The organism is Enterobacter sp. MGH85, from assembly GCF_001037655.1.
Taxonomy (GTDB): Bacteria; Pseudomonadota; Gammaproteobacteria; order Enterobacterales; family Enterobacteriaceae; genus Enterobacter; species Enterobacter intestinihominis.
Window position 1 is genome coordinate 3759080 of record NZ_KQ089925.1, and the last position, 53733, is coordinate 3812812.

The following is a 53733-nucleotide window of genomic DNA, read 5'->3' on the forward strand; positions in this document are numbered from 1 at the left end:
TAAAAAGCCCCGCTATTGCGAGGCGCTGGTTTGTTTCTGGCAGTTAGCCTGCCACGCTTTGTTATGCGCCAGGATGTCTTTCTTTGTCTGGCGGTCCATAACGTCGATGTCGTGATCAGTCAGGTAGATTGGCTTTACCCAGTCACATGCGGTATCAACCACCACCGGGACGCTTCCACGTGTCACGCAGCTCGCGATCAACATCGTCATTAGGCATGCGGTTAACAGTCTGCTGTACATTGCTGGCCTCTTTCGTTGCTTCTACCCGTCGTTCGGCTACTGCGACCGTTGCCGCTGCGTTATCTTCGGTGCGCTGCTGGTCCGCTTTCGCTTCCGCTTTGCTGGTGCCGCGAATATGGCCCAGGCCAAAGGCACCGGCGATAGCGGAAATCACCAGTGCGGCCAGCCCGATTATCGTTTCGATACCCACACTCACCTCACACCAGAACAGATTTCGCCAGGTTAAACAGCGCGCGGCGTTTATCCAGCCCGTTTCTGCCACCATTGATAAGAAGCGTCACGCGCTCAACGTCGCCGGAATGAAGCAGGCAACCGCGAGACGAATAGAACCATGCAGCTGAGCGCGCGGCGTATTCATCCTGTTCAAGCAGCTCCGGATGGGTAACAAGGTCAAGTTTTAGAGCATGACCGCAGCTGCGATAGTTGCTGAGCCCAGTGATTTGCTTCAGGCCGCGACCGCGATATTTCCAGCCATCACCGGCAACCTGATTGCCCAGGTGTACTTTTCCCCACTCACCACCGTATACCAGATTGGCGATCGCTTTCTGGTTTGCCGGTTGCGTTGCAGTTCTGCCAAGTGCGGCGGCCTGCTGTTGCGTGATGCGGTGGCTACCGAACGTCGGTACCAGGTTATCAACCGCGTAATTCAGGTTCTCCACCAGCCGGGTAAATCTGGTGCTTTCATGCCCCATCTGGGCAATAAACATTGCCTGATCTAGCGGTGCGGTGATGCCGTATTCCTTCATAGCGGCGTCGATATGCGGAAACCAGCGCGCAGCTAACCCGGCGCTGATACCAGCCGCCTTCTGAAATTGTGATTGGTTCATTAGTGCCTCAGACGATCAACCAGCCGCGCCATATTTCCACGAACCTTCAGGATGGCGGCGAAGATAAGAATGTTTGCGACCACCACCAGCCAACTGGAATCACGATAAAGGCCGAAGATGAACTGCAAGGGGATCGCGGCGTAAACCAGCACGGTTATATACGCCAGGACAGAAATAAAGGGGCGATGCCGGGCGCCATGTCGCTGGTAAAACATCAGCACGATGACGATGGCCGCACAAATAAACGCATTAAAGACTGCTGACGGGTCAATTACCATTTCCCCCTCCCCCACGTAGCCGCGAGAAAAACTTGAACACGTTGTTCAGGTCCTGGTTGTTAAGATAAGTGAGGATTTTTATACACAGGGCAGGCAGAATCACTGCACCCAGTGCATCCAGCGGTTTTTCATAGTGCGAAGCTGCATTTAGCAGTGAGCCAATAAGTCCCGCCCCAAGCACCCCAACGATAAACGACGTCAGGAAATATGCTGCCAGTCGGGCGCGGGACAGGTTTGTGGCTGTCGCGACGTAGAACACCGCACCACCAAACGCCCCGAACACCACACCAAAATCTGTATGAGTAAAGACGCCGTACAGGACTGAACCCAGCAGGCCGCCGCCGAGAACAGCGCCGGTGCCGGTTAATGGATCGGACATTAAGCCCCCTCTTATTGCTGTGATCCCTCTCAGGAAATTTGAGGGGAATAAAAAAAGCCCGCTCGCGAGAGCAGGCTAAAGTGATGATTATCACAAGAAGGTAGAAAGGAGATCATCCGAAAGACAGGTAGTGACGTCCGGGTATCGAGGCCGATTCACTGATGGTTCAGGAGAACCACCTGCCAGCGGATATATCCCCTTCTTCTTTAGCGTAGCCGTAACTTCGGGAAACGAGCAAAAAAAACCTGCTGTTTAAAGCAGGCTCTCAAGGAATTATCAATTCGATATTATTGTTATCGTGGTGCCGGGTGCCTCCCGGTGAGAATTACTCCAGCAAACATTCCCGCGTCTGAGAGGTTTCCTTTTCAGGTAACTGCTGGAACGCCCCTCCGCATAGGGGGATTCACCACAATAAAAAAATAGCGCATAAATTAGAGTTGAGAAACTTCCTCGCTTAACGAATTGGACACTGGTCCGCCATCGAGGATTCGAACCCCGAACCACAGAGGTAGAAGCTCCGTGCTCTTTCCAGTTGAGCTAATGGCGGAAAAAAAAGACCAGCATTGGGTTGCTGGTCATGGGTCATGCAGTTGTCTCTGCGAAGTTGGTGTATCCCCACCAAGTGTTATCAGTATCGAGAGCATTATCGAACGCCAGTTTACTATAGCACCGAAGAAAAAATTCACTCTGTCAAAGGCCATCAGAAATGACCTTTTGCACAGTGTTATTTACTGGATTTAAACACGGGCCAGAGTAAAGCAATTACCCCGGCTACCAGCACGCCATCAGCAAGGATGGACATCATTTTGCTGGTGAAGTCGATGGCAACCACCAGGAACATCAATACCCCGGCGGCTACCCAGCGTAATTTCCCGATCACAGGTATTGGTCCAGTGGAAGTTGCAGCGCCTGAGCAATTTTCTTGAGCTGCTTCTCTTCTTCTTCCCCGATGCCGTCGTTGTCAGCGACATCAAGGCACAGGCAAAGAACATCAACAGCATCGTTTGTACCGGCAACGTCAGCCAGTTCGCGCAGCGCCTGAGCATTAGCAGAGCGCGGCGAAGCTTCATAGCGAGCACGGATATTGCTACTCATCTGTGCGATCTCACCAGCGAACGGTGCGAAAGCAGGCAATGCTGAAATGGTTTTTTCCAGAGTGGCGATTTCTTTCGCGTCGCATGTACCGTCGGCATACGCAATGGAGTAAGCCCCCCACACCGTAGCTTCAACCGCGTCGCGGTTTTCCATTTTCTTAACTTCAACAACAGCTTTACGTGCTTTCTTTTTGAAGATACCGAACATAGTGACTTTCCTTTTAGCGGGTGAGCCAGCGCTCAGGAATGATCGGCCCACAGAGACAGTCACACCGACCGTTCCCTATGGCTCACCCCTGAAAGGCTCTGTGGTTGAATTGCGCCGAGCGTGGCGCGGATATGAAAAAGGCTGCCAAATGGCAGCCTCTGTCTTGTATGAAATGTAGGTAGGTAATAGCGCTGAAGAAAATCTGATTCTCAAAGAGAAAACGATCTTTATCAATGCCTTACAAGATGATTAAATATTGTTCTCCTCTATCACTATCTCGATAAGGGTTACAATGTCTGACAAGGATAATCCGGGTAAATTAATCTGGCACGTTTCCTGTGATGAGTCAGGAACCGGCGGACAACGATTCTATGGGTTTGGAAGCCTATGGATGAAATACCAACGCCGTGGTGACTTCGTTCAGATTATCCGGGAACTTCGTGAAAAACATAACTGTTCAGATGAGCTTAAATGGCAAAAGGCTCACTCTAAACAAAACGCTGCATTCTATGATGATGTCATTGAAGCTTTTTTTAAATATCAGTGGCTTGCCTTTCACTGCATTATTATTCAGAAAGCGCATGTAAACAAAGAGTTCCACGATGGTGATTATGATTTAGCAATGCGTAAACACTTCACTGAGCTACTGACAAAGAAAATCATCCGTGTGATTCGCAAATTCCCAGATAGAGAATGTGAGTTCCGTATTGATGTTGACCCAATTGCATCTAGGTATGATAAAGCTGACGAGGCTTTTCATAAGATTGCAAACAACATTATCAAAAATGCAACAGGGAAAGAAGAAGCCATAAAGGCTGTAATCACCAAGGATTCAAAAGAATCGGCTCAAATCCAGATCTGCGACTTTCTACTTGGTGCTGTAATGAGTGCCTACCAAGACAAAGCCTCTAACCCACGAAAAATTGCAGTCGCAAATAAAATCGCAAGTTACTTAGGTTGGGATGGTTTCCACTATGACACCTGGGGCTCCGAGCGTAAGTTTAATATCTGGTACTTTTATGATCCTACAAAGGGGCCGCGTGAACTTAAAACAAGAAAGGTAATACTCAAGTACCCATTACCAGAATAAAACAGGCGACCTCCCAGCCGCCACGGTTCGGGTCGACGCGCAAACACGCGGTTTACGAACTGGCGGACTTGTTCAGGGCCGCCCCTGATTTCAAGACAAAAAAACCCGCAGCAGTGGCGGGTTTATGTCTTATTGCTCAGTTCGCTTTAACGTCCCGAGCTTAACACAATTTAAGCACTTTTTTGCTCACTCTGCAACTTAAATCTGTCGCCATTTGTGCCGAAAGCGTCACAAAGTGGTGCGTAAAGGATAGATTCTGCAAGACTTACCCATGTATCAATGCGACGACGGCATGTAATAAGGGTCCAGTCGGGGTGTTTTGAATTAAGCTCTTTAGCCATCTGGAGTTTACTTTTACGCAGACGATGACGATCAACAATCACGCCATACAGCCCACGGTATTCTTCGTTCATCAATACCGCAGCAATAACGCCGTCAATCTTTAGCCCCTCCTCGTCTGAGCAGAACGCTAGGCCAGTTTTGTTTTTACTGTCGAGGATTTCACGCAGGTATGCTTCCAGCTCGGGTTTAGTGATGCCAGATTTCTTCATGCGGCGCAGCGCATCGTTGATAGCGGATTTGGTTATTTTCCCGGAAGCCAGCAACTGGTTGAACATGTTTCCGCCCGAGCCACCACCGATATAAGACCAGCGACCCCACATGCGGAGCTTTCCCTGTACCCAGATACTTTCTAGAGTGCGAAGGCGAACCAACTCGCCGGATTTACCTACTTCTGAAGGATTGATCATTTGCGTCTCCACTTACGCCAGTACGCCAATTGCCAGCGCACGATCTAAAAACCGAAACAGCAGCGTTAACTGGTCGCCGTATTTCGCTTCAAATGCCACAGGATCAGCGTGTAACTCGTCGTGATGCGCTCTGCACAGCGGTATCACAAACAGGTCATGCGCCTTAGTACCCATTCCACCCTGCCCGTGGCCTATCAGGTGGTGGGGATCGTCTGCCGGGTTATTACAGCAACAGCACTGCTGCGACTTCACCCAGCGGGTGTATTTCTCGTTTTCCCAGCGTCGGCGCTTTGGCCTCAGCATGAAAGATTCCGGCGTTTCAGGATCGACCTTCACCACCACTATCTTTTTTGCCTTCTCCTGAAAGATTTGCGTAGCCGGTAATGACGGGACAATGTCGCTTTCCCTCATCACTGAACTGTGCGGTTCTGGCTTGATTCTGAGTGCTTTACTCGCCACTGATTCAGGAACAAGGTCAGCCAGATCATTACGTACCATCCACCAGCAGAACTCAGGAAGCGAAAGAGTGTGGTCAGCGCTGAAACCTAAATCAATATTCACCCTTTCCAGAAGCCATTTTACCAGGTTCTGCATGGCAATTCCTGCCAGTCTTTCAGTGGTTTGCTCACGTAAATGGTTATCACACGACCAGCAAAGACGAATGCTCCCCGGAGCGTGGCGCATCACCGTAAAGTCACTGGCATGCCAGTCAGTGTGAGGCCACTGACATTCAAATTTTCTCTCCAGCCAGGCATCAAGGCTACTCAATCCACCAGCTTTTTGAATGACCCTCTCGTTAACGAAAATAGCCTGCATATTGGCATCGTCAGTCAGGGGCTGGTGGGCTTCAGGGATTATTCCGGATGGCAGATGCTGGATGGCTTCGGATGGTGGCTCAATAACTACCCTTCCCTGACGGAATAGCCAGAGCAGTTCGGTACCAGGGCGGAACAGAACCACCCCGGACATCGGCGCAATTTCAGGCGTCAGTATGGCTCTCACGCAATTTGCCCCTTAGCGACATGCTCTGCCCAAAGTCCACCTATCCAGCGCACCCCTTTCGCCGTGAAACGAGACTGATTGAACGCGTAGTTGGTCTGGTTGGTGGTCCCGGTCTTAACTTCAAATCGGCCTGCTTCGATGTGTTTACTCTTCGGAGTAAGCACGCGGTTCAGGCGATACATGATGCCATTCTCAATGAGGAACATCGCGAACTCGGGTTCTTTGGCGTTAAGGAGCTTGGCAACCTGCCGAAATGTCATTGACCCGGTGGCTTTGACGTAGCGATCAACAAATTCAGCCTTCGGTGCGGCAATTGCCAGCTCTTCACTCAGACGTTGCTTCTGTTCAGCAAGATCAGCGGCGAGCCGGAGTGCTTCAGGGAGTGATTGGGGAACAACCATCCCGGCCCCGCTCTCCAGTTCCTGCCAGCGATCAACCAGACGGGCAGTAAACTCCGGGCACAGCTGCGCGACGATCACATAGCTGTCTCGCTTGTTAACTTCGTAGTAATGGTAAGTCTGCTGGTTCTGAGGATGGGTGTACTGCATTGCAGCATACCCCCCAATAACGCCGGATTTCATCAGTCGCTCGATGGTTACGCAGACATTGCTGTGACGGGAATCGACCAGCTTCGCAATTTCACGACTGGACATCGTTATCTGCTGACCTATCGCGGCGGCATGGTGCGTAGGACACGTTACGGTGATGTTCATCTGATTCATGCTCTTCTCCACTTATCAGGCGGCTGCACCCGCCAGAGGTTCATGTTTCTTGATGGATATTTCTACACGTCCACCCGGTACCTTCGGCCCCCACTCCACCAGCATTCTCTGCACCTGGCTGTCATCCTCCCAAATGCCTGCGTGCGTGAGCGCGTCAAACAACGCCTTGTTGTAGTTGTCGATGTCGCGGCGGCGTTCGTCTGGTGGGTACAATATAATTTCGACGGCAGCAGGTGCTGTTGATGGCTTTGGAAGGAAGCGAAGCTGCTCGACAATGGCGACACAGGCCGCGCTTTGATATGCCCTGCCTTTGGCGCTGATCAAATGGCGGCCCTTTAACGGCCCCTTATTCGGGGCTCGCCAGTATGTGTTTACGCTCGGTGGGAACGGGAGCACCAGTTTCATAACGTCACTCCCTGTTTTTTCAGCCATTCAACAGCGTTATCTCTGGCATTGTCTCCGCCGGATAGCAGGTCTTTGATGATCGTTACTGGATCTGCTTCCCATTCCGTTTTGACGACGGTAATGCCCCTGGCTGCGCCAGGAGCAACAGTGATGTAACCCTTTTTCTTAAGTGACTTCACGTGCGCTACAGCAGCGTTCGGTGATGCGCAGCCAATTAATCCGGCAAGCTCCAGCATCGTAGGTGGGAAGCCAGCCTTTTCGATATGAAGCTTGATAGCTTCGAACACTTCATTCTGACGCGGCGTTAATTCGATCATGACTCGACTCCATAACGCCCGTTCAGGCGTCCGATTACGCTATTGAACATCACCAGGCTAACTCCCATAGGTTTAACCTTCTCGTGGTACTCCTTCAGGATCGGAGGCACTACGACATTCCAGCTTGGCTTTGGCTTCTGCTTTAGGGCTTTTTTGATGGCATCGTTGCATTGACGGGCTACATCACGCACAGCGTTCTCATGCTCGGTAGATAGCTTTTTCATGCGGCGCGCTCCTGTTGTTTTTTCATGGGAACGGCAACTGCCGGTATAAGCTCTACAGCTGGTGATTCAGATTGATTTCCCCAGTGGTCCCAGCCAGGCGCAGCGCAACGGCTGAATAGTTCGATGCGTGGGACGTCACCGTAAAGCTTCTCCAGACGGAAACGCGCCTCTGCTGGCTTCTGGCTGTGCTCACCGAGTGGACTGTAGATAACCTGCTTGATGCTGGCGCACTTGCGTTCCAGTCCATTTCCCCTGGTGGCGATTAGCAGGTCTTCGGTATTGGCTCGGGTGTAATTCCAGCCGTTCATGCGTGTCTGTGCGTTCAGCAGGTTGAGGAAGTCGTAAAAATCCTCCACACGGCCTGCCTGAAGTGCTTTGTTGATATGCTGCTCTGCCAGTGGGTTGAACTTCACCCAGGTAAAGCCCTTCATCGTGCGAACTTTAAAGCCCCACGCTTCAGCCAGCTCGATAGCTTCTCGGGTATGCGTACCGGTAAACCACATAGCCAGAACTGCATCATCGGCAGCCAAGTCCCAAACCGGCAAGCGCTTCATGTCGATAAGCTTCATCGTGCCGTAATGGTTGGTTGCAGCGCCGTTGCTGATGGTGTTCCCGTATTCCCAGGCTGGGTCGGCATAAATGAGTGAGTATTTCCCGGTCATCGCGTTACACCTCAAAAGCAAGTTGTGGCGTGAACCGATCGCGTTCTGCGTCGTAATTCAACGAACTTGCGGAGTTAAATGATTCAATGCGTTCTACCAGCACTGCCGCGCGTGTTTCTTTGCTTGCCGGCGCGTAAGCTGATTTATCCCACGACTTGTTAATACCTATGTTCCTGGCAACGTTGGTGCTGTCAGCTGACGATAATGGAACCTGCATAAAGAGGTCCTTATCTAGCATGCGAAGGCCATGGAGCTTGGTAATCGGATAGCCATTCTCGTCAACAACATGTCGAATCATGTCCCGCAATTTTGCGGCGCATTTTTTTGGGCTTTTAGCGTCATACTCGCCCATTGAGCCTATGCATACGCGAGGGAATTCGTGACACAGGCGGATGAAACGCTCGTCAGGCTCGTTGAAGTGATACACCGGCGCGCCGACTACTTTTCCGTGCGGCCACTCAGCGATTAACGCGTCGTTCTCTTCACTGGTGCCACCGATCACGTCAGGGATAACAGCAAAAGCAAAGCGCGGGTGATTCATCCAGCGACCTACAAATGCGTAGTAGTCATTCCAGTTAACAACCCGCTTTTTCGTCCAGAAGCTGAATGCGCCGTTATCCAGCGCGAAAGACTGGGTGACTTCACTGGCCAGGGCTAATTGGCCGGGGTTAGCGAAGGAGATGAAAGCGTGCCTGCCTTTCCATGCCTTCAGCGCGCATGTGTCCGGTGTGATTGGTCCTCCGTGGTAGTGGATCATCAGACATTCCTCGCTCGGCCAGCCAGACACCATGCATCAGAGGGTGCTTTCACTTTCGGCGCCATGCTCAGGCAACGCTGACGCTCAATCAGTATCTTCATCCTCTGCTCTTCGTTCTTAGAGCGATTGAAGGCATCCATCAGAACCGTGGCTGCACGCTGGTAAAGCCCTTTTTCAAACAGGCCTTGAGCCTTATCCATCATTGTGGTCACAGCCGGATTCAGAGCTTCTTCCTGTTCTGGTACAGCTGATTTATCAGCCCGATTGATTTTCAGTGCGGAACGCCCCTCGCCAATCTCCCCACCCGGTGCTTTGGCAAAATACTGGTAGCACTTGCCGTTATGCTGGCGGGTTGCGCGATTCAGCTTGACCAGATGGCATACCCCGCGCTGAACAGCATGAACGTCGTATTGAGGCATTGAAGCTGCGATCTGTTTGTTCGTTAAACCAGGATTATCAGCGATGAATATTTGAATATCTTTCAGAAGGCTCATGAGTTCGCTCCTCTGAAGCCCGCCGGGACTTTGCTATAGTCGGTGTTCTTGAAGCTGGATTTGAAGATTCCATCCTCACGCTCCCACTTGCCGTTAACTCGCGCTGGCCTTCCGGCATTCGCCCAGCTGTTCGCTGATTTCAGGTAGCCTGGAAACTTGGTTGGCTGGAAAAGCGTTTGTGGGCGCAGGTAGGCCGCCATTGTTAAATCGTCGCTCCACTTGGCGTTGCAGTAGTCCACCACCAGCGACAGCTCTTCAACGGTGAAGCCCTCCCCGATTCGGGCGCGAATGTTTTGCAGCGAGGTTGTTGAAACCTGATAACGCGAACTGGTCACATGGTTCAGATGGGTTAAAACCTGTTTAGCCTGTTCAGTGATCAACACATCACCGTCTGGTTGCGCCGCAACCGGACAAATAGGGTTTTTAATATCTGTAGTATTCTCTGTTGTATTCTCTGTAAGAACATCAGTGCAATTTGACCTGATGAGAGCGGTTCGTTTTGACCCGATGGAACGTTCCACTTTGACCTCTTCCATCGGTTCATTTTGACCTGATGGAAGAGTGCATTTTGAACTCTTCGATTTGGTCACTTTGACCTCATCTAAAAGCTCACTTTCGTAGTTGATCGTGTAATAGTTCGTCATGTCGCGCTGAGACTTATTCAACTGCTCAACTTTGAGTACGCCAAGGTTTTTCAGGCGGGTGAATGTGCGCTTCAGGGTGGATTCAGACCAGAACGGGAACTGCTCCAGCCACTGCTCATTGGTGTTGTAAATCCAGCGCACGCCGTCACGCTCCAGTCCGGAGGTGGTTTCTTTCAGCCAGTAATTAACCTGCTGCAACGCAATGGCCTCGTTCAGCCCAATGCTGTACGCAAGGTCAGGGTTAATCACTATCGGGCGGGATGGCATTAACAGGCTCATGGTCGTCCTTTAACTCTGTAAATTTACGCTGGAATTGCTCAAGAGGGCTGAAGCACTCATGATCGTACCCTTCGCGAAGGTATATAACGCGTCGGGTCTCGGGCTCCCACCTGATGACGTGGACTGTGATGCCTCTGTGGTCTCTGAATCGCCGGTCAACTTCAGCCATTCTTCACGCCCCTTCTCGTTCATCAGTGCAAATGCCTCTACCATCGCTTTCTCAGGCTGGTAGTTGTTCTGATCCGCCTCGTTGTTTAATCTCTCCACATAGCCGAACGGGGAATCTTTTCCCACCAGTGGAAGGCATCTGAATTGCTTCGCTGGTCTCAATCGGTTTAAACTGTTCATGCGTTAGTTTCTCCACTGAATACGACACGCCAAGACGCCCGGAGCTGCACACTCGCGGGCGTCACTTCTTTTGGCTTTTCTTACGGCTAAACAGCGCGACAATCGCGCGGATCTCTTCTTCACGCGCTGCCAGATGACGGCGGTGATATTCGTTGATTTCTTCAGCTTCATGACGTTCGATTACTCCATCTTCGAGAGCTCTCTGGATCACGGTATCAACACGTCCACGCGCTGCTGACGTTCTCATGGCACGATCAAACAGGTCGACACGATCAAGGTCTTCAAGTTGAGGAACGTCCACCAGCAGCGCGCCACGGCGACGGGCAAAGTAATCCGCCAGGAGGGACGTATTCGAGATGTCTTCCATGGCCTCCAGCTCGTTCACTTCGAAGAACCGGCAACCATTCTTCTCATACAGGTTGTTGTTGAACTGCGTTACTGACATGCCAAGAGCACCGGCCATAGCTTCACGGCCTCCTGGGTACGCTTTGCACATCGCTTTAACTACTTCTTTCAGACTTGGCTCTACCATGTTGTTTTTCCTTTGGTAGTTACGAAATGCTGATTGCTGGGTTACGGTGTTACTGCAACGTCAGGATCAGCAGGTTTGTTTTTGTTAGGGAATGGTCGTACTTCCTCGGCTTCAATTTTCCCGTCTTCATTAACCAGGATGTTTACCCTGCGATTACGCTTGAGGGCTTTACTGATGGCACTTTGGTATACCCCAAGAGCTTCAGCTGTTTTGGCCTGACCGTTTTCCAAAACATATTCAGATAGCGGAATAATCTTCATTGGTTTTCCTCGTGGTTTGCACATAAGGAGTATCACTGTTAGTGATAAATATGTCAACACTAGCGGTGATTGGTGATTATGCCGTGCGGTGATAAATTATGAGAATGAAAAAGAAACCATTGACCGCCGAACAAATTGCCGATGCCAACAGGCTGAAAGCTATCTTTGAGTCCAAGAAAAAAGCGCTGGGGCTCTCACAGGAGCTTTTGGCTGAACAAATGGGTATGGGACAAAGTGGTGTCGCTCAGTTACTGAATGGCACAAATGCTATCAACGCTACCCATGCTGCACAGTTCGCTAAAATTCTCGGAGTAAAAGTCGATGATTTCAGCCCATCCCTTGCAGCTGAGATATCAGCTATGTTTGAGGCGATTGCGAACGGAAGGAATCATTCCTCTGTGTATGAGTACCCGCTATTAACCGAAGTACAGGCTGGCTCATTTTGCCCGGTTAATACATACACAGAACGAGACGCGAAGGAATGGGTTTCAACGACTGTTAAAGCCAGTGATTCTGCCTTTTGGCTTGAGGTATCAGGTCATTCGATGACTGCCCCGCCAGGAGTAAAACCGAGTTTTCCTGAGGGAATGCTTATACTCATAGATCCAGAACAGGATGTTGAGCCTGGTGATTTCTGTGTTGCAGGTATCTTCAACGATTCAGAGGTCACTTTTAAAAAATATGTTCGAGAAGATGGGAAGCCATGGCTTGAACCTCTAAACCCCAGCCCTCGCTATCAGGCCATTGAATGTAATGAGAATTGCAGGATAATAGGCAAAGTTGTTAAGGCCCAATGGCCTGAAAATATCTTCGAATAAGGAGCCATCCGGCTCCTTTTTTTTGCATCTTTTTTCACCTTAACAATCATAAAGTTAACACTACTGATGATATTTTTATCACTACAGGTGTTGACCATTTAATTACTATTGGTGATACTCAATATGCGCCGGGGTGATGATGTTTAAGACCATCGGTAGGTTAGCAGTACGGTATATAGCACATGTGCCGCAGCGGTCCGGGGATTCCTTCAAGTATCCAGATCCAGCGGGTAGCCGGAATGTGCAAGCCAGGCAAGTACGACGGCCAGAGACGTTTCACCAGCGTGGCGATCAGGTGTGACACCTCGGAAGAGACGAGGATATCAGCCATTCACGTTAAGCATCGCGCCTGGTGCTTAGCGGGACTGGATGACTTACCACTTCAAGACGGTCCATAAATGTCCTACGAAGTGGCGCTGACGACGGAGCGATAACCGAAGGTCGAATGCCCGACTGAAGGCAGTGACAGATCGGAAGTAGACGTCCCATCGTGGCGAGCAGAGGAAGCACGATGACAGCCGGGAAAGACCGGCACACAACCTGAAAGCGCATTCCTCTTTCACTGATGGGTATCGGTTTGTTAACTGGCGGAGTGCGCTTCCAGTTGTGGTGAATGGCGGGGCTGACCGTCAAACGGTTGAGAAAAGATAAGCAGGCGAAACGTTCTAAGCGAGCATATGGATTGATCGAACGCGGATGGAACGGGCGGTTACGATATTGAAACACCGCGCCACTGAGCTGGAGTTCAGCACCAGCCACCACAAACGAATCACGTTAGGACCGTGGTAAACCGTAGTAACTGTACCAGATGCTGTGTGTAGTCTTGGCGGTCGGCAGTTGTTAATGTCCTTAATGTCGACCGCCCCTTTTACACAACTGAAAGCGCGTTCAGCGTTCAACTTGAGAGGCCGTAGTCGTTAAATCAACTCAGGAGAACGCGCTCCCAATTGTGGAGAAGCTAACTGGCGGTGGCAGCCGCCCGTTTCACTAAGTGCCCTGGTTGGGTGCTTATTAAAACGAAACCCCTTTATTTTTTGTCGCCAGTCGGCGAGGGATTCGTGCAACCAAATTTTAGCACTGTGCAGAGCGCGTATAACACGGAGAAACTATCCATGACGAACACACAGAACGTCACCGAGTTACAACCACGCATGACCCGGGAGCAGTTGATCGACGCAGCGCGTAAGGCAGCCCCTCTCCTTCCGCCAGCTTATTGCGGCATTATGAAAGAACTGGCTAACCGCCTAGACTATACCAGCGTCGCGCTTTGTGAAGCGATGGCTCAGCGTAAGGAACTGGCTGTTCAGAACGCCACGTTGCGTGAAGATGTCGCAAGCTGGGCCAAAGAGTGTGACCGCATTGTTGAACGCCACACGAAGACCAGAACCAATATTCATTTACTGGAAGCCCAGCGAGAATTGCGTGAGCTGTCACCCATCGTCATTTCCCAAAATAACGAGGTGGCTCTCTGATGGCTAACTCATTCAAGCAAATGACCCGTGACGGGAGCATCAAGCGCACCGATACCGGGATGTTCATCAGCCTCGACCAAATCCATGTGCGGGAAGGTTTCAACAAACGCGAAGATGATGAACGTACCCGCCAGGCAGATGATGACCTTTTCAACTTTCTGATGAATGGTGGCTCCGTTCCCCCGCTGGAGGTTATCGCCCGTGATGAAGGTGGAGTGTGGGTTGTTGAAGGCCACCGTCGGCGTCGCTGCTATGCGCGCTGTGCAGAAGCTGGTAAGCCAGTAGATCGCATCCATATCATGCCGTTCAACGGTAACGATGTTCAGCGCCTGGCGCGCATCATGACCAGTAATAACCAGCTTCCGCTATCCGATATGGAACAGGCAGCTGTTATTCAGGAGCTACATAACGCCTTTAACCAGACCACCAGCGAGATAGCAAAGCTGGTGAATAAGTCTGTGTCCACCGTCGAGAAGCTGCTGCTCCTCAGCACGGCGAACCATGACGTTCAGCAGGAGGTTAAATCCGGTGCTGTGTCAGTCGATGTCGCGGTTGATCGCGTTATGGAGTATGGCGAACAGGCCGGGAAAGTACTCCAACATGATAAAGCTGTAGCGGCTGCTCAGGGTAAATCGAAAGTAACCCGTAGCTCTATCGCGCCGGAGCTGAGTGTAAAGAACGCACGCCGTTTCGTTGAGCTGATGGCTCAGGCCACGATCAGTGATGAAGGCGTCTTCACTCTTGAAGGGAGTGCACTGGCCGAGGCGCTGTCGATTATGGACGAACATAAAGCGATTGCAGAAGCGCGTGAAACTTACCGCCTGTCACAACCAGTCCCTGAAACTGAGATCAAAGGGAAAACTCTTTACGTCAGACTTGAAGGTACAGAGATCGGGACAGCGCAAATCTATCGCGGTAAGAACGTCATCCTTAATGGGATTGTCACCAGCCAGTCGAAGGCAGTGGCCCACTTCGTTAAGCAACACAAATTGCAGCAGGAGCAAAATCATGACAGCCAATAAACCAATGACCGGCGAACAGCTGGATGAACTGATGACTATTGCTGTCAACATGCAACGAGATAGTGAAAAGGTGAGTGACCGTCCTGCTGCTATGTTCGCTTATGCAGTGCAGGTAGCTGTTCTGGAACTGCGTAAGGTTCGTAATGAAGCTGCGGCGCTGGCTGCGGAGAATGCGTATCTGCTTAACGGCGCATCTCGTGAACTAAATACTTCATGGATGTTCCACAAAACGATGCTAGGTGCTCAGGCGGCTCTGGTATGTCTTTCCCATGGATATCAGGCTTCAGCTCGAGAATGGCTGGAAGGTACCACCGACGAAGCAGGGGCTGAAATGCCTGATGATATTTCCCTTGGTGAACTGCATGAATGGTTCGAAAGCAATATGGTCAGCAATAGCGGCAATAGTGGATTTCTTACCAGAAAAGAGGCCGAAGCGGCTATCAGGAAGGAATGTCCAGCTACCGACGCTTTCCTTGCTGAAGTGCGGGCGCAGGCCCACAAGGAAGGCGCTCACTTTGTTGCTAACAGGATGCTGGCCGCATGGGAGGCTGGGTTTATCGATGACACGGCGAAGAACGCGGCAGACATAGCACGGATGATTCTCACATCTACAGAGTTTATGGCTGATGCGCCAGAGGGGGATTTCGATCGCTCGTTCGCTGATGGAGTACTCGAAGACATCGCCGCCCAGCTTCGCAAAGGAGTGCAGTCATGAGCAAAGCAAAAGCATTACAGCCAAAATTCAACGTCGGCGATATTGTTAATTACACCGACCGTCAGGGCAGAAGGCAAAGCGGGAAAGTGCGTCATATCGAGGGAAAATGGACCTTATTTGGCAGTGCTTACTTGATCTACACTGTTCAGCATCCAAGCTACCGTAATGGGCAGATGCACTGTGGGGAAGATGTTATCGAAGGAGCAGCATCATGAGCACTACCCTAAAAGAATGGCTAAAGCATACCATCGCGGAGCTTGAAGAGGAGCGCGATGCGACGCCAGGTGCAGACAACGAAGATGCTGCCAAGGCGCTCGCTGCGATGAAAATAGCCTTGGGAGCGCTCGAAGCGGAGCCAATTTATCAACTCGTCAACGATGACTGGTACGACACAGACAAAGACACTTACGACGTTGTGGTAAGTTCCGGAGCGCGCGGACGCATCGTATACACCGCACCACCAGCGCCGTTAGTACCAACGTTCGATGAATGGCTGGAACTTCGCGGTAATAAGCCACTTGGCTGGGTCAAAGACGCGATGCGCGAATCGTATGACGCCTGCCGCGCCGCCATGCTTCAGGGTGCCGAACAAACAAACTACCGCGCTATCGTTGAGCGGATAGCTGAAATAATTCATGGCAAAGTGACTGATATCGATCTGCTTACGGTAACAGTTAAGAGCATGAAAAATAAATTGCAGAAATAAATACCGGGTGCAGCCGGTTAAGTGGAGAGAAACGCATGGGGCAGTTAGTAACACTTCATGAGTGGGCATCTGGTCCTAATGGATTCAAATATCCATTAAGCAACTCAGCATTAAACAAAATAGCAAAGACCAAACAGACTTATCCACCAGCCTTAAAGCAAGGTCGACGCTGGGTTATAGATGAAGATGCTCGTTTTGTTGGCATGGTTGGCAGTGTTGATATTTCGTCATCATTATCAGACAAGGCCCGCCAGTTAGTGGAGAAAGCGATAAATGGCAGCTCGCCCCAGAAAACATAATGTCAAAATACCCAACCTTTACTGTAAGTTAGATAAGCGTACTTCAAAAATTTATTGGCAATATCGCCACCCTGTAACAGGTTCATTTATTGGATTCGGAACAGATGAGGAAGCGGCAAAAGCTGCTGCAATCGAGATGAACCGTATAACCGCAGAACAAGAAACTCAGCAATCTTATGCTCTGATTGATATGGCAATGAAGAGCTCAGGGAAAAAGGATCAAGGTATACGTGTTTGTGAGTGGATTAAAAAATACATCGAAATTCAGATGGAAAGGTTGCGTGACGGTGAGATAAAAAACCCTACTGTAAAATCCAGACGATTATGTTCTCAGATCCTCGCAGATAGAGTGCCAAACCTTCGCCTGAAGGATGTTGATACAAGACTCATTGCAAAAATTATTGATGAATATAAGGCAGAGGGAAAGCACAGAATGGGCCAACTGATAAGAAGCGTACTAAACGACGTGTTCAAAGAGGCGCAGCATGCTGGCGAGGTTGATCCTGGCTACAACCCAGCCTTAGCTGTAAAAAATCCAATAGCCAAAGTGAAACGAAGCAGACTTAGCATTGAACAATGGAAGTTGATTTTTGAAAGCGCAGGCTCTTTACCTCCTTGTGCTCAAAATTCTATGCTTTTGGCTTTAGTAACCGGGCAAAGGATAGGTGACATAGTCGAGATGAAGTTTAGTGACATTTGGGATAATCACCTTCATGTTACCCAAAATAAAACCGGAATGAAGTTAGCTATCCCCTTAAATTTAAAGTGCGATGCAATCGGGTTGACTCTGGCTGATGTTATTAGTAAGTGTCGCGATAGAGTAGTGAGCCCTTATCTGATCCACCATGTTAAGCATCACGCTTACGGTAAAGCGGGATCTCACGTTCCCGAAAAAACAATATCAAGATATTTTAAGGAGGCAAGAGATAAAGCAAATATTACCTGGCCTAAGGATTGCACTGCCCTTCCGCCGTTTCATGAACAGCGCTCGCTTTCATCAAGAACATACAAAGCTCAGGGTATAGATGTCAAAACTCTTTTAGGGCATAAAACCGAAGCAATGAGCGTAATGTATGGAGATGATCGTGGTCTAGAATGGAAAAAAGTTGTGATTTAAACAGGGAGTTTTGGGGAATTATTTTGGGGATGTTTTGGGGAAAGAGTTTTACGAATTAAATTCAATCACTTAGATTTTAGCGAATTGCTCCAGAAACAGTCTTCCACCAGCAACGCATGAATCAACAGCCAGCGCTCCCGCTGGCTGTTTTCTTTCAGCCCTCTCCCTCCCGTGCTAATGTAGCAAGCTACGTATTGGCTAATCACAGGTGAAATCGTTATGTCTGATGACGTGACCGGGACGACAACCCATCAGCAGCTAATCAGCTTATTAACCGAGCAGGAGGCGCGCTTTCGTGTGGTGGCGCATGAGGCCGTAGGGAAATGCGAAGCGGTCAGTGAAATTCGCGGGACCGATCTCCGCCAGGGAGCAAAAGCGCTGGTCTGTAAGGTAAAAGGCAACGGCGTTAAGAAACATATTCTGGCAATCCTCGCCGCCGATCGGCAGGCCGATCTGAGCCTGCTGGCCAGCCATTTCGGAGGGCTTAAGGCATCTCTCGCCAGTCCGGCCGAAGTGGATGCGCTTACCGGCTGCGTTTTCGGCGCCATTCCCCCCTTCAGCTTTCACCCGGATCTGACGCTTGTCGCCGATCCGTTGCTGTTTGAGCGCTTTGACGAGATCGCCTTTAACGCCGGTCTGCTGGAAAAATCGGTGATTATGTATACCCAGGACTATCTGCGTATCGCCCGTCCTGAACTGGTGTCGTTCCGTAAACAATAAATACAGAGGCTGGCTAACGGTCAGCCGTTTTCCAGCAGCAGCACGGAAGCAATCAAAATAATCGCGATGATAAAAAACGATGAGGAGATAATCAGCGTTTCGACAAACATAGGATCGTTCATGTTGCCCTCTGCCTTGCCCATTTCCCTTTTTTTACTCCCGCATAATGACAGTTAAATGACAATGACGCGTCCACGAAATGACGATTTTTCGCTGAAACGATTCGCTGTTAACTCCCCTCCCCCATATAAAGTCACTGTTTAAATACTTTATTTGTTACCGGTATCACGAAAAGAAATTTACGTAACCCCGATGCCAGATCTCGCAATTGTTAACCTTTTCATGATGGTTAACCTTGTTTACGGAGCACCTCATAAATAAACCTTACACTGGCAAGGTGAATACCATGACCGAGATAATTACCCGTAAAGAAAAAATCAGTTATGGGTTAGGCGATATGGCGAGCCATATTGGGCTGGATAACGTCATTATTTTTCTGACGTTTTACTATACGGACGTGGTGGGGTTACCTGCCGCATTCGTGGGCACTATGTTTCTTCTGGCGAGAACCGCCGATGCCATAATTGATCCGGCGATGGGCTATATCGCAGACAGGACGCGTACCCGCTGGGGAAAATTCCGCCCCTGGATGCTGTGGCTGGCGCTGCCCTTTGGCGCAAGCTGTCTGCTGACCTACGCCGTGCCGGCGTCGCTCGACCTGCACGGTAAAATGATTTTCGCCACCGTCAGCTATACCCTGATGATGCTGATGTATACCGCAATCAATATTCCCTATTGCTCCATGGGCGCGGTAATTACGCCCGACAACGATGCGCGAATTTCCCTTCAGTCTTATCGCTTTTTCCTTGCCACGTTGGGTGGCGCGTTGTCGACATTCTTTATGATGCCGCTGGCAGAGTTTTTAGGCGGCGACGATAAATTACTGGGCTACCGCTGGGCGATGGCCATTATGGCGACCGTCGCGGTGATCATGTTCTGGATCTGCTTCGCGAATACGCGTGAACGTATTAAGGCTCCCGCCACCCACAATAATTATCTTGCGGAACTACGGGATTTATTACGAAACGACCAATGGCGCGTTGTCGCCGTCCTGGTATTAACCAATATTGGTTTTGGCGTTATTCGCCTTGGCGCAATGATGTATTTCGTCACTTATTATCTCGGTAGCGCAAGCTATTTTATGTGGATGCTCGGGGCGCATATTCTCGGGAAAGCCGCAGGCAGCGCGCTGGCCAAACGTCTGACGCAGAACGTCAGCAAAGTGCAGATGTTTGGATATTGTTCCGTACTGGCGGGGGTACTCAGCATCGCCCTGTTCTTTGCGCCTAAGTCGGTGCTTATTCTGGTGCCCATGACGTTTATCGTCTCCACCCTTTACCAGGCCACCACCACGCTAATGTGGGTGATGATGGCGGATGTCGCCGATTACGGCGAATGGAAACAGGGCAAACGCATGGACGGCGTGATCTTCTCCACCTTCCTCGCCGTACTCAAGCTGGGGATGGCGATCAGCGGCGCGATTGTTGGCTGGACGCTGGGCTTAAGCGGCTATGTTGCCAATGCCCCGGAACAAACTACCACGGCCATGTACTGCATCATCGCCCTCTTCACCGTCGTACCTGGCATCTTGTCGCTCTGCGCGTTTGCCACGCTGCGCTGGTACAAGCTCGACGACAGCACAATGCAATCCATCCATCTCGCCAAACACCCTGTTTAGAAGGACGCATTATCCATGAGTGAGCTGATTCAACATTCCAACTGTATCGAATGGCGTTTTGAACACCAGATCCTGCGCATCGAACCCTGGGGAGAAAACAGTCTTCGCGTCAGGGCCACCTGCTCCCCGGCATTTGATGACGCCTTACAGGCACTGTTACCCGCCACCCCTTGCCAGGCCGAGATTGTCGCCGAAGCGGAAAGCCTGACGCTGCGCAACGGCAATATTACCGCGACCCTGAACCTTAAAGGTCAGTTGGCCTTCTACAATCAGCGCGGCGAACTGCTGCTGGAGGAGATGTGGCGCCAGCGTTCAACGGTGGGTATCGGTGCCAGCGAGAAGAGTCAGGATAAATATGTCAGCGCTCTGAAGCTGGATGGCCGCGAATTTAAACCGCTGATGGGCGGCAAATATCAGCTCACCGTCCGGTTTGAATCGCGTCCGGATGAACGCATCTATGGCATGGGTCAGTATCAACAGCCGTGGCTGGATCTGAAAGGCTGTACGCTGGAGCTGGCTCAGCGAAACTCCCAGGCCAGCGTGCCCTTTATGCAGTCCAGCCTTGGCTATGGCCTGCTGTGGAACAACCCGGCGATTGGTGAAGCCAGCTTTGCAAAAAATCAGACGGAATGGCGCGCCCGCGTCACAGGAGAGATGGACTACTGGATCACCGCCGCTGACACGGTGGCGGATATCACCCGCCAGTATGTGAAAGCCACCGGTACTCCGCCCCCCGCCCCGGCGTTTATCAGCGGGCTGTGGCAGTGCAAATTGCGATACCGCACCCAGCAGGAGGTGCTGGAGGTTGCGCGGGAGTATCGCCGCCGTAATCTGCCGCTGTCGGTGATGGTCATCGACTTTTTCCACTGGCCGAATCAGGGCACCTGGTGCTTCGACCCCGTAGACTGGCCCGATCCTGAAGGCATGGTCGACGAGCTGCGCGAAATGGGTATTGCGCTGATGGTGTCGGTGTGGCCAACGGTAGAGGCGCGCAGCCCCCTCTACCCGCTGATGAAAGCCAAAGGCTGGCTTGTCAGCAGTGAGCGCGGCGTGCAGGTCAACCTCGATTTTATGGGCAATACCACCTTCTTTGATGCGACCCATCCTGAGGCGCGGAAATTCGTCTGGGATACGGTGAAGAAAAATTACTACGACATGGGCATTAAGCTGTTCTGGCTGGACGAAGCGGAGCCGGAATACCGCGCCTATGATTTTGACAACTATCGCTACCACGCCGGTCCGGTACTGGAAGTGGGCAATCGCTACCCGCGTGACTTTGCGCAGGGCTTTTACGATGGGCTCCAGGCAAACGGCGAAACCGACATTGTTAACCTGGTACGCTGCGCCTGGGCAGGCAGCCAACGCTTCGGCGTGCTGGCGTGGTCGGGTGATGTCCACTCCTCGTTCCATGCTTTTCGCAATCAACTCGCCGCAGGACTGAATATGGGGCTGGCGGGGATCCCATGGTGGACGACCGATATCGGCGGCTTCCAGGGAGGGAACGTTAACGACCCGGCGTTCCATGAATTGCTGATCCGTTGGTTCCAGTGGGCGGTGTTTACACCGGTACTGCGCATGCACGGCTATCGCGAACCGCAGATCCAACCTCCGGAGCGCTACCGTGACGGTATTCCTCAGTGTAACAGCGGTTCGCCTAATGAGCTGTGGAGTTACGGAGAAGAGAATTACGCCATCATGCAGCACTGGCTTACCGTGCGCGAAACCCTGCGCCCGTATATTGACGCGTTGTACCGGCAGGCTCATCTGCACGGAGACCCGCTCATGCGTCCGCTGTTCTGGCACTATCCGAAGGATAAGCAGAGCTGGGCGTGTGAAGATCAGTATTTGTTTGGTGAAGATCTTCTGGTGGCGCCGGTTATGCAGGCCGGTCAGCGTGAGCGCGATGTCTGGCTGCCGACGGGCAATAGCTGGATCGCCCTCAACGGTGAGCGCTACGCCGGTGGGGAGCATATCCGGGTGCCTGCGGCGCTGGAAACCATCCCGGTGTTTATCCGCGAAGGGAGTCCGCTTATCCAGCAACTGGTGGACTGACGTCAGGCAAGTGCCCAAAAATAGACAATTTTTTCAGTAAAGCCTGCCTGCCGTCGCGTTTGCGCGTAAAGTAAGCAGGCTTACTATTTTTGGCAAGGATCCCCTCATGTTCGACCCTACACTACTCATACTTCTGGCCCTGGCTGCTCTGGGTTTTGTCAGCCACAATACCACCGTCGCGATTTCCATTCTGGTCCTGATCATCGTTCGCGTCACACCGTTGAACACCTTCTTCCCGTGGATAGAAAAACAGGGGCTTACCATCGGGATCATTATTTTGACCATCGGTGTGATGGCCCCGATTGCCAGCGGAACGCTACCGGCCTCAACGCTGCTGCACTCCTTTGTGAACTGGAAATCGCTGGTGGCGATTGCAGTGGGCGTTTTTGTCTCATGGCTTGGCGGGCGCGGCGTGACGCTGATGAGCAGCCAGCCTTCTCTGGTGGCCGGGCTGCTGGTGGGCACCGTGTTAGGCGTGGCGCTGTTTCGTGGCGTGCCGGTTGGCCCGCTGATTGCTGCCGGACTGGTTTCGCTGTTTATCGGGAAGTCGTAGTCAGGCTGGCGATATAGCGGGCGGGCGTCTGTCCCAGTCCTTTTTTGAACATGGTGATAAAGGCGGTGGTGGAGTCATACCCCAGCGCCTGCGCCGCCTGCTGGACCGACTTTCCGCCGATCAAAAACTGCAATGCGACAATCAGCTGGAGCTGGTGTCGCCAGCGGCGAAAGCTTAAGCCGGTCTCTTTCACCACCAGCCGCGCCAGATTGCGCTCGCTCATGGCAAAGTGGCTGGCCCACTGCGCCAGCGTCTGCCAGGCGGCAGGTTCGTTTGCCATGGTCTCACTCATCAGACGAATTTTCGGATGCGGAGATACCGGCAGCTGGAGATGCTCCTGCGGTTGCAGGGGCAGTTCATCAAACAGGACGTCAACCAGCCTTCCGGTAGCGGGAAGAGGCAGTTCCTCCTGTGACCTGTCCGCGAGCGCCAGCACCAGCTCCCGCACCAGGGGCGATATTTTCAACGTACAGGTACGCGTCGGTAATTCGAGCGCACCGGGTTCAATAAACAGCAGGCAGAGCTGCGCGCCGGGCGTCGCCTTGTTGCTGTGCGGCGTTTGACCCGGTATCCACACCGCATACTGGGGCGGCACCATCAGCATCGCGTTCTCTACTTCACAGGTGATCGCTCCTCCCAGCGCCATAATCAGCTGCCCTTTGCGGTGCTGATGCAGCGGAATGTACTGTTCTTGTGCCACCACGCGGATGCGAAAGGCCACCGCCGCGTCGTGCTGGCTATCGGGATCGTAGCCGTCGAGTCCCAGTCCATACATAAAGTTGTCCGATATTAGCGATAAACTGTCATTTTAGCCTGATTTCAACCACGACTTAAATCGGTATGGTATGCGCTCGCCTGAACGTAAGAGACAATAATGACTACTGCTATTCAACCTTCCGGGAAACAGGGCGCGCTGCTGGTTGCAGGCATCCTGATGATCGCCACGACGCTGCGCGTCACCTTTACCGGGGTCGCCCCCCTGCTCGACACCATCCGACAGGACTATGGCTTAAGCACGGCGCAAACCGGCCTGCTCACAACGCTGCCTCTGCTGGCCTTCGCCTTTATCTCTCCCCTTGCCGCAGGCGTCGCCCGGCGCCTGGGCATGGAGCGCAGCCTTTTTATCGCTCTGCTGCTGATTTGCATCGGGATTGGCGTACGTTCGCTGCCGTCGGCCTCGCTGCTGTTTATCGGTACGGCGATCGTGGGCTGTGGGATTGCGCTGGGCAATGTCCTGTTACCCGGATTAATCAAACGTGATTTTCCGGGCCAGGTCGCAAAACTGACGGGGGCTTATTCGCTGACGATGGGGGCCGCCGCTGCCGCAGGGTCGGCGCTGATCGTCCCGCTGTCGCTGGGGAGTGGTGGCTGGCACGGGGCGCTGTTGATGCTGATGTTCTTCCCGCTGGTGGCGCTGCTGCTGTGGTTACCGCAATGGCGCCAGAGGCCGGCCGCCACCCTGACCGGTGCGGGCGCGTTGCACAATCGGGCAATCTGGCGCTCCGCACTCGCCTGGCAGGTGACGCTTTTTCTGGGCATTAACTCGCTGATTTACTACGTCATTATCGGCTGGTTACCCGCGATTTTACTTAGCCACGGCTACAGCGAAACGCAGGCTGGCTCCATGCACGGACTTCTCCAGCTGGCAACCGCTGTTCCCGGTCTCGCCATTCCGCTGATCCTGCACCGTCTTAACGATCAGCGTGGCATAGCCGGGCTTGTCGCTCTGATGTGCGCCGTCAGTGCGGCCGGGTTCTGGTTCGCGCCGGGGCTGGCCGTCGTCTGGACGCTGGTGTTTGGCTTTGGATCCGGCGCCACCATGATCCTCGGCCTGACGTTTATCGGACTGCGCGCCAGCTCGGCCCATCAGGCCGCCGCGCTCTCCGGCATGGCACAGTCGATTGGCTATCTGCTGGCGGCCTGTGGCCCACCGCTGATGGGGAAAATTCACGATACCGCCGGAGACTGGCGCATTCCGCTGCTGGCCTGCGCGCTGGCTGCGGTAGTGATGGCCCTGTGCGGCATGCTGGCCGGGCGTGACCGGGAGATCACACCCCGCTGACATTCAAGGCAGACCTGACGGTCTGCTTTTTTTATCCCTGCGCCGCCCGCAGCATGGCCTGTACCAGCACCACCGGGCGCCCTTGAAGCGCAGCCCGCTCATGCTGGAACAGGGTGATGACAAAGAAAGGATGGGTCAGCAGCTCTGCCGCGCGGATCTCGCCCTGCTCGTCCCAGCCCGTTACGCGCATGTCGCCCCGCTCAAGCTGGCTGGCAAACTCAGACGAGACGCCGTAATTGCAGTGATAACCTTCCTGAATTTCCGGCTTGCCGTACGCTTTGGCAATCAGCGTGTTGTTCCGCAGCTCAATCGCGTCGGTTTTTTCCACCAGCGAGCAGGCCAGCGGCGCAATCACCATCCTCCCCTCGGTATCGGTTTCGGCATGGCCTGCATCGTGCCAGCCCAGCACATTACGGGCATACTCAATCAGCGCATGCTGGAACCCGCCGCAGGTGCCGAGAAAAGGGATGCTGTTTTCACGCGCGTAACGCGCGGCAATAAACGCCGCCTCGGTGTTTTTATACGGGCTTGCCGGTACCAGCCAGATGGCATCGTACCCGACCAGGTCTTCGGGGTTGGTCAGCTCAGGCGTGGCGAGCCAGTCATAATCAGCGGTGAGATCCAGAACCGCAGCGGCGTCGTCAATCGCCAGCGGGATCGCCTGGTGCGCAATAACATCGGGATTGTAATCACCAACCAGCGCAATGCGCAGCGTCGTTTTAACCGGGGAGAGTTCCATGAGAGATTCCTTATGCCGGAGGATTTTCAGATAACATAAGGAACCTCAGACTACCGATCTTTTGCAATTATCACAATACCTTAAATTGGGTGGTTAAACGCCGGGTGCTATAGTGTTCTTGCCGAACGTCGCACGGTAGGAGGAAAACGGATGATTCAATGTAAGCGCGTATATGAACAGGCAACGTCAGACGATGGTTACCGGGTGCTGGTAGACAGACTCTGGCCGCGAGGGATAAAAAAGACCGACCTCGCCTGTGATGAGTGGTGTAAAGCGCTAACGCCGTCCAGCGAACTGCGGAAAGCCTTTCACAGTGAAACGATCGATTTCACCGCGTTCAGTGAAGCCTATCGTAAAGAGCTGGCGCAGCAGCAGGATGAAGGCAAACGCCTGGCGGCCCTCGCCCGACAGCAGACCGTGACGCTACTCTATGGGGCGAAAAATACGGAGCAGAATCACGCGCGGGTACTGGCGGACTGGCTGCGTGAACTGTGATTAACCGATTGCCAGCTCATCCACGTTGTGTGGCATCTCGTCGGGAGTAAGCGGCATCAAATGTTCCGGGCGAACAAACGCAAAACCGTGCTGATTATCAAAGGCGTAAACATCACCGGTGACCAGCCACAGCGCACGCGCTGATGTATCAGGTAATTGCGTCATGACGCCGTTAACCGGGTTCACAAAACGCTGGCCCGGCTGACAAAGGCCAAACAGCTCCACGGATTTACCGATATTTCGACGGCCCGCCGTCGTACGCGCACCCACAATTATCGCCATGCTGCCCGGTTTTAACTGAAACATACTTCTTCTCGCAAACGTACCGCCAGAAACTGGCTAAGAATAATCCTAAAGAGAAGTGTATCGCAGTTTTATTGCCGTTGTCATCTGGTCGGTTGCGGGTGATCGCGGCGATAGAGATCCCATTCATCGATCACTTCCCCGCCTGGCAATTTGCACTCGGTACGTACGCCCTGCGGGCTTTGTACATGGATTTGCTCTCCCCCTTTCTCCAGACAGTACACTGACGCCGGATTTGCCATACCAATAGCGTGCGGCGGTTGAGGCGCATCAGGAGGAGGTGTCTTTGTTGAGCATGCGGCCAGCGGTAAAACCAGCGCCAGGAGAAGATATTTCATTATCATGATCCTTCAGGGTGTTGAAAACGTCAGAGTAACGGGTCATCGCCGTTTTCTCCATGATTTCTCCATTAAACCTGCACGATTCATCCCTATAGTGGTGTCTGTTCTCACTCTGACCAGAGAACATCATTCCATAATCAAGATGTTTTGCCCCGATCTCAACATCGGGGCTTTTTTTTAGCCTCTCCTTCATCCGCTTTCAGAAGAATCTATAAAATTAATCCAGTTCATGTTTTACTATGACCGGAGTCTATATTTTCAGCATAACATGCAGATACAGAGGTCTTCTGCATGGGAGTCAACCTGCCTCATGTCAGATATCATTCTTGCCCGTGTTTCAGAAACCCTCTCCACCGAGCAATCTCTCGACAGTCTGGTGCGTCAGCTACTGGAAATGCTGGAAATTGTGACGGATATGGAATCAACCTACCTGACCAAAATCGATATCAACGCGCGTTTGCAGCACATTTTATATGCCCGTAACAGCAAACAAATGCAGATCCCGGAAGGGTTCAGCGTGCCCTGGGACGAAACGCTCTGTAAGCGCGCCATGGATAGCGACACCTTGTTCAGTAACGAGGTGCCCGACCGCTGGCCGGAGTGTGAAGCGGCAAAAGCACTGGGTATTACAACCTATATGAGCGTGCCGGTTCACCTGGCTGACGGTTCTCTGTACGGCACGCTTTGCGCTGCCAGCACCGCACAGAAACAGTTCAGCGAGCGTGGCGAGCAGGTGATCAGGCTCTTTGCCGGGTTAATTGGTCAGTACATTCAGAAAGAGTCGCTTGTGCTTCAGCTTCGTGAAGCAAATGCGGCGCTCATTGCCCACTCTTACACCGACGCCCTTACCGGCCTGCCGAATCGTCGCGCCATTTTTGAAAACCTTACCACCCTGTTCTCACTGGCGCGCCATCTTAACCGCAACGTCATGATTGCCTTTATTGACCTCGATGATTTCAAGCGAATCAATGATCAGTACGGTCATGAAGCGGGCGATCGGTTCCTCGTTCAGGTCGGCAATCGACTGACTCACCAGCAAACGCAGGACGAAATTATCGGCCGGCTCGGCGGCGATGAATTTCTGGTTGCCAGCCTGAGTCACAGCGATGATGGCGACGCCAGCACAGAGGTCAACGCTATCAAAACCCGCCTCAACGGCCGTATCGCGGGTGAATATGGGTTAGGTAATGTCACTATTCTCTATCCCGGTGCAAGCTATGGCGTCGTTATTGTTGATCCTCACTGCACAGATGAAGATAGTGCCCTGCGCACCGCAGACCTCGCGATGTATCAGGATAAAAAAGGAAAAAACAAAACAGGCTTTGTCGCGTTAGATTAAAACCGTACACTCTACGGCCTTATACAAACTCAAACAGGTGATGGCATGAGAATAGGGATCCTCTTTCCGGTGGTTATTTTTATCACGGCAGTCGTGTTTTTAGGCTGGTTTTTCCTTGGCGGTTACGCCGCGCCGGGGGCATAAATGAGAAAAACGACCCTCATCATGCTGATTGTCGCCATCGTGGCCGTCGCCGGTACGCAGTTAGGCTGGTGGTAACGCCCAAAGTAAAAAGGCCGCCCTCAGGCAGCCTTTTTTAACACAGGTCAGATTTAGCTTTTGATTTTTCTGTAGATAAACAGAACAACCAGCGCGCCAATCACCGCGACGACAAAGCTGCCGAAGTTGAAGCCATCAACTCTGCCAAAGCCGAACAGGGTACTGATCCAGCCACCGACGACTGCACCCACAATCCCCAGAACGATCGTGACGATGAAACCGCCGCCATCTTTGCCCGGCATAATCCACTTCGCCAGGATCCCCGCAATCAGCCCAAAGATAATCCAGGATAAAATTCCCATAGCTTTCCTCTCTGTATGGTTTTTGTCATTAAATCAACGACACAGAAAAGGATAGCACAGGATCTGAGAAAGGAAATTTGTGATAAGAATCACACGGTTCATTTGAGTAAAATCTGAGCAATAAAAATTGCCGTTCCACACTCATCGTGGGGTTGCATCTTTTACTGAGAAAGATTATCTTTCTCATTACTGAATAGTTGAGCAAATCACTCAGGTATTCAGTACGACATTGCTCACATTGCTTCCAGTATTTCTTGCCCACTTTTTAGTGGGCTTTTTTTTGCCTCACCCCACCAAAATCTGGCGTTTTTTCCCATGAGGTGAACCGCTATTCTCTGTGGCTACTGAACAGCAAAGTGAATCTGATAACATGAACGTATCGAGCAAGTTCGTCATCTGCCTTAATCTTGTTTCTGCCAGTACGCTACTGTTACTGCTCTCAACACGGTTTGAGTGGTTCTGAGATGTAATGAGTCGGCATGGTGGCTTTCCTTTCAATTACGTGCGGGCTCAACGCGCATACTTGTAGCTTTAATGACCTGTGTTAAGATCCCTGCACCTCAGGACGTGGCGGGACAGCAGGAAAATGAACAAGGCCATTGCCGTTGCTATCATCTCAACCTTTATGGTCGTCCTGTCGCTGTATGCGGTTAACGCCATTATCGTTGAGCAGCAAAAGGACCGGCAGAGGGAGATCTCCCACACGCTCTTACGCTATTCCGAAGACTTGACGCAAAATATCGCCAGTACGCTTAAAAATACCTCCGCGAAGGGATGCGATAACGCCAGCCTGAACGTCTACCGTAATTTAAAGATGCAGAGTCTCTATTTCGCCGATGTGGGGTTTATTGAAAATGGGAAAATCACCTGCACCGCATTTTGGGGCAAGCTGGCAAATCCCATCGCCCTTCCCTCTGAGCTTCACAACACCCTGAACGGATTCAGTCTGGCGCAATTTTCACAGAAAGATTTTTTTGTAGGCAATGCGACAATTTATAACCATCTTATTATCTTCACATCACGTTCAGCCTACGATAAATTCTCTCCGGTCACCGCCAACTATTCACTTCGTTCTACCACGAAAGATTTCGACCGAACCTTTTTTACCGTTACCTCACCTACAGAAAACCTTAGCCGCTTGTCGTCACTGTTATTCACGCAGACCGTGACGCAGTGCAGCACGCGCTGGGATTTGTGCGTTACCGTCACCCACCACAATGCCGGACTGGCATCGCTCTCCCGCGTAGTGATGGTGCTCCTGTGCCTGTTTTTATACTTTATCTGGGTATCCCTGACGCTGTTTTCTCTTCGACTTTATGAAGATCGACTTTCTCTTGAGCGAACGCTGGTCAAGGCGGTGATAGCGAATACTATCAGCGTTCATTTTCAGCCCATAATTCGGGTTGCTGATAAGAAAATCGTCGGGGTTGAAGTCTTATCAAGATGGCAGGATAACAATCACAAAGAGGTTTCTCCTGAGCTGTTTATCCCGTTAATAAAAAAAATTGGTCTGTATAACGTTTATTATCAGAACATGATAAAGAAATCCCTGGCGGAAATTGCCGGGCTGGCGGCCGAACATCAGTTAATGATTTCACTGAACGTTGGCCGGACGGAAATTGAAGACGGCAAATTTCTGGCGGTATTACGTCATGCATGCTTAGAGAACGCTATTCCCTTATCGTTAATCAAAGTTGAGTTATCCGAGAATGGCGTTTCCACCTCGGCCATCCTTGAAGAGTTTTGTGAGGATCTTAAATCGGCAGGCGTCAAAATTTCAATAGACGATTTTGGCGTGCAAAACTCTAATCTGGCAAGGCTGTCCAATCTCAAATATGACGAAATCAAAGTGGATAAGTCGTTAGTGGATGGCATCAACGAGCATTATAAACAGGATATCCTGGTGATCTTTAGCGACGCGCTCGCTAAACTGCACAAAACCCTGGTGTTTGAGGGAGTCGAAAGCGAAACGCAATATCAGTTCATCGCGCAGAGATACCCCGATGCCCTCGTGCAAGGCTGGTACTTTTCAAAATCACTAACCCGGCACGACCTCGCCAGCCTGCTGGCTTACTCAGCGCGATGACGCGTTATTCATTGCCCCATTGATTCAGGAAGTTCGCAATATCGTCAATGCGCGCTTCATCTATCTCCGCCTGGACAGCCATCTCCCGCTGCGCCTCTTCACTGATTTCCTCATTGTTGTATAAGCGAGTGAGCAGCAGCTGAAAATAGTGTGCCAGTGGCGTACGCTCCGCCTCTTCTGGCGGTTTTGCCGTTTCAGTCGCATACTCGTCGACGATGTCATAATACTTGAGCGGGATATCATGGGTCATAGCGTTGTTTTCCGTCTTGTGTGCATAAAAAACGGGAACCCTCAGGCTCCCGTTGTCATTTAACCCAGCGAGTGGATTACATGTTCGCGATAATCGCGTCGCCAAACTCTGAGCATTTCAGCAGTTTAGCGCCTTCCATCAGACGTTCAAAGTCATAGGTGACGGTTTTCGCGTTAATCGCGCCTTCCATACCCTTAACAATCAGGTCTGCGGCTTCGAACCATTCCATATGACGCAGCATCATCTCTGCGGACAGAATGATTGAGCCTGGGTTGACTTTGTCCTGGCCTGCATATTTCGGTGCAGTACCGTGAGTTGCTTCAAACAGGGCGCACTCGTCACCGATGTTCGCGCCCGGGGCGATACCGATACCACCGACCTGCGCTGCCAGCGCATCGGAGATGTAGTCGCCGTTCAGGTTCATACAGGCGATCACATCATACTCAGCAGGACGCAGCAGGATCTGTTGCAGGAACGCATCGGCGATCACATCTTTAATGATGATCTCTTTACCGGTGTTCGGGTTTTTAATTTTCTGCCATGGGCCGCCGTCGATCAGTTCACCGCCGAACTCTTCGGTCGCCAGCTGGTAGCCCCAGTCTTTGAACGCGCCTTCGGTGAACTTCATGATATTGCCTTTGTGAACCAGGGTCACAGAGTCACGATCGTTGGTGATAGCGTATTCGATGGCGGCACGCACCAGACGCTTGGTCCCTTCTTCGGAGCACGGCTTGATGCCGATGCCGCAATGCTCAGGGAAGCGAATTTTCTTCACGCCCATCTCTTCGCGCAGGAATTTAATCACTTTTTCTGCATCAGCAGAATCCGCTTTCCATTCGATACCGGCGTAGATGTCTTCAGAGTTTTCACGGAAGATGACCATGTCGGTCAGTTCCGGGTGCTTAACCGGGCTTGGAGTGCCCTGGTAGTAACGCACCGGACGCAGACACACATACAGATCCAGTTCCTGACGCAGCGCCACGTTCAGGGAGCGAATGCCGCCGCCAACTGGCGTGGTCAGAGGGCCTTTGATAGCAACGCGATAGTCGCGGATCAGGTCCAGCGTTTCGGCTGGCAGCCAGACGTCCTGGCCATAAACTTGAGTCGATTTTTCACCGGTGTAAATTTCCATCCAGGAAATTTTACGCTCGCCTTTGTAGGCTTTCTCAACAGCGGCATCAACCACTTTCAGCATTGCCGGGGTAACGTCTACACCGATACCGTCACCTTCGATGAACGGGATAATCGGGTTGTGAGGAACGTTAATCTTGCCGTTTTGCAGGGTGATCTTTTTACCTTCCGCCGGAACAACTACTTTGCTTTCCATTAACCTCTCCTTCGAGCGCTTCTGGTTGTTACTGATCTTATGTTAATAAATTGTAATGAGCCTTCCGATAGTACCTGATTGTCCGACGCCATGAAAGGTCTTCGTTATTAGGCTATAATGCGGCAATTGATAACGCCTGAAAATACCATGACGAAAACTTCTTTTAGAAAACACCGGGTTGAGCGATTCAGCTCACGACAAGCCACCAGAAGAACGCCAGAACCCCAGCCAACGCGGGTCATACTGTTCAATAAACCCTACGATGTATTGCCGCAGTTTACCGACGAGGCCGGGCGCAGCACGCTGAAGGATTTTATCCCCGTTCAGGGGGTCTACGCGGCCGGGCGTCTGGATCGCGACAGCGAGGGGCTGCTGGTGCTTACCAATGACGGCGTGCTCCAGGCCAGGCTTACTCAGCCGGGCAAACGTACCGGAAAAATTTACTATGTGCAGGTTGAAGGCGAGCCGGACGACGCGTCGCTGGCAAAGCTGCGCAACGGCGTAACGCTGAACGATGGTCCTACCCTGCCAGCTGGTATTGAGCGCGTGAATGAACCCGAGTGGCTGTGGCCGCGCAACCCGCCGATTCGTGAGCGCAAATCGATTCCCACCAGCTGGCTTAAAATCACCCTTTATGAAGGCCGCAACCGACAGGTCAGGCGCATGACTGCGCATGTGGGCTTCCCTACCCTGCGACTCATTCGCTACGCCATGGGCAGCTACACGCTGGACTCGCTGGCTAACGGGGAATGGCGGGATGTTACCCCTAAGGAGAACTGATGTTTAAACCCCATGTTACGGTCGCCTGCGTGGTCCACGCGCAGGGGAAATTCCTGGTGGTGGAAGAGACCATCAACGGCAAAGCGCTTTGGAATCAGCCAGCCGGGCATCTTGAAGCCAACGAAACCTTATTGCAGGCAGCGAAACGCGAGCTCTGGGAAGAGACGGGTATCCGCGCCGAACCGCAGCACTTTATCCGTATGCATCAGTGGATAGCGCCTGACCAGACACCTTTCCTGCGCTTCTTATTCGCCGTTGAGCTTAACGAAACGTGCGCCACTGAACCGCACGACGACGATATCGATCGCTGCCTGTGGGTGACCGCAGACGAGATCATGAGCGCGCCAAACCTGCGCTCGCCGCTGGTTGCGGAAAGCATCCGCTGCTGGCAGTCTGCGGCTCGCCTGCCGCTGGATGTCATTGCAGAATTTAACTGGCCGTTTACAGAGGGTGTCAATGGTGGGGGGGCGTGATAGAATATGCCGCCTTGAAGTTCAATGTCGTGAGTATTCCATGTCAGATAACAGCCAGAAAAAAGTGATCGTCGGCATGTCCGGCGGTGTCGATTCCTCCGTTTCCGCCTACCTGTTGCAGCAACAGGGCTATAAGGTGGAGGGCCTGTTCATGAAGAACTGGGAGGAAGACGATGGCGAGGAATACTGCACTGCCGCTGCGGATCTCGCCGATGCGCAGGCCGTGTGCGATAAGCTCGGCATCGAACTGCACACTGTTAACTTTGCCGCAGAATACTGGGACAACGTTTTTGAACTCTTCCTTGAAGAGTACAAAGCGGGCCGTACGCCAAACCCGGATATCCTGTGTAACAAAGAGATCAAATTCAAAGCCTTCCTGGAATTCGCCGCGGAAGACCTGGGCGCAGACTACATTGCGACCGGCCACTACGTGCGTCGCGCGGATGTGAATGGTAAAAGCCAGCTGCTGCGCGGTCTGGATGGCAATAAAGATCAGAGCTACTTCCTCTACACGCTGAGCCATGAACAGATTGCCCAAAGTCTGTTCCCGGTCGGCGAGCTGGAAAAGCCGGAAGTACGCAAGATTGCTGAAGATCTGGATCTGATCACCGCGAAGAAAAAAGACTCCACCGGTATCTGTTTTATCGGCGAGCGTAAATTCCGCGAGTTCCTGGGGCGCTACCTGCCTGCACAGCCGGGCAAAATCGTCACCGTTGACGGTGATGAGATTGGTCAGCACCAGGGGCTGATGTACCACACTCTCGGCCAGCGTAAAGGTCTGGGTATCGGCGGCACCAAAGAGGGCAGCGAAGATCCGTGGTACGTGGTCGACAAAGATGTCGAAAACAATATTCTGGTGGTGGCTCAGGGTCACGACCATCCGCGCCTGATGTCCGTTGGACTTATCGCGCAACAGCTGCACTGGGTCGATCGCGAGCCGCTGAAAGGCACGCTGCGCTGCACTGTGAAAACGCGCTACCGCCAGACGGACATCCCTTGCACCGTCACCGCACTGGATGACGATCGCATTGACGTGCGTTTCGACGAGCCGGTTTCCGCCGTTACCCCTGGCCAATCTGCTGTTTTCTACAGCGGCGAAATTTGCCTCGGCGGTGGGATCATTGAACAGCGCCTGCCGCTGCCTGCTGTTTAAACCGTTTGCACACATAAAGGAGACCGTGTGGCGAAGAACTATTACGACATCACCCTGGCGCTGGCGGGAATTTGCCAGTCAGCCCGTCTGGTGCAACAGCTGGCGCATCAGGGTCATTGCGACGCTGATGCCCTGCACGTTTCACTCAACAGCGTTATCGATCTTAACCCAGGCTCCACGCTGGGCGTCTTTGGCGGCAGTGAAACCAATCTTCGTCTCGGTCTTGAAACCCTGCTCGGCGTGCTCAACGCCAGCAACCGTCAGGGGTTGAACGCGGAACTGACCCGCTACACCTTAAGCCTGATGGTGCTGGAACGTAAGCTGAACGCGGCGAAAGGCGCAATGAATACCCTGGGCGATCGCATCGCCGGGCTACAGCGCCAGCTCGACCACTTTGACCTCCAGTCTGAGACCCTGCTGAGCGCGATGGCCGGTATCTACGTCGACGTAATTAGCCCGCTCGGCCCGCGTATTCAGGTCACCGGTTCGCCTGCCGTATTGCAAAGCCCACAGGTACAGGCGAAGGTACGCGCTTCGCTGCTGGCAGGCATCCGTGCCGCCGTGCTGTGGCAACAGGTCGGCGGTGGCCGCCTACAGCTCATGTTTTCTCGTCATCGCCTGACGACTCAGGCAAAACAAATTCTTGCTCATTGTTAACCTCCCGGAGTTGCGAATTATGGAATTATCCTCACTGACCGCCGTATCCCCTGTCGATGGACGCTACGGCGATAAAGTCAGCGCGCTGCGCGGGATCTTCAGCGAATATGGCCTGCTGAAGTTCCGTGTTCAGGTTGAAGTGCGCTGGCTGCAAAAGCTGGCCGCCCAGACAGCAATCAAGGAAGTTCCTGCTTTTGACGCAAAGGCAAACGATTACCTTGATAAAATCGTTGCTGAGTTCAGCGAAGAAGATGCCGCGCGTATTAAAACCATCGAACGCACCACCAACCACGACGTGAAAGCGGTTGAATACTTCCTGAAAGAGAAAGTGGCAAGCGTCCCTGCCCTGCACGCGGTATCTGAATTTATTCACTTCGCCTGTACCTCTGAAGATATTAACAACCTGTCTCACGCGCTGATGCTCTCTACCGCACGCAAAGAGGTGGTACTCCCTTACTGGCGTAAAATCATCGATGCGGTGAAAGCGCTGTCCGTGGAGTACCGCGATATTCCGCTGTTGTCCCGTACTCACGGCCAGCCAGCAACCCCATCCACCATGGGTAAAGAGATGGCGAACGTGGCGTACCGCATGGAACGCCAGTATCGTCAGCTGGAGCAGGTTGAGATCCTCGGCAAAATCAACGGCGCGGTGGGTAACTACAACGCCCACATTGCGGCGTACCCGGAAGTGGACTGGCACCAGTTCAGTGAAGAGTTCGTGACGTCTCTGGGGATCCAGTGGAACCCGTACACCACCCAGATTGAGCCGCACGACTACATCGCTGAGCTGTTTGACTGCATTGCGCGCTTCAACACCATCCTGATCGACTTCGATCGTGACGTCTGGGGCTACATCGCCCTGAACCACTTCAAGCAGAAGACTATCGCCGGGGAAATCGGTTCGTCCACCATGCCGCACAAAGTGAACCCAATCGACTTCGAAAACTCCGAAGGTAACCTGGGCCTGGCGAATGCCGTGTTGCAGCATATGGCGAGTAAGCTGCCGGTCTCCCGCTGGCAGCGCGACCTGACTGACTCCACGGTGCTGCGTAACCTGGGCGTGGGTATTGGCTACGCGCTGATCGCCTACCAGTCCACCCTGAAGGGTGTGAGCAAGCTGGAGGTGAACCGCGACCGTCTGCTGGACGAGCTGGATCACAACTGGGAAGTGCTGGCGGAGCCGATTCAGACCGTGATGCGTCGTTATGGCATCGAAAAACCGTACGAGAAACTCAAAGAACTGACCCGCGGTAAACGCGTTGATGCTGAGGGTATGAAACAGTTTATCGATGGTCTGGCGCTGCCCGAAGAAGAAAAAGCGCGCCTGAAAGAGATGACCCCGGCAAACTATATTGGCCGCGCCATTACTATGGTTGACGAGCTGAAGTAATCACCCTCCCCCTTTCCACCCGGAAAGGGGGCTGCTTTTCATCATCGTGTCGACGTTCACACCCCGTTACAGGCTCTGCCGGGATTACAACCTGTTGTCAGGCTGGTTGTTATTTTTCGCCGTGGAATAACTTTCCGGAATATATCGTTTTAAGCCGAACGGGCACAGCCTGAACTGGCACGGGGTCTCAACCGTGCATGGCCGATCCATCTCCTGCCGGTTACCTGGACACGCGTTTTTCTGTTTGAACCCCATCCAGCCTATTGATGTATAGGGCATTGCCTGCGCTATCCATACCCTACGCCGCCGATCGTTAATCAGGATACCCTGGTTTGAGGTGGTGATGATTTCACCGGCACGAACGTAATAATCCCCTTTTAGCCAAAGGATATAATTCAGGCCATATTGTGTTTCAACTTTGCAAAAGATGGTTCCACTTTCCGGGCTCGCAATAGTCTCAACAACCTTCCATTCCATAGAATCCTCTTTACTCGCTATATTGCTGTTTTGTTGTGTAAAAATGCTGATTTTCTGGCACATCTTATGCAAATCTAATTTCGCACCATAAAATAAGCGTAGACAAAGACAGGCATAGTGAGAACATCCTTACAAAAAAAAGGTCAATCTTTACAAAACTGGCGTGCCCGTTCTGTCAAAAAAGCGACTCGCCTTCAACCGTTCATAAACGGATGGATGTTTTATCCGGATTGCGGAAGCGTGCGAAAACAAGTCAGTTTATATTACCCGCGCCTTCTGGGGGCGTATGAGGCTTATGTGAGGTGGGTGGGCGATATGAAACAGGATCAGGTCAACATACTTAATAATCAGATGCCTGGGGTATTACCACCTGTCTTCGGAAGCATGAAAAAAATCATTTAATTTCATAACGCTGGTGTCAACCTGGATAATCAGCGTTAAACTATTCATACCATTTATAAAGGGAGAAATGATGATGCGCGTACTGGTTGTTGAGGATAACGCATTGCTACGTCATCACCTGAAAGTTCAACTTCAGGAGATGGGTCATCAGGTGGACGATGCTGAAGACGCAAAAGAGGCCGATTATTATCTCAATGAACACCTGCCGGACATCGCCATTGTCGATTTAGGGCTGCCGGATGAAGACGGATTATCTCTTATCCGCCGCTGGCGTAGCCATGACGTTTCCCTGCCGGTACTGGTGCTGACTGCTCGCGAAGGCTGGCAGGACAAGGTTGAAGTGTTGAGCGCAGGCGCAGATGACTACGTGACCAAACCCTTCCATATTGAAGAAGTCGCCGCGCGTATGCAGGCGCTGCTGCGCCGCAACAGCGGGCTGGCGTCACAGGTGATCTCTCTGCCGCCGTTCCAGGTGGATCTCTCCCGCCGCGAATTTTCAATAAATGATGAAGTAATCAAGCTGACCGCATTCGAATACACCATCATGGAAACGCTGATCCGTAACAACGGTAAAGTGGTGAGCAAAGATTCCCTGATGCTTCAGCTTTATCCGGATGCCGAACTGCGCGAAAGCCACACCATTGACGTGCTGATGGGCCGCCTGCGCAAAAAAATTCAGGCACAGTACCCGCACGACGTGATTACCACCGTGCGTGGTCAGGGCTACCTGTTCGAATTACGCTAAATGAAAGGGATTTTGCGCCATATTTTACCCCTTTCACTGCGGGTTCGCTTTCTGCTGGCAACCGCCGCCGTCGTGCTCGTGCTGTCCCTCTCTTACGGAATGGTGGCGTTGGTCGGGTACAGCGTAAGCTTCGATAAAACCACCTTCCGCCTGCTTCGCGGCGAAAGTAATCTGTTCTATACCCTGGCGAAATGGGAGAACAACCAAATCACCGTCGAGATGCCGGAAAACCTGAACCAGCAGAGCCCAACGCTGGCACTCATTTACGATGAAAAAGGAAAATTGCTGTGGGCGCAGCGCGACGTCCCCTGGCTGAAAAAGCGCATCCGTCCGGAATGGCTTAAAACCAATGGTTTTCACGAAATAGAAGCCGACCTCAACTCTACCAGCATCCTGCTGCGTGACGATCGGGCGTTACAGAACAAGCTCAATGAGATCCGCGCTGAAGATGACGACACGGAGATGACCCACTCGGTGGCCATCAACCTGTATCCCGCCACTCTGAACATGCCGCAGCTGACCATTGTGGTGATCGATACCATACCGGTTGAGCTAAAACGTTCGTATATGGTCTGGAACTGGTTCGTGTACGTTCTGGCTGCCAACCTGCTGCTGGTGATCCCTCTCCTGTGGGTTGCTGCGTGGTGGAGCCTCCGCCCGATTGAATCCCTTGCCAAAGAGGTGCGCGAGCTGGAGGAACATCACCGCGAGAAGCTTAACCCGGAAACTACGCGCGAACTGACCAGCCTGGTGCGCAACCTCAACCGCCTGCTGAAAAGCGAACGTGAACGTTACGACAAGTATCGCACGACGCTCACCGATCTTACGCACAGCCTGAAAACCCCGCTGGCAGTGATGCAAAGTACACTGCGTTCAATGCGCAGTTCGAAAATGAGCGTGGATGACGCCGAGCCGGTAATGCTGGAGCAAATCAGCCGTATTTCACAGCAGATTGGTTATTACCTGCACCGCGCGAGCATGCGTTCCGGAAGCGCCTTATTGAGCCGTGAACTGCACCCGGTAGCCCCGCTGCTGGATAACCTCACCTCTGCGCTGAACAAGGTTTACCAGCGTAAAGGGGTAAACATCAGTCTGGATATCTCACCGGAAATAAGCTTTGTTGGCGAGAAGAATGACTTTATGGAAGTGATGGGTAATCTGCTCGATAACGCCTGCAAATATTGTCTGGAGTTTGTCGAGGCGTCCGCGCGCGTAACGGATAACGAACTGCATATTATCGTTGAGGATGATGGTCCTGGCATTCCCCATAATAAACGCGAAGTGGTATTCGATCGCGGTCAGCGCGCCGATACGCTGCGCCCGGGCCAGGGTGTCGGATTATCCGTCGCCCGGGAAATTGTCGATCAGTACGAGGGCAAGATTGAAACCGGCGAAAGTCTGCTGGGCGGTGCCCGTATGGAAGTCATTTTTGGCCGCCAACAGCCCGTATTGAACGATAGTTAACCCGAAATGTGAAAAATACGCGGATCTCGCAGCCAGGGGTCGGTGCTTCCGTTATAATCCGTCTCAGTAAGAGCCTGCGGAATACAAAAATATGGATTATCAATTAACGCTTAACTGGCCCGAATTTATTGAACGTTACTGGCAAAAACGCCCGGTCGTTCTTAAACGCGGGATCAGCAATTTTATCGACCCTATTTCTCCTGACGAACTCGCTGGTCTGGCGATGGAAAACGAGGTAGACAGCCGTCTGGTGAGCCATCAGGACGGGAAATGGCAGGTCAGCCACGGTCCCTTTGAAAGCTACGATCACCTGGCCGAAAGCAACTGGTCTTTACTGGTGCAGGCGGTCAACAACTGGCACGAACCCACCGCAGCCTTGATGCGTCCCTTCCGCGCCCTCCCAGACTGGCGAATGGACGATCTGATGATCTCCTTCTCTGTTCCCGGTGGCGGCGTGGGTCCGCATCTTGATCAGTACGACGTGTTTATCATTCAGGGTACAGGTCGCCGTCGCTGGCGAGTGGGCGAAAAAGTGCCAATGAAGCAGCACTGTCCGCACCCGGATCTGCTTCAGGTTGATCCGTTTGAAGGGATCATTGATGAAGAGCTGGAGCCAGGCGACATTCTGTATATCCCGCCAGGCTTCCCGCATGAAGGTTATTCCCTTGAAAACTCGCTAAACTATTCGGTTGGTTTCCGCGCGCCAAGCGGCCGCGAGATGATCAGCGGATTCGCTGACTATGTTTTACAGCGCGAGCTGGGCAGCCATCGTTACAGCGATCCGGATGTTCCGGCGCGTGAGCACCCGGCCGATATTCTGCCAGAGGAGCTGGATAAGCTGCGCGGTATGATGCTGGATCTGATCAACGAACCGGAGCACTTCAGACAGTGGTTTGGCGAGTTTATCAGCCAGTCGCGTCACGAACTGGACGTCGCACCGCCAGAGCCGCCGTATCAGGCAGATGAAATTTATGATGCCCTCCAGCAGGGCGATAAGCTGGTTCGTCTGGGCGGATTACGTGTATTGCGCATTGGCGAAGAGGTATTCGTCAACGGCGAGCGCCTGGACTCTCCACACCGTCCGGCACTGGAAGCGATTGCCAGCCATATGGTGCTGTCTGCGGATACCTTTGGCGACGCGCTGGACGATCCCTCCTTCCTCGCCATGCTGGCCGCGCTGGTTAACAGCGGGTACTGGTTTTTTGAGGACTGAGTCATGATGTTTGCCGGGTGGCGGCTACGCCTTACCCGGCCTACAAAAGCCGTTCCCGTAGGCCCGGTAAGCGATGCGCCACCGGGCTTTTTTTACTTCCGCTCCCCCGCCGCAAAATCCTCAATCTCACCCGCCCAGTCTGCCGGATATAACCCCTCCCGCACGTCCCGATGAAACGTTGAATAGGGCCAGTCGACGACTTTCCCGACATAGCCATGCTTCAGCGGATTGATGTAGACGTAATCCATATGCCGCCGATAATCCTGTTCATTGCGAATGGTGTGTTCCCAGAAACGCGGTTGCCAGACGTGGCGCATCTCAATGTTGCGGCTAAACATTTTTTTGATGTCGCGCCAGCGCGCTGAAAAGTCACTGTCCCCTTCCGGTAAGGTCCAGATACAGTGCATATGTTCAGGCAGGATAACCCAGGCGTTAATGGTGAAGGGCTTCGCATGCTTAACCGTGGCGGTAGCGGAACGCAGGCTGTCGATGTAGCGGGTAAGTAAATCGCTCTGGCGGTTTTGCAGATTGACGGTGAAAAACCAGGTCCCACCGGGGATGTAGTGGCGGCGGTAGTTTGACATTGGCACTCCTTGCCCATTGCCCGGTGGCGCTTCGCTTACCGGGCCTACGATCGAAATGTAGGCCGGGTAAGGCGTAGCCGCCACCCGGCATGAAACATTACCGCTTCGCGGTTAACTCTGCTATCCGCACAATCACCTGCACCGCTTTTTCCATCCCTTCCAGCGTCACGAACTCATGCTTGCCGTGGTAGTTATATCCACCGGTAAACAGGTTCGGGCACGGCAGGCCCATAAATGACAGCTGCGAACCATCGGTTCCACCACGGATCGGTTTCATCACCGGCTCGATATCACAATCGCGCATCGCCTGTTGGGCGATATCAAGAATGTGCGGATGCTCCATCACCTTCTCGCGCATATTGTAATAGCTGTCTTCGATGATGAGCTCAATATAGCAATCCGGGTGCAGCCCCTTGCCGACCTTTTTCGCGATCTCCATCATCTTACGCTTGCGCGCTTCAAAGGCTTTGCGGTCAAAATCGCGGACGATATAGTGCATCTGCGCGCTGTCCACGTTCCCCTTGATGCTGGTCAGATGATAAAAACCCTCATACCCTTCCGTCATCTCCGGGCTCTCTTCGGCAGGAACTTCCGCATGAATACGCGCAGCCAGCGACAGCGCATTCACCATCACCCCTTTCGCAGAGCCCGGGTGCACGTTATTCCCGACGATTTTGATCGTCACCGATGCCGCGTTAAAGTTTTCATACTCAAGTTCACCCACGCCGCCACCGTCGACGGTGTAGGCCCACTGAGCGTTAAACGCCTCAACGTCAAAATGTTTCGCGCCTTTTCCTACCTCTTCATCCGGCGTGAAGGCCACGCGGATATCGCCATGTGGGATATTTTTGCCCTTCAGCACCGCCAGCGCCGTCATGATCTCGGCGATACCCGCTTTGTCATCGGCCCCCAGCAAGGTTTTGCCGTCGGTGGTGATTAACGTCTGCCCCAGCAGCTGATGCAGTACAGGGAACATCACCGGCGACAGCACTTCGTCGCCAATGCCCAGCGCAATATCTCCGCCGCGGTAGTTTTCAACAATCTGCGGATTAACGTGTTTACCGCTAAAATCAGGTGAGGTATCAACATGAGAAATAAAGCCAATCGCCGGGATATCTCCCTCAACGTTGGCCGGCAGCGTTCCCATCACGGTCCCTTTTTCACTGAGCGTGACATCAACCAGCCCCATGGCATCCAGCTGCTCTTTCAGCAGATTTAGCAGCTTCCACTGGCCTTCGGTACTTGGCACCTGTCGGACCCCCGGCTTAGATTGGGTATCCAGCGAAACGTAATGTAAGAAACGCTCAAGTAGTTTATCCATGCAGTCACCCTCACTTTTTGTGACAACATTATCATTAAGCAGCAAAACGCAAATATTGCGTCAGGTCACTTTTATCCCGCAAACGAGAACTTTTTACGTTTATATCGTTCTGCGTTAATAAATGTAGCTTATGAATAAGTGAGAAGGATTGGCGATTCAATGGGTTTGCCGTAGAATGTCCGCCCTCATTACGAGTCACCAAGGTGGTTACACACAAACCCCGCTTCAGTCTGCTGCCTGAGGCGTCTATATGGGACAGCGCGAAAATTGAATACACAACCCCGTTCCCTTTCACCGCTGGTGCAACTGGAACGAATTCGTAAAAGTTTCGATGGCAAAGATGTCATTTCCGATCTTAATCTGACCATCAATGACGGTGAGTTTCTCACGCTGCTTGGCCCCTCCGGCTGCGGCAAAACCACCGTCCTGCGCCTTATTGCCGGGCTGGAAAGCGTCGATAACGGCCATATCCATCTTGAGAACCAGGACATTACCCAGCTTCCTGCCGAAGATCGCCACGTCAATACCGTCTTTCAGAGCTATGCCCTGTTCCCGCACATGACCGTGTTTGAGAACGTGGCGTTTGGCCTGCGGATGCAAAAAACACCCGCCAGCGAGATCCCGCCGCGCGTTACCGAAGCCCTGCGCATGGTGCAGCTGGAGGCATTCGCCCAGCGCAAGCCGCATCAACTTTCTGGTGGTCAGCAGCAGCGTGTGGCTATTGCCCGCGCCGTGGTCAACAAACCACGCCTGCTCCTGCTGGATGAATCCCTCTCCGCGCTGGACTACAAGCTGCGCAAGCAGATGCAGAACGAGCTGAAAGCGCTTCAGCGTAAGCTCGGCATCACGTTCGTGTTTGTCACTCACGATCAGGAAGAAGCCCTGACTATGTCAGACCGTATCGTGGTGATGCGTGAGGGCAAGATTGAGCAGGACGGCACGCCGCGTGAAATTTACGAGGAGCCGAAAAACCTGTTCGTCGCCAGCTTCATTGGCGAAATCAATATTTTCAACGCCACGGTGATTGAGCGTCTGGACGAGCAGCGCGTGCTCGCCCACGTGGAAGGCCGCGAATGCAACATCACGGTGAACTTTGCCGTGGAAAAGGGACAAAGGCTCAACGTTCTGCTGCGCCCGGAAGATCTTCGCGTCGATGAGATCCACGACACGGCTGACGCCGAAGGTCTGATCGGTTACGTTCGCGAACGCAACTACAAAGGGATGACCCTCGAATCCGTTGTGGAACTGGAAAACGGCAAAGTGGTGATGGTTAGTGAGTTCTTCAACGAGGACGATCCGGACTTCGACCACTCGCTGGATCAGAAGATGGTCATCAACTGGGTAGAAAGCTGGGAGGTTGTACTGGCTGATGAAGAACACAAGTAAGTTCCAGAATGTGGTGATTGCCACGATCGTCGGTTGGCTTGTGTTGTTTGTCTTTCTTCCCAACCTGATGATCATCGTAACCAGCTTCCTGACCCGCGACGACGCGAACTTCGTCGCGATGGTCTTTACGCTGGACAACTACGCACGCCTGCTCGATCCGCTCTACTTTGACGTGCTGCTGCACTCGCTCAATATGGCGCTGATTGCCACCGTTGCCTGTCTGGTGCTGGGGTATCCGTTCGCGTGGTTCCTGGCTCGCCTGCCGCAAAAAGTGCGTCCGCTGCTGCTGTTTTTACTGATTGTGCCATTCTGGACCAACTCGTTAATCCGCATCTACGGGCTGAAAATCTTTCTCAGCACCAAAGGTTATCTGAACGAGTTTCTGCTGTGGCTTGGGGTTATTGATACGCCGATCCGCATTATGTTCACTCCGAGCGCGGTGATCGTCGGCCTGGTCTATATCCTGCTGCCGTTTATGGTGATGCCGCTTTACTCAAGTATTGAAAAGCTTGATAAACCACTTCTGGAAGCCGCGAGAGACCTGGGGGCCAGCAAGCTGCAAACCTTTATCCGCATCATTATCCCGCTGACCATGCCGGGCATTATTGCCGGATGTCTGCTGGTCATGTTGCCTGCGATGGGCCTGTTCTACGTGTCGGACCTGATGGGCGGGGCGAAAAACCTGCTGATCGGCAACGTGATCAAGAGCCAGTTCCTGAACATCCGCGACTGGCCGTTCGGCTCGGCCACCAGCATTACGCTGACGGTGGTAATGGGGCTGATGCTGCTGGTTTACTGGCGTGCCTCACGCCTGCTGAATAAGAAGGTGGAGCTGGAATGATCGGTCGACTGCTTCGCGGCGGTTTTATGACCGCCATTTATGCGTATCTTTATATTCCGATAATCATTTTGATCGTGAACTCCTTTAACAGTTCACGCTTCGGGATCAACTGGCAAGGGTTTACCACCAAATGGTATGGCCTGCTGATGAACAATGACAGCCTGCTACAGGCCGCTCAGCACTCGCTGACGATGGCGGTATTCTCTGCCACCTTCGCGACGCTGATTGGCTCGCTGACCGCCGTGGCGCTGTACCGCTACCGTTTTCGCGGTAAGCCGTTCGTCAGCGGTATGCTGTTTGTGGTGATGATGTCCCCGGACATCGTGATGGCCATTTCACTGCTGGTGCTGTTTATGCTGCTGGGCGTCCAGCTCGGTTTCTGGTCGCTGCTGTTTTCGCATATCACCTTCTGCCTGCCGTTTGTGGTGGTAACCGTCTACGCGCGACTGAAAGGGTTCGACGTACGCATGCTGGAAGCGGCGAAGGATCTGGGAGCCAGCGAGATGACCATTCTGCGCAAAATCATCCTGCCGCTGGCGATGCCTGCCGTGGCAGCCGGATGGCTGCTCAGCTTTACCCTGTCGATGGACGACGTGGTCGTGTCCTCCTTCGTCACCGGGCCGAGCTACGAAATTCTGCCGTTGAAGATCTACTCAATGGTGAAAGTCGGTGTTTCACCCGAAGTGAACGCGCTGGCGACTATTCTGTTGGTGTTATCGCTGGTTCTGGTGTTTGCCAGCCAGGTTATTGCTCGTGATAAAACAAAATCTCAGGGGACACAGAAATGAAAAAAATGCTTGCCGCTGCGGCACTGGTGCTCGGAATGGGTGCCGCGCATGCTGATGACAGCAAAACGCTCTATTTCTACAACTGGACCGAGTATGTGCCGCCGGGCCTGCTGGAGCAGTTCACCAAAGAGACGGGCATCAAGGTGATCTATTCGACCTACGAGTCGAATGAAACCATGTACGCCAAGCTCAAAACCTATAAAGATGGCGCGTATGACCTGGTGGTGCCGTCGACCTATTTCGTCGACAAGATGCGCAAAGAAGGCATGATCCAAAAGATCGATAAAACGAAGCTAACCAATTTTTCAAACCTCGATCCTGAGATGCTAAACAAGCCGTTCGACCCGAACAACGATTATTCCATTCCGTACATCTGGGGCGCGACGGCAATTGGCGTCAACAGCGATGCCGTTGATCCAAAAACGGTTTCATCCTGGGCTGATCTTTGGAAGCCGGAATACAAAAGCAGCCTGCTGTTAACCGATGATGCGCGCGAAGTGTTCCAGATTGCGCTGCGTAAACTCGGCTACTCCGGCAACACCACCGATCCGAAAGAGATCGAATCGGCGTATAACGAACTGAAAAAGCTGATGCCAAACGTGGCAGCGTTCAACTCGGATAACCCGGCTAATCCGTATATGGAAGGTGAAGTGAATCTGGGGATGGTCTGGAACGGCTCTGCGTTTGTGGCGCGTCAGGCCGGTACGCCACTGGAGGTGGTCTGGCCGAAAGAGGGCGGCATCTTCTGGATGGACAGCCTCGCGATCCCGGCTAATGCGAAAAACGTCGATGGCGCCCTGAAGCTGATTAACTTCCTGCTGCGCCCGGATGTGGCAAAACAGGTGGCGGAAACTATTGGTTACCCGACACCAAACCTGGCCGCGCGGAAGCTGTTAAGTCCTGAAGTGGCGAATGATAAATCGCTTTATCCGGACGCTGAAACCATCAGCAAAGGGGAATGGCAGAACGACGTCGGTGACGCGAGCCGCCTGTATGAAGAGTATTATCAGAAGCTAAAAGCAGGCCGTTAATGCACAACGGGCGACGCAAGGTCGCCCGTTACCCTTACAGCCCCTTCAGGAGTTTATCCACAAAGGCTGGCACCACCTCGCTGGCCAGACCGTAATGCTTCTCTTCAAACTCACTCCCGACCTGGCTTGGCTCCAGATTAAGCTCCACCGTATGGGCACCTTGCAGTCGCGCTTCGTGAACAAACCCCGCCGCCGGATAGACATGCCCTGAGGTACCAATGGCGATAAAGACGTCCGCCATGGCCAGGGCGCTGTAGATCTCATCCATTCCCAGCGGCATTTCGCCAAACCAGACCACATGGGGACGCAGACGCGAAGGGAACTGACAGCAGTGGCAGCGGTCTTCGTCCAGCACGTCCTCTTTCCACTCCAGCACCTGCCCACTCCATGCGCACCGCACCTTGAGCAGTTCGCCGTGCATGTGAATGATGTTGTGGTTTCCGGCTCTTTCGTGAAGATTGTCGATGTTTTGCGTCACCAGCAGAAAACGATCCCCCAGCGCCTCCTCCAGCTTTGCCAGCGCCAGGTGCGCCGCGTTTGGCGCAATCTCCGGCTGCTGAAGCTGGCGACGACGGGCGTTGTAAAACGCCTGAACCAGCGCCGGATCGCGGGCGAAACCTTCCGGCGTCGCCACATCTTCTACTCGGTGTTCTTCCCACAGCCCGTCCGCCGCGCGGAAGGTCTGAATACCGGATTCGGCGGAGATCCCCGCCCCGGTCAACACCACCACTCTGGGTTTATCCATCGCTTCTGGCATCATCCTGTCTCTGAAAAAGATCCGCTGACGCAGGCGTTCACGTAAGCGGCGTTTATTTTTGCGAAAACGGCTGAGTCGACCCTGGCGACGCGACAGCATAGTAACCTCGTAAACTAATCGGTGAGATGAAGGAATGCGGCTCCGCGCATGCCTCCTGCGTCCCCGTGTCGCGCACGCTCAATGCGCGGCACGCGGGCGACCGGCAATAAATGTCGGGGCAAACGCCCGGACAGCTGTTCCGTAATCGCAGTGAAATTTGACAGCCCTCCCCCGATCACCAGCAGATCCGGGTCGACGATGGTCAGGATATTCCCCAGACACACCGCCAGCAAATCAAGATAGCGCTCAACGTGCTCACGCGCCTGCGCGTCTCCCTGCTCCCACAGCGTAATGATTTGAGGGGCCTCAAGTTTCTGATGATAGAAGTGTTCATAAAGCCATGCAAACCCGCGCCCTGAAAGGTAACTCTCAATGCAGCCGTGCTGACCACAGCCGCAGCGGGTAAGCGGGAAATCACGACCAACGACGTCCAGCGCATCCACTGGCAGACGGATATGACCAAATTCTCCGGTAATGTAGCTGCGCCCGGTAATGGGCTTACCGTTAATGACAATCCCGCCACCGACGCCCGTTCCGAGGATCAGCCCCATCACCAACGGATAGCGACGAAACTCGTCGTCCCAGGCCTCTGAGAGAGCAAAACAGTTGGCATCGTTGTCTAAGCGCACGTCGCGCTCAAGGAGAGCAGAAAGATCGGCACGCAGCGGTTTGCCGCTGGCAGCAGGAACGTTGGCGGCATACAGCGTGCCGTCGTCGGTTTCGGGCATACCCGGTATACCAATGCCAACGCTGCCTTTGATGCCAAAGCGTTCATCCGCTTGCGCCACCAGCGCGGCAATGGCGGTTAAAAATTCATCGTAGCTTTCGCGCGGCGTGGGGACGCGGGTTTCCCATTGTAGCTTAAGGTCTTTATCGAACACGCCGAGCGCAATCTTGGTGCCGCCAATATCAAATCCGTAATACATGATGCATTCCTCTGTTTGATTCACCGGCCAAAAGACCGCTAAACCATGACGAAATTACTGGCCACTTAATACCCTCGCCGGATCAATTCGGCTAGCGCGACGCGCCGGATACCAGCTTGCCAGCAGACTCAGTAAAAGTGCTGTAACCAGCACATAAATAACGTCCAGCCAGTGCAGTTCAGACGGCAGGAAGTCAATAAAATAGATATCGCCTGACAGGAATTGATGGCCGATAAGCGCCTCAATCCCGTTGATAATCGGCGTCAGCTGAAGAGACACCACCACGCCGATGACCACGCCGCAGAGGCTACCAAACAGCCCCGCCAGCAAACCGTACCAGACGAAGATGGCGCGAATAAGACCGTCTTTCGCCCCTAAGGTACGCAGCACGGCAATGTCGCCGCTCTTGTCCTTAACGGCCATGACCAGCGTAGAGACGATATTAAAGCACGCCACGCCAATCACCAGCACCATCGCCAGATACATAATCGCGCGGATCATCTGGATATCACGGTACATATACCCGTAAGTGCCGATCCAGCTTTTGATGTAGACATAGTTATTGGTCACGCTGCCAGCGTCACGCACGAGTGTATTGGCGTTGAAAACGTCGTTAACTTTAATGGCAATGCCCGTCACGCTGTCGATCATATCCAGATACTGGCGCGCATCCTCCAGCGGCACCATCGCGAAGCTGTGATCGAGCTGGCCGCTCAGCTGCAAAATACCGGTGACGTGCAGACGCACGCGCTTAGGCTGCTGCAATTTGTGATCAGCGCTGGCGTTCGGGATCATGATCGAGACCCAGTCGCCCTGCTTCACCTTCAGTGCATCGGCAACGCCTTTGCCCATGATGACCTGCTGTTCGCCAGCCTTAAAGTTTGCCCATGCGCCATTTTGCACATAGCGAGGCAGCGCGCTCAGACGCTCCTCCTGACGTGGATTCACCCCTTTCACCTGAATGGCGCGCAGGTTTACCCCGCTCTCTACCAGCCCGGTAAAGTTGATGTAAGGTGCAGCCGCCGCAATGCCGGGTACCTTTTCCACTTTGTTCAGGGCATCACGCCAGCTGGACCACGGCTGGTTAACCGGCTCGATTTCACCGTGGGGTACAACGGCCAGAATGCGGTTATTCAGTTCGCGCTCAAAGCCATTCATGGCGCTTAAGCCCACGATTAGAACCGCCACACCCAGGGCGATACCGATGGTGGAGATCACGGAGATAAGGGAAACCATCCCGCTCCGGCGACGACCGCGGCTAAAGCGTAACCCAATGAGTAACGATAACGGTGAAGCCATTACTCCGCTCCCATCAGCGTCAGTTCTGCATTCAGACGACCGTCGCGCATTTCCAGCTGACGGCCCATCCGCTTAGCCAGCTGCAAATCGTGCGTGACCACCAGAAACGCGGTTCCCTGCGCGGCGTTCAGTTCGCCGAGAAGCTGGAAAATGCTGTCTGCGTTACGCGCATCGAGGTTGCCTGTCGGTTCATCCGCCAGCACCAGGCGCGGGTTGTTGACCAGCGCACGGGCGATGGCCACACGCTGACGCTCGCCGCCGGAAAGCTCAGACGGACGATGATTCCCGCGATGACCCAGCCCTACCGCGTTTAGCATGTCGCTGGCGCGGGCATTAATTTCCGCGGGTTTCTTTTTACCAATCAGCAGCGGCATTGCGACGTTTTCCAGCGCCGTAAAGTCCGGAAGCAGATGGTGGAACTGATAGATAAAACCCAGCTCACGGTTACGCAGCTCGGCTTTCGCCGTAGACGACATTTTACTCAGCGGCTGACCGGAGAAGATCACATCGCCTTCGGTTGGCGTGTCCAGCCCGCCCAGCAGGTGCAGCAGCGTACTTTTGCCGGAGCCGGAGCTGCCGACAATCGCCATCATCTCGCCTTCGCCCACGCTAAAACTCACATTGTGCAACACGTCGGTCTGCACAGTGCCTTCCTGATAGCGTTTGGACAGGTTGTCGCACTGCAACAGGATCTTATTCATAACGTAAAGCCTCAGCGGGTTGAGTGGCGGCAGCCCGCCAGGAAGGATAAAGCGTAGAGAGCAGCGCAATAGCCATCGCGGCCAGCGCAATACCGACCACCTGGAGCGGCTCGATAGCCACCGGCAGCGCCGCACCATCAAGCAGCGCGCCGATAATCGGCATGAGATTGTTGAGCTGGCTGGCGAGCAGCGCACCCAGCGCCGCGCCGAGCAGCGCGCCGATGATGCCAGCGCTGGCGCCCTGCACCATAAATACAGCCATGATCTGGCGCGGCGTCAGCCCCTGGGTTTGCAGAATGGCGACTTCGCCTTGCTTCTCCATCACCATCAGCCCGAGCGAGGTGATGATATTAAACGCGGCAACGGCCACGATCAGGCTCAGCAGCAGCCCCATCATGTTTTTCTCCATGCGCACGGCCTGGAACAGTTCGCCTTTGCGGTCGCGCCAGTCCTGCCATTTCGTTCCTTCCGGTAGCGTCTGCTGGCTAAGGGTATCCACCTTCAGCGGCGCATCAAGCCACAGACGCCAGCCGGTGATATTTCCCGCCGGGTAGCGCATCAGACGCGAGGCGTCCTGAATGTTAACCAGCATCTGGTAACCATCGACTTCGCTGTTCGCCGCAAACGTGCCAATCACGTTGAACAGGCGCTGGCTTGGCAGACGCCCCATCGGCGTAAACTGACTGGCTGAGGGCACCATCACGCGCAGTTGATCGCCACGGTTGACCCCGAGCTGCCCGGCAAGCTGCTCGCCGAGGATGACGTTGTATTTACCCGCTTCCAGGTCGGTTTGTTTTACGTTGACCAGGAACGGCGTCAGCGGATCTTTTTGCGCCGGATCGATACCCAGCATCACCCCGACCGCCACGCTGCGGGCGCTTTGCAGCACCACATCGCCCGTCGTGAGGGGCGCAACGCGCGTGACACCCTGTAACTTCACCGCGCTTTCCGGCAGCTGTTGCGGGTTAACGGAGCCCTGAGTGGAAGAGAGAACGGCCTGCGGCATCAGCCCCAGGATATTGTTTTGCAGCTCGCGCTCGAAGCCGTTCATGACGGAAAGCACCGTCACCAGAGCCATCACGCCAAGCGTAATGCCAATAGTCGAAAGCCAGGAGACAAAGCGACCGAAGCGGTCCGCGGCGCGCCCACGCATGTAACGTAAGCCTATGAAGAGTGCGACAGGTTGATACATGAAATCCGTCTGTTTGCTGATAGCAGACCCACGAGTATATAAGCGAATCCGCTAAGCGTAAATGACTGAAACCGTAAGATTCGGTAATCATTTTTCCGAAAAATTCAGATAAATCATCATGCTACTGACTGAACTTCCGCCATACAGCCTCCACCTTTTCCGAAAATCGTCCTGATACAGACTGTTACCCGTTACATCGGGGTTTCATTTTACAACAATCGACCTTTCGTTTATGGCAACAAGGTCGTCACGCACAATGAAACAAAAAGCATTATGGATTAACCAGATAAAAGGGCTGTGCATCTGCCTGGTGGTGATTTACCACTCGGTGATCACCTTTTATCCTCACCTGGACGGGCTACAGCATCCGTTATCGGGCCTGCTCGCCAAATGCTGGGTCTACTTTAATCTTTACCTCGCACCGTTCCGTATGCCGGTGTTTTTCTTCATCTCCGGCTATTTGATTCGTCGATATATTGACGAGGTGAACTGGCGCACCAGTCTCGACAAGCGGATCTGGAGCATTGTCTGGGTGCTGGCCCTGTGGGGCGTCCTGCAATGGCAGGCGCTGACCCATCTGAATGCCTGGCTCGCCCCCGAGCGTGAACTGGCGACAGCATCCAATGCGGCCTACGCCGATTCCGTTTCAGGGTTTGTACTGGGAATGCTCACGGCCAGCACCAGCCTGTGGTACTTGTACGCCTTAGTAGTCTACTTCACGCTCTGTAAACTGCTGAGCCGCTGGAAACTGCCGATGCTGGGGCTTCTGGCGCTGGCAAGCATCGCCATTAACTTCCTGCCTTTACCATGGTGGGGAATGAACAGCGTGGTGCGCAACATGATCTACTACAGCCTCGGCGCATGGTACGGCGCGCAGTTGATGACGTGGATGAAAGGGATGAATTTGCGCCGCAGCTGGCTGGTACTTATCGCCTCTGGCGCGGTGTCGGTAGTGCTGTGGTTCGCTAATGTTCCTCTGCCGCTCTCACTGCTGTCGATCGTGGTCATCATGAAGCTCTTTTACAGCTTCGAGCAGCGTTATGCCGTTCATCCCAATAATCTGCTGAACGTCATCGGTTCAAACACCATCGCGATTTATACCACCCACCGCATTTTAATTGAGGCGTTTAGCCTGCTCCTGATTCGCGAAATGAATGCGGCGTACTGGCCGATCTGGGCGGAGTTAACGCTGATTCTGGTCTATCCGTTCGTCAGCCTGCTCGTCTGCACGCTGGTTGGACTGGGCGCACGTAAGCTCTCGACCGCCCTCTTTGGCGACCTTTTCTTCTCCCCTCCCGCACGGCTTACGCCACAGCTCGCCAGCCGCTAACCTACCCTGCCCCCATCCGGGGGCACTTTTCTTCTTGTGCGGTTACGATTTGCTTATGCAAAACGATCGAGGATAATAAAGACATTGCGTATCAGTGATATGCCCCAATACTGTTGGTATATCCCCAAGAGACCCTGACATAGCCATGCCTGAACACTATCGTTTTTCCTTGCCTGTAAAAGCAGGTGACCAACGCCAGCTGGGCGAACTGACAGGCGCGGCCTGCGCCACGCTGGTGGCGGAAATTGCCGAGCGCCATCCGGGGCCGGTGGTGCTGGTTGCCCCGGACATGCAAAACGCCCTGCGCCTGCACGACGAAATTCGTCAGTTCACCGACAGTCTGGTATTCAGCCTGGCCGACTGGGAAACGCTTCCCTACGACAGTTTCTCTCCGCACCAGGAGATCATCTCCTCACGCCTGTCGACGCTGTATCAGCTCCCCACCATGCAGCGCGGCGTGCTGATTGTGCCGGTGAATACCCTGATGCAGCGCGTCTGTCCGCACAGCTATTTGCACGGCCATGCGCTGGTGATGAAA

70 protein-coding genes and 1 tRNA gene (1 of these 71 running past the window's edge) are annotated in these 53733 nt (G+C 53.1%); 34 read left to right on the forward strand and 37 right to left on the reverse strand.

Features of this window, described 5'->3' with window-relative positions; genetic code table 11:
* Nucleotides 1-12 precede the first annotated feature (12 nt).
* The 8 genes from SK51_RS17800 to SK51_RS17835 form a co-directional block, all read right to left on the reverse strand.
* Nucleotides 13-204: a hypothetical protein gene (locus SK51_RS17800; RefSeq protein ID WP_048206874.1), complete on the reverse strand. Its 192-nt coding sequence runs from the start codon at nt 202-204 to the stop codon at nt 13-15.
* The gene (locus SK51_RS17805) at nt 155-430 is read right to left on the reverse strand and encodes a hypothetical protein (RefSeq protein ID WP_048207239.1); all 276 of its coding nucleotides are present in this window, start codon (nt 428-430) and stop codon (nt 155-157) included. Before SK51_RS17805 ends, SK51_RS17800 begins: the two co-directional genes overlap by 50 nt.
* Before the next feature lie 7 nt (nt 431-437).
* On the reverse strand, nt 438-1067 hold the full coding sequence (locus SK51_RS17810; protein ID WP_048206877.1) for a glycoside hydrolase family 19 protein: 630 nt from the start codon (nt 1065-1067) through the stop codon (nt 438-440).
* Nucleotides 1067-1345 (reverse strand): phage holin family protein, encoded by a 279-nt coding sequence (locus SK51_RS17815; protein WP_017384386.1) that lies wholly within the window; start codon nt 1343-1345, stop codon nt 1067-1069. Before SK51_RS17815 ends, SK51_RS17810 begins: the two co-directional genes overlap by 1 nt.
* Nucleotides 1335-1724: a phage holin family protein gene (locus tag SK51_RS17820; RefSeq protein WP_048206880.1), complete on the reverse strand. Its 390-nt coding sequence runs from the start codon at nt 1722-1724 to the stop codon at nt 1335-1337. The genes SK51_RS17815 and SK51_RS17820 overlap by 11 nt, the downstream gene beginning before the upstream one ends.
* A gap of 470 nt (nt 1725-2194) precedes the next feature.
* Nucleotides 2195-2271 (reverse strand) — tRNA-Arg (locus tag SK51_RS17825).
* 177 nt (nt 2272-2448) lie between these two features.
* Nucleotides 2449-2604, reverse strand: a complete 156-nt coding sequence (locus SK51_RS24460; RefSeq protein WP_023296243.1) for a DUF3927 family protein — start codon at nt 2602-2604, stop codon at nt 2449-2451.
* Nucleotides 2601-3026, reverse strand: a complete 426-nt coding sequence (locus tag SK51_RS17835; protein ID WP_015570939.1) for a tellurite resistance TerB family protein — start codon at nt 3024-3026, stop codon at nt 2601-2603. The genes SK51_RS24460 and SK51_RS17835 overlap by 4 nt, the downstream gene beginning before the upstream one ends.
* 292 nt (nt 3027-3318) lie before the next feature.
* On the opposite strand from SK51_RS17835, the gene SK51_RS17840 reads away from it, so the two are divergent.
* A complete protein-coding gene (locus SK51_RS17840) occupies nt 3319-4116 on the forward strand; it encodes a DUF3800 domain-containing protein (RefSeq protein WP_048206882.1) in 798 nt (265 codons plus the stop codon).
* Between the two features lie 170 nt (nt 4117-4286).
* Here SK51_RS17840 and SK51_RS17845 read toward each other — a convergent pair whose 3' ends face one another.
* The 13 genes from SK51_RS17845 to SK51_RS17905 form a co-directional block, all read right to left on the reverse strand.
* Nucleotides 4287-4865, reverse strand: a complete 579-nt coding sequence (locus SK51_RS17845; protein WP_048206884.1) for a DUF1133 family protein — start codon at nt 4863-4865, stop codon at nt 4287-4289.
* A 12-nt stretch (nt 4866-4877) separates the two neighbouring features.
* Nucleotides 4878-5867 (reverse strand): DUF968 domain-containing protein, encoded by a 990-nt coding sequence (locus tag SK51_RS17850; protein ID WP_048206886.1) that lies wholly within the window; start codon nt 5865-5867, stop codon nt 4878-4880.
* Nucleotides 5864-6580, reverse strand: coding sequence for a phage antirepressor KilAC domain-containing protein (locus SK51_RS17855; RefSeq protein WP_341465774.1), 717 nt, complete (start codon nt 6578-6580; stop codon nt 5864-5866). The genes SK51_RS17850 and SK51_RS17855 overlap by 4 nt, the downstream gene beginning before the upstream one ends.
* A gap of 24 nt (nt 6581-6604) precedes the next feature.
* A complete protein-coding gene (locus tag SK51_RS17860) occupies nt 6605-6994 on the reverse strand; it encodes a RusA family crossover junction endodeoxyribonuclease (protein ID WP_045326198.1) in 390 nt (129 codons plus the stop codon).
* Nucleotides 6991-7311, reverse strand: coding sequence for a LexA family protein (locus tag SK51_RS17865; RefSeq protein WP_048206889.1), 321 nt, complete (start codon nt 7309-7311; stop codon nt 6991-6993). Before SK51_RS17865 ends, SK51_RS17860 begins: the two co-directional genes overlap by 4 nt.
* The gene (locus tag SK51_RS17870; protein WP_022650831.1) at nt 7308-7535 is read right to left on the reverse strand and encodes a hypothetical protein; all 228 of its coding nucleotides are present in this window, start codon (nt 7533-7535) and stop codon (nt 7308-7310) included. Before SK51_RS17870 ends, SK51_RS17865 begins: the two co-directional genes overlap by 4 nt.
* Entirely contained in the window at nt 7532-8197 is a 666-nt protein-coding gene (locus SK51_RS17875; RefSeq protein ID WP_048206891.1) for an MT-A70 family methyltransferase, read from the reverse strand. The genes SK51_RS17870 and SK51_RS17875 overlap by 4 nt, the downstream gene beginning before the upstream one ends.
* 4 nt (nt 8198-8201) lie before the next feature.
* The gene (locus tag SK51_RS17880; RefSeq protein WP_048206893.1) at nt 8202-8954 is read right to left on the reverse strand and encodes a hypothetical protein; all 753 of its coding nucleotides are present in this window, start codon (nt 8952-8954) and stop codon (nt 8202-8204) included.
* On the reverse strand, nt 8954-9448 hold the full coding sequence (locus tag SK51_RS17885) for a hypothetical protein (protein ID WP_048206895.1): 495 nt from the start codon (nt 9446-9448) through the stop codon (nt 8954-8956). The genes SK51_RS17880 and SK51_RS17885 overlap by 1 nt, the downstream gene beginning before the upstream one ends.
* A complete protein-coding gene (locus SK51_RS17890) occupies nt 9445-10371 on the reverse strand; it encodes a conserved phage C-terminal domain-containing protein (protein ID WP_048206896.1) in 927 nt (308 codons plus the stop codon). The genes SK51_RS17885 and SK51_RS17890 overlap by 4 nt, the downstream gene beginning before the upstream one ends.
* Entirely contained in the window at nt 10334-10540 is a 207-nt protein-coding gene (locus SK51_RS24465) for a DUF4222 domain-containing protein (RefSeq protein ID WP_071882636.1), read from the reverse strand. Before SK51_RS24465 ends, SK51_RS17890 begins: the two co-directional genes overlap by 38 nt.
* A 240-nt stretch (nt 10541-10780) precedes the next feature.
* Nucleotides 10781-11251, reverse strand: coding sequence for a YmfL family putative regulatory protein (locus tag SK51_RS17900; RefSeq protein WP_032634711.1), 471 nt, complete (start codon nt 11249-11251; stop codon nt 10781-10783).
* 41 nt (nt 11252-11292) lie between these two features.
* Entirely contained in the window at nt 11293-11511 is a 219-nt protein-coding gene (locus tag SK51_RS17905) for a Cro/CI family transcriptional regulator (RefSeq protein ID WP_023305900.1), read from the reverse strand.
* A 98-nt stretch (nt 11512-11609) separates the two neighbouring features.
* On the opposite strand from SK51_RS17905, the gene SK51_RS17910 reads away from it, so the two are divergent.
* The 9 genes from SK51_RS17910 to SK51_RS17945 all read left to right on the forward strand — a co-directional run bounded on the left by SK51_RS17910 (nt 11610) and on the right by SK51_RS17945 (nt 18380).
* The gene (locus tag SK51_RS17910) at nt 11610-12329 is read left to right on the forward strand and encodes a LexA family protein (protein ID WP_040117514.1); all 720 of its coding nucleotides are present in this window, start codon (nt 11610-11612) and stop codon (nt 12327-12329) included.
* Nucleotides 12330-13441: 1112 nt separating this feature from the next.
* The gene (locus SK51_RS17915) at nt 13442-13801 is read left to right on the forward strand and encodes a hypothetical protein (RefSeq protein WP_226876670.1); all 360 of its coding nucleotides are present in this window, start codon (nt 13442-13444) and stop codon (nt 13799-13801) included.
* Nucleotides 13801-14823 (forward strand): chromosome partitioning protein ParB, encoded by a 1023-nt coding sequence (locus SK51_RS17920; protein WP_048206901.1) that lies wholly within the window; start codon nt 13801-13803, stop codon nt 14821-14823. Before SK51_RS17915 ends, SK51_RS17920 begins: the two co-directional genes overlap by 1 nt.
* Nucleotides 14810-15538 (forward strand): hypothetical protein, encoded by a 729-nt coding sequence (locus SK51_RS25685; RefSeq protein WP_082193725.1) that lies wholly within the window; start codon nt 14810-14812, stop codon nt 15536-15538. The genes SK51_RS17920 and SK51_RS25685 overlap by 14 nt, the downstream gene beginning before the upstream one ends.
* Nucleotides 15535-15753, forward strand: coding sequence for a hypothetical protein (locus SK51_RS17930; protein WP_048206903.1), 219 nt, complete (start codon nt 15535-15537; stop codon nt 15751-15753). Before SK51_RS25685 ends, SK51_RS17930 begins: the two co-directional genes overlap by 4 nt.
* Nucleotides 15750-16244 (forward strand): hypothetical protein, encoded by a 495-nt coding sequence (locus SK51_RS23640; RefSeq protein ID WP_053072953.1) that lies wholly within the window; start codon nt 15750-15752, stop codon nt 16242-16244. The genes SK51_RS17930 and SK51_RS23640 overlap by 4 nt, the downstream gene beginning before the upstream one ends.
* Nucleotides 16245-16279: 35 nt before the next feature.
* On the forward strand, nt 16280-16543 hold the full coding sequence (locus tag SK51_RS24470; protein WP_022650818.1) for an excisionase: 264 nt from the start codon (nt 16280-16282) through the stop codon (nt 16541-16543).
* Nucleotides 16518-17660 (forward strand): phage integrase Arm DNA-binding domain-containing protein, encoded by a 1143-nt coding sequence (locus SK51_RS17940; protein WP_048206904.1) that lies wholly within the window; start codon nt 16518-16520, stop codon nt 17658-17660. The genes SK51_RS24470 and SK51_RS17940 overlap by 26 nt, the downstream gene beginning before the upstream one ends.
* 219 nt (nt 17661-17879) lie before the next feature.
* The gene (locus tag SK51_RS17945) at nt 17880-18380 is read left to right on the forward strand and encodes a YbaK/prolyl-tRNA synthetase associated domain-containing protein (protein WP_032676324.1); all 501 of its coding nucleotides are present in this window, start codon (nt 17880-17882) and stop codon (nt 18378-18380) included.
* Between the two features lie 20 nt (nt 18381-18400).
* Here the strand turns inward: SK51_RS17945 and yoaI are convergent, their stop codons facing one another.
* Nucleotides 18401-18502, reverse strand: coding sequence for a small membrane protein YoaI (gene yoaI / locus SK51_RS25690; protein ID WP_017384693.1), 102 nt, complete (start codon nt 18500-18502; stop codon nt 18401-18403).
* A gap of 284 nt (nt 18503-18786) precedes the next feature.
* Here yoaI and SK51_RS17950 point away from each other — a divergent pair, with 284 nt between their 5' ends.
* From SK51_RS17950 to SK51_RS17960, 3 genes are all read left to right on the forward strand, one after another.
* The gene (locus SK51_RS17950; RefSeq protein WP_023305891.1) at nt 18787-20118 is read left to right on the forward strand and encodes a glycoside-pentoside-hexuronide (GPH):cation symporter; all 1332 of its coding nucleotides are present in this window, start codon (nt 18787-18789) and stop codon (nt 20116-20118) included.
* Between the two features lie 15 nt (nt 20119-20133).
* Entirely contained in the window at nt 20134-22170 is a 2037-nt protein-coding gene (locus SK51_RS17955; protein WP_023305890.1) for a glycoside hydrolase family 31 protein, read from the forward strand.
* Between the two features lie 106 nt (nt 22171-22276).
* Nucleotides 22277-22723 carry a DUF441 domain-containing protein gene (locus SK51_RS17960; RefSeq protein ID WP_003857881.1) on the forward strand — a complete coding sequence of 149 codons (447 nt, stop codon included), beginning with the start codon at nt 22277-22279 and terminating at the stop codon, nt 22721-22723.
* On the opposite strand, the gene SK51_RS17965 is transcribed toward SK51_RS17960, so the two are convergent.
* On the reverse strand, nt 22707-23498 hold the full coding sequence (locus tag SK51_RS17965) for an AraC family transcriptional regulator (RefSeq protein WP_023305889.1): 792 nt from the start codon (nt 23496-23498) through the stop codon (nt 22707-22709). The genes SK51_RS17960 and SK51_RS17965 overlap by 17 nt on opposite strands.
* 99 nt (nt 23499-23597) lie before the next feature.
* Between SK51_RS17965 and SK51_RS17970 the strand changes: the two genes are divergently transcribed.
* Nucleotides 23598-24785 carry a CynX/NimT family MFS transporter gene (locus SK51_RS17970; protein ID WP_023305888.1) on the forward strand — a complete coding sequence of 396 codons (1188 nt, stop codon included), beginning with the start codon at nt 23598-23600 and terminating at the stop codon, nt 24783-24785.
* A 31-nt stretch (nt 24786-24816) separates the two neighbouring features.
* Here the strand turns inward: SK51_RS17970 and SK51_RS17975 are convergent, their stop codons facing one another.
* On the reverse strand, nt 24817-25524 hold the full coding sequence (locus SK51_RS17975) for a CTP synthase C-terminal region-related (seleno)protein (RefSeq protein ID WP_022647780.1): 708 nt from the start codon (nt 25522-25524) through the stop codon (nt 24817-24819).
* A 150-nt stretch (nt 25525-25674) separates the two neighbouring features.
* On the opposite strand from SK51_RS17975, the gene SK51_RS17980 reads away from it, so the two are divergent.
* Nucleotides 25675-26019, forward strand: a complete 345-nt coding sequence (locus SK51_RS17980; RefSeq protein WP_022647779.1) for a DUF488 domain-containing protein — start codon at nt 25675-25677, stop codon at nt 26017-26019.
* On the opposite strand, the gene SK51_RS17985 is transcribed toward SK51_RS17980, so the two are convergent.
* Both SK51_RS17985 and SK51_RS25035 read right to left on the reverse strand, forming a co-directional pair.
* On the reverse strand, nt 26020-26325 hold the full coding sequence (locus SK51_RS17985; RefSeq protein ID WP_022647778.1) for a hypothetical protein: 306 nt from the start codon (nt 26323-26325) through the stop codon (nt 26020-26022). It abuts the gene before it with no gap.
* Nucleotides 26326-26405: 80 nt separating this feature from the next.
* Nucleotides 26406-26660, reverse strand: coding sequence for a putative hemolysin (locus SK51_RS25035; RefSeq protein WP_082193726.1), 255 nt, complete (start codon nt 26658-26660; stop codon nt 26406-26408).
* Between the two features lie 313 nt (nt 26661-26973).
* Here SK51_RS25035 and SK51_RS17990 point away from each other — a divergent pair, with 313 nt between their 5' ends.
* The 3 genes from SK51_RS17990 to yoaJ are packed head-to-tail and all read left to right on the forward strand — an operon-like array spanning nt 26974 to nt 28221.
* Nucleotides 26974-28002: a sensor domain-containing diguanylate cyclase gene (locus tag SK51_RS17990; protein WP_022647776.1), complete on the forward strand. Its 1029-nt coding sequence runs from the start codon at nt 26974-26976 to the stop codon at nt 28000-28002.
* A 45-nt stretch (nt 28003-28047) separates the two neighbouring features.
* Nucleotides 28048-28146, forward strand: a complete 99-nt coding sequence (locus tag SK51_RS25355) for a YoaK family small membrane protein (protein ID WP_015570793.1) — start codon at nt 28048-28050, stop codon at nt 28144-28146.
* A complete protein-coding gene (gene yoaJ, locus SK51_RS25915; RefSeq protein WP_071785224.1) occupies nt 28147-28221 on the forward strand; it encodes a protein YoaJ in 75 nt (24 codons plus the stop codon). It abuts the gene before it with no gap.
* A 53-nt stretch (nt 28222-28274) separates the two neighbouring features.
* Here the strand turns inward: yoaJ and SK51_RS18000 are convergent, their stop codons facing one another.
* Nucleotides 28275-28523 carry a GlsB/YeaQ/YmgE family stress response membrane protein gene (locus SK51_RS18000; RefSeq protein ID WP_022647775.1) on the reverse strand — a complete coding sequence of 83 codons (249 nt, stop codon included), beginning with the start codon at nt 28521-28523 and terminating at the stop codon, nt 28275-28277.
* 370 nt (nt 28524-28893) lie between these two features.
* On the opposite strand from SK51_RS18000, the gene yncL reads away from it, so the two are divergent.
* Both yncL and SK51_RS18005 read left to right on the forward strand, forming a co-directional pair.
* Nucleotides 28894-28986 (forward strand): stress response membrane protein YncL, encoded by a 93-nt coding sequence (yncL, locus tag SK51_RS24490; RefSeq protein WP_071524166.1) that lies wholly within the window; start codon nt 28894-28896, stop codon nt 28984-28986.
* A gap of 123 nt (nt 28987-29109) precedes the next feature.
* The gene (locus tag SK51_RS18005; RefSeq protein ID WP_023305887.1) at nt 29110-30609 is read left to right on the forward strand and encodes an EAL domain-containing protein; all 1500 of its coding nucleotides are present in this window, start codon (nt 29110-29112) and stop codon (nt 30607-30609) included.
* Nucleotides 30610-30613: 4 nt separating this feature from the next.
* Here SK51_RS18005 and SK51_RS18010 read toward each other — a convergent pair whose 3' ends face one another.
* Together SK51_RS18010 and icd are read right to left on the reverse strand one after the other, a co-directional pair.
* Nucleotides 30614-30859 (reverse strand): DUF2543 family protein, encoded by a 246-nt coding sequence (locus tag SK51_RS18010; RefSeq protein ID WP_022647773.1) that lies wholly within the window; start codon nt 30857-30859, stop codon nt 30614-30616.
* Between the two features lie 76 nt (nt 30860-30935).
* Nucleotides 30936-32186, reverse strand: coding sequence for an NADP-dependent isocitrate dehydrogenase (gene icd, locus SK51_RS18015; RefSeq protein ID WP_003857898.1), 1251 nt, complete (start codon nt 32184-32186; stop codon nt 30936-30938).
* A gap of 117 nt (nt 32187-32303) precedes the next feature.
* Between icd and rluE the strand changes: the two genes are divergently transcribed.
* The 5 genes from rluE to purB are packed head-to-tail and all read left to right on the forward strand — an operon-like array spanning nt 32304 to nt 36639.
* Nucleotides 32304-32966: a 23S rRNA pseudouridine(2457) synthase RluE gene (rluE, locus tag SK51_RS18020; protein WP_022650805.1), complete on the forward strand. Its 663-nt coding sequence runs from the start codon at nt 32304-32306 to the stop codon at nt 32964-32966.
* Nucleotides 32966-33439, forward strand: coding sequence for an NUDIX hydrolase (locus SK51_RS18025; RefSeq protein ID WP_023305886.1), 474 nt, complete (start codon nt 32966-32968; stop codon nt 33437-33439). Before rluE ends, SK51_RS18025 begins: the two co-directional genes overlap by 1 nt.
* A gap of 40 nt (nt 33440-33479) precedes the next feature.
* The gene (gene mnmA / locus SK51_RS18030; protein ID WP_032103856.1) at nt 33480-34592 is read left to right on the forward strand and encodes a tRNA 2-thiouridine(34) synthase MnmA; all 1113 of its coding nucleotides are present in this window, start codon (nt 33480-33482) and stop codon (nt 34590-34592) included.
* A 27-nt stretch (nt 34593-34619) separates the two neighbouring features.
* A complete protein-coding gene (gene hflD, locus SK51_RS18035) occupies nt 34620-35249 on the forward strand; it encodes a high frequency lysogenization protein HflD (protein ID WP_006809213.1) in 630 nt (209 codons plus the stop codon).
* 19 nt (nt 35250-35268) lie between these two features.
* The gene (purB, locus tag SK51_RS18040; protein WP_023305884.1) at nt 35269-36639 is read left to right on the forward strand and encodes an adenylosuccinate lyase; all 1371 of its coding nucleotides are present in this window, start codon (nt 35269-35271) and stop codon (nt 36637-36639) included.
* Between the two features lie 84 nt (nt 36640-36723).
* Here the strand turns inward: purB and SK51_RS18045 are convergent, their stop codons facing one another.
* Nucleotides 36724-37116 (reverse strand): hypothetical protein, encoded by a 393-nt coding sequence (locus SK51_RS18045; protein WP_022647769.1) that lies wholly within the window; start codon nt 37114-37116, stop codon nt 36724-36726.
* Nucleotides 37117-37591: 475 nt separating this feature from the next.
* Here SK51_RS18045 and phoP point away from each other — a divergent pair, with 475 nt between their 5' ends.
* The 3 genes from phoP (at nt 37592) to SK51_RS18060 (ending at nt 40940) form a co-directional block, all read left to right on the forward strand.
* Nucleotides 37592-38263: a two-component system response regulator PhoP gene (gene phoP / locus SK51_RS18050; protein WP_026094318.1), complete on the forward strand. Its 672-nt coding sequence runs from the start codon at nt 37592-37594 to the stop codon at nt 38261-38263.
* Nucleotides 38264-39727 carry a two-component system sensor histidine kinase PhoQ gene (gene phoQ / locus SK51_RS18055; protein ID WP_048206910.1) on the forward strand — a complete coding sequence of 488 codons (1464 nt, stop codon included), beginning with the start codon at nt 38264-38266 and terminating at the stop codon, nt 39725-39727.
* 91 nt (nt 39728-39818) lie between these two features.
* Nucleotides 39819-40940 carry a ribosomal protein uL16 3-hydroxylase gene (locus SK51_RS18060; RefSeq protein WP_032676325.1) on the forward strand — a complete coding sequence of 374 codons (1122 nt, stop codon included), beginning with the start codon at nt 39819-39821 and terminating at the stop codon, nt 40938-40940.
* A gap of 92 nt (nt 40941-41032) precedes the next feature.
* Here the strand turns inward: SK51_RS18060 and SK51_RS25040 are convergent, their stop codons facing one another.
* Together SK51_RS25040 and pepT are read right to left on the reverse strand one after the other, a co-directional pair.
* A complete protein-coding gene (locus SK51_RS25040) occupies nt 41033-41524 on the reverse strand; it encodes an REP-associated tyrosine transposase (RefSeq protein ID WP_023305882.1) in 492 nt (163 codons plus the stop codon).
* 97 nt (nt 41525-41621) lie between these two features.
* Nucleotides 41622-42845 carry a peptidase T gene (gene pepT, locus SK51_RS18070; protein WP_023305881.1) on the reverse strand — a complete coding sequence of 408 codons (1224 nt, stop codon included), beginning with the start codon at nt 42843-42845 and terminating at the stop codon, nt 41622-41624.
* Nucleotides 42846-43082: 237 nt separating this feature from the next.
* On the opposite strand from pepT, the gene potA reads away from it, so the two are divergent.
* The 4 genes from potA to potD are packed head-to-tail and all read left to right on the forward strand — an operon-like array spanning nt 43083 to nt 46891.
* Nucleotides 43083-44231: a spermidine/putrescine ABC transporter ATP-binding protein PotA gene (gene potA / locus SK51_RS18080; protein ID WP_162988450.1), complete on the forward strand. Its 1149-nt coding sequence runs from the start codon at nt 43083-43085 to the stop codon at nt 44229-44231.
* A complete protein-coding gene (gene potB / locus SK51_RS18085; RefSeq protein WP_022647763.1) occupies nt 44215-45072 on the forward strand; it encodes a spermidine/putrescine ABC transporter permease PotB in 858 nt (285 codons plus the stop codon). Before potA ends, potB begins: the two co-directional genes overlap by 17 nt.
* The gene (gene potC, locus SK51_RS18090) at nt 45069-45860 is read left to right on the forward strand and encodes a spermidine/putrescine ABC transporter permease PotC (RefSeq protein ID WP_023305879.1); all 792 of its coding nucleotides are present in this window, start codon (nt 45069-45071) and stop codon (nt 45858-45860) included. Before potB ends, potC begins: the two co-directional genes overlap by 4 nt.
* Nucleotides 45857-46891 carry a spermidine/putrescine ABC transporter substrate-binding protein PotD gene (gene potD, locus SK51_RS18095; protein ID WP_023305878.1) on the forward strand — a complete coding sequence of 345 codons (1035 nt, stop codon included), beginning with the start codon at nt 45857-45859 and terminating at the stop codon, nt 46889-46891. Before potC ends, potD begins: the two co-directional genes overlap by 4 nt.
* 34 nt (nt 46892-46925) lie before the next feature.
* On the opposite strand, the gene cobB is transcribed toward potD, so the two are convergent.
* Genes cobB through lolC form a run of 5 tightly spaced genes read right to left on the reverse strand, consistent with a single transcriptional unit; the run spans nt 46926 to nt 51865 of the window.
* Nucleotides 46926-47747: a Sir2 family NAD+-dependent deacetylase gene (cobB, locus tag SK51_RS18100; protein WP_022647760.1), complete on the reverse strand. Its 822-nt coding sequence runs from the start codon at nt 47745-47747 to the stop codon at nt 46926-46928.
* Between the two features lie 14 nt (nt 47748-47761).
* Entirely contained in the window at nt 47762-48673 is a 912-nt protein-coding gene (gene nagK / locus SK51_RS18105; protein WP_032676326.1) for an N-acetylglucosamine kinase, read from the reverse strand.
* 54 nt (nt 48674-48727) lie between these two features.
* A complete protein-coding gene (gene lolE / locus SK51_RS18110; RefSeq protein ID WP_032676327.1) occupies nt 48728-49972 on the reverse strand; it encodes a lipoprotein-releasing ABC transporter permease subunit LolE in 1245 nt (414 codons plus the stop codon).
* Nucleotides 49972-50673, reverse strand: coding sequence for a lipoprotein-releasing ABC transporter ATP-binding protein LolD (gene lolD, locus SK51_RS18115; protein WP_022647757.1), 702 nt, complete (start codon nt 50671-50673; stop codon nt 49972-49974). Before lolD ends, lolE begins: the two co-directional genes overlap by 1 nt.
* Nucleotides 50666-51865, reverse strand: a complete 1200-nt coding sequence (gene lolC, locus SK51_RS18120) for a lipoprotein-releasing ABC transporter permease subunit LolC (protein ID WP_017384712.1) — start codon at nt 51863-51865, stop codon at nt 50666-50668. Before lolC ends, lolD begins: the two co-directional genes overlap by 8 nt.
* A 256-nt stretch (nt 51866-52121) precedes the next feature.
* On the opposite strand from lolC, the gene SK51_RS18125 reads away from it, so the two are divergent.
* Nucleotides 52122-53195 carry an acyltransferase family protein gene (locus SK51_RS18125; RefSeq protein WP_022647756.1) on the forward strand — a complete coding sequence of 358 codons (1074 nt, stop codon included), beginning with the start codon at nt 52122-52124 and terminating at the stop codon, nt 53193-53195.
* Nucleotides 53196-53340: 145 nt separating this feature from the next.
* Nucleotides 53341-53733, forward strand: the 5' portion of a protein-coding gene (mfd, locus tag SK51_RS18130) for a transcription-repair coupling factor (protein WP_023305875.1). It continues 3054 nt past the right edge of the window; only the first 393 of its 3447 coding nucleotides appear in the window; its start codon is at nt 53341-53343; its stop codon lies beyond the right edge, outside the window.

Coding starts and splice junctions, on each gene's coding strand:
- SK51_RS17855 (WP_341465774.1), bottom strand. CDS start 6,580: ATGAACATCACCGTAACGTGTCCTACGCACCATGCCGCCGCGATAGGT.
- potB (WP_022647763.1), top strand. CDS start 44,215: ATGAAGAACACAAGTAAGTTCCAGAATGTGGTGATTGCCACGATCGTC.
- SK51_RS17945 (WP_032676324.1), top strand. CDS start 17,880: ATGTCTGATGACGTGACCGGGACGACAACCCATCAGCAGCTAATCAGC.
- potC (WP_023305879.1), top strand. CDS start 45,069: ATGATCGGTCGACTGCTTCGCGGCGGTTTTATGACCGCCATTTATGCG.
- lolE (WP_032676327.1), bottom strand. CDS start 49,972: ATGGCTTCACCGTTATCGTTACTCATTGGGTTACGCTTTAGCCGCGGT.
- SK51_RS18000 (WP_022647775.1), bottom strand. CDS start 28,523: ATGGGAATTTTATCCTGGATTATCTTTGGGCTGATTGCGGGGATCCTG.
- cobB (WP_022647760.1), bottom strand. CDS start 47,747: ATGCTGTCGCGTCGCCAGGGTCGACTCAGCCGTTTTCGCAAAAATAAA.
- SK51_RS17845 (WP_048206884.1), bottom strand. CDS start 4,865: ATGATCAATCCTTCAGAAGTAGGTAAATCCGGCGAGTTGGTTCGCCTT.
- SK51_RS18125 (WP_022647756.1), top strand. CDS start 52,122: ATGAAACAAAAAGCATTATGGATTAACCAGATAAAAGGGCTGTGCATC.
- SK51_RS18045 (WP_022647769.1), bottom strand. CDS start 37,116: ATGGAATGGAAGGTTGTTGAGACTATTGCGAGCCCGGAAAGTGGAACC.
- SK51_RS17970 (WP_023305888.1), top strand. CDS start 23,598: ATGACTACTGCTATTCAACCTTCCGGGAAACAGGGCGCGCTGCTGGTT.
- SK51_RS17980 (WP_022647779.1), top strand. CDS start 25,675: ATGATTCAATGTAAGCGCGTATATGAACAGGCAACGTCAGACGATGGT.
- SK51_RS17800 (WP_048206874.1), bottom strand. CDS start 204: ATGTTGATCGCGAGCTGCGTGACACGTGGAAGCGTCCCGGTGGTGGTT.
- SK51_RS18010 (WP_022647773.1), bottom strand. CDS start 30,859: ATGACCCATGATATCCCGCTCAAGTATTATGACATCGTCGACGAGTAT.
- SK51_RS17975 (WP_022647780.1), bottom strand. CDS start 25,524: ATGGAACTCTCCCCGGTTAAAACGACGCTGCGCATTGCGCTGGTTGGT.
- mnmA (WP_032103856.1), top strand. CDS start 33,480: ATGTCAGATAACAGCCAGAAAAAAGTGATCGTCGGCATGTCCGGCGGT.
- lolC (WP_017384712.1), bottom strand. CDS start 51,865: ATGTATCAACCTGTCGCACTCTTCATAGGCTTACGTTACATGCGTGGG.
- icd (WP_003857898.1), bottom strand. CDS start 32,186: ATGGAAAGCAAAGTAGTTGTTCCGGCGGAAGGTAAAAAGATCACCCTG.
- SK51_RS17815 (WP_017384386.1), bottom strand. CDS start 1,345: ATGGTAATTGACCCGTCAGCAGTCTTTAATGCGTTTATTTGTGCGGCC.
- phoQ (WP_048206910.1), top strand. CDS start 38,264: ATGAAAGGGATTTTGCGCCATATTTTACCCCTTTCACTGCGGGTTCGC.
- SK51_RS25355 (WP_015570793.1), top strand. CDS start 28,048: ATGAGAATAGGGATCCTCTTTCCGGTGGTTATTTTTATCACGGCAGTC.
- SK51_RS17860 (WP_045326198.1), bottom strand. CDS start 6,994: ATGAAACTGGTGCTCCCGTTCCCACCGAGCGTAAACACATACTGGCGA.
- SK51_RS18025 (WP_023305886.1), top strand. CDS start 32,966: ATGTTTAAACCCCATGTTACGGTCGCCTGCGTGGTCCACGCGCAGGGG.
- SK51_RS17890 (WP_048206896.1), bottom strand. CDS start 10,371: ATGAGCCTGTTAATGCCATCCCGCCCGATAGTGATTAACCCTGACCTT.
- SK51_RS17950 (WP_023305891.1), top strand. CDS start 18,787: ATGACCGAGATAATTACCCGTAAAGAAAAAATCAGTTATGGGTTAGGC.
- SK51_RS25685 (WP_082193725.1), top strand. CDS start 14,810: ATGACAGCCAATAAACCAATGACCGGCGAACAGCTGGATGAACTGATG.
- SK51_RS17910 (WP_040117514.1), top strand. CDS start 11,610: ATGAGAATGAAAAAGAAACCATTGACCGCCGAACAAATTGCCGATGCC.
- SK51_RS24465 (WP_071882636.1), bottom strand. CDS start 10,540: ATGGCTGAAGTTGACCGGCGATTCAGAGACCACAGAGGCATCACAGTC.
- SK51_RS18005 (WP_023305887.1), top strand. CDS start 29,110: ATGAACAAGGCCATTGCCGTTGCTATCATCTCAACCTTTATGGTCGTC.
- SK51_RS17885 (WP_048206895.1), bottom strand. CDS start 9,448: ATGAGCCTTCTGAAAGATATTCAAATATTCATCGCTGATAATCCTGGT.
- SK51_RS17875 (WP_048206891.1), bottom strand. CDS start 8,197: ATGACCGGGAAATACTCACTCATTTATGCCGACCCAGCCTGGGAATAC.
- SK51_RS17880 (WP_048206893.1), bottom strand. CDS start 8,954: ATGATCCACTACCACGGAGGACCAATCACACCGGACACATGCGCGCTG.
- SK51_RS17810 (WP_048206877.1), bottom strand. CDS start 1,067: ATGAACCAATCACAATTTCAGAAGGCGGCTGGTATCAGCGCCGGGTTA.
- SK51_RS17985 (WP_022647778.1), bottom strand. CDS start 26,325: ATGTTTCAGTTAAAACCGGGCAGCATGGCGATAATTGTGGGTGCGCGT.
- yncL (WP_071524166.1), top strand. CDS start 28,894: ATGAACGTATCGAGCAAGTTCGTCATCTGCCTTAATCTTGTTTCTGCC.
- SK51_RS17840 (WP_048206882.1), top strand. CDS start 3,319: ATGTCTGACAAGGATAATCCGGGTAAATTAATCTGGCACGTTTCCTGT.
- lolD (WP_022647757.1), bottom strand. CDS start 50,673: ATGAATAAGATCCTGTTGCAGTGCGACAACCTGTCCAAACGCTATCAG.
- SK51_RS17955 (WP_023305890.1), top strand. CDS start 20,134: ATGAGTGAGCTGATTCAACATTCCAACTGTATCGAATGGCGTTTTGAA.
- SK51_RS18060 (WP_032676325.1), top strand. CDS start 39,819: ATGGATTATCAATTAACGCTTAACTGGCCCGAATTTATTGAACGTTAC.
- SK51_RS17920 (WP_048206901.1), top strand. CDS start 13,801: ATGGCTAACTCATTCAAGCAAATGACCCGTGACGGGAGCATCAAGCGC.
- SK51_RS17905 (WP_023305900.1), bottom strand. CDS start 11,511: ATGAAGATTATTCCGCTATCTGAATATGTTTTGGAAAACGGTCAGGCC.
- nagK (WP_032676326.1), bottom strand. CDS start 48,673: ATGTATTACGGATTTGATATTGGCGGCACCAAGATTGCGCTCGGCGTG.
- SK51_RS17865 (WP_048206889.1), bottom strand. CDS start 7,311: ATGATCGAATTAACGCCGCGTCAGAATGAAGTGTTCGAAGCTATCAAG.
- SK51_RS17900 (WP_032634711.1), bottom strand. CDS start 11,251: ATGGTAGAGCCAAGTCTGAAAGAAGTAGTTAAAGCGATGTGCAAAGCG.
- rluE (WP_022650805.1), top strand. CDS start 32,304: ATGCGGCAATTGATAACGCCTGAAAATACCATGACGAAAACTTCTTTT.
- SK51_RS17915 (WP_226876670.1), top strand. CDS start 13,442: ATGACGAACACACAGAACGTCACCGAGTTACAACCACGCATGACCCGG.
- yoaI (WP_017384693.1), bottom strand. CDS start 18,502: ATGAACGATCCTATGTTTGTCGAAACGCTGATTATCTCCTCATCGTTT.
- SK51_RS17990 (WP_022647776.1), top strand. CDS start 26,974: ATGTCAGATATCATTCTTGCCCGTGTTTCAGAAACCCTCTCCACCGAG.
- SK51_RS25040 (WP_023305882.1), bottom strand. CDS start 41,524: ATGTCAAACTACCGCCGCCACTACATCCCCGGTGGGACCTGGTTTTTC.
- potD (WP_023305878.1), top strand. CDS start 45,857: ATGAAAAAAATGCTTGCCGCTGCGGCACTGGTGCTCGGAATGGGTGCC.
- SK51_RS25035 (WP_082193726.1), bottom strand. CDS start 26,660: ATGAAATATCTTCTCCTGGCGCTGGTTTTACCGCTGGCCGCATGCTCA.
- SK51_RS17940 (WP_048206904.1), top strand. CDS start 16,518: ATGGCAGCTCGCCCCAGAAAACATAATGTCAAAATACCCAACCTTTAC.
- SK51_RS17965 (WP_023305889.1), bottom strand. CDS start 23,498: ATGTATGGACTGGGACTCGACGGCTACGATCCCGATAGCCAGCACGAC.
- SK51_RS17930 (WP_048206903.1), top strand. CDS start 15,535: ATGAGCAAAGCAAAAGCATTACAGCCAAAATTCAACGTCGGCGATATT.
- SK51_RS17835 (WP_015570939.1), bottom strand. CDS start 3,026: ATGTTCGGTATCTTCAAAAAGAAAGCACGTAAAGCTGTTGTTGAAGTT.
- SK51_RS24470 (WP_022650818.1), top strand. CDS start 16,280: ATGGGGCAGTTAGTAACACTTCATGAGTGGGCATCTGGTCCTAATGGA.
- pepT (WP_023305881.1), bottom strand. CDS start 42,845: ATGGATAAACTACTTGAGCGTTTCTTACATTACGTTTCGCTGGATACC.
- SK51_RS17870 (WP_022650831.1), bottom strand. CDS start 7,535: ATGAAAAAGCTATCTACCGAGCATGAGAACGCTGTGCGTGATGTAGCC.
- SK51_RS23640 (WP_053072953.1), top strand. CDS start 15,750: ATGAGCACTACCCTAAAAGAATGGCTAAAGCATACCATCGCGGAGCTT.
- purB (WP_023305884.1), top strand. CDS start 35,269: ATGGAATTATCCTCACTGACCGCCGTATCCCCTGTCGATGGACGCTAC.
- SK51_RS17960 (WP_003857881.1), top strand. CDS start 22,277: ATGTTCGACCCTACACTACTCATACTTCTGGCCCTGGCTGCTCTGGGT.
- SK51_RS17820 (WP_048206880.1), bottom strand. CDS start 1,724: ATGTCCGATCCATTAACCGGCACCGGCGCTGTTCTCGGCGGCGGCCTG.
- phoP (WP_026094318.1), top strand. CDS start 37,592: ATGCGCGTACTGGTTGTTGAGGATAACGCATTGCTACGTCATCACCTG.